Here is a 56,281-nt window from a genome sequence, read left to right on the forward strand (position 1 = left end):
TCGATGCCGTCCGCGGCTCACGTGCCGTCGAACGCGTATTACAACTGACCGTCTACATGGCGTGTGACGCGGACTTCACCGATCACTCTCGTCTAGCCGACAGCGCGAGCGCGATATTGTTCGACACTTGGCCTTCGGCCGGTCTCGGCGCCCGCGCAGCGGTAGGCGTAAGCACGCTCCCCGGTGGGGCTCCAGTCGAGATCCAACTCGTTGTCGCGCTCGCGGCAGCCACCGACTCGGCGACCTGCGATGCTCGTGTGCGACCGTGTGGGCCGGTGTGACCTGCGCCGGACTCGGCGTTGATCCCGACGGCGGTAGTTCGGCGCGACTTGGCCGCCCCCGCTGATGTCGTGACCTCGTAACTCACCCCAAATCGTCCGGCGATGTCCGAGCGCCTCTCCCGATTCGCCTCGCTCGAGACCGATCGAGTCGCGTGTGCGTCATGGGCAAAATTCCACTTGGCAGATGACCGGCGACGGCCTAGGGTAATGAGCCATGTCGGTAATGGCTGATGACACGGTGCCAGGAACGTCCCGCACGGGCCTGGGTGTGCTGTTCGGGCTTTCGTCGTCCGCGGCGTTCGGATTGTCGGGTCCGCTGGCCAAGGGGTTGATCGATGCCGGGTGGACTGCGGGTTCCGCGGTGACGGCGAGGCTGCTGCTCGCGGCCGCCGTGATGCTGGTGCCCGCGGCGATGTCGTTGAGGGGCCGGTGGTTCCTGCTGCGGCGAAACCTGAAGTTGATCGCTGTCTACGGAACGGCCGCCGTGGCCGGATGTCAGCTCGCGTACTTCAACGCGGTCAGCTACATGCAGGTCGGTGTGGCGTTGTTGATCGAGTTCACCGCACCGGTCGCCGTGATCGGCTGGCTGTGGGTCCGCCACGGTCAGCGGCCTGGTCGACTGACCTTCATCGGCGCCGTAATCGCTGCAGCGGGGCTGGTTTTGGTACTGAACCTGGTATCGGGAGCCGACGTCGACGTCGTCGGGGTGCTCTGGGCGCTCGCGGCGATGGCGGGCGCCGCGGTCTACTGGGTGATCTCCGCCGACGAGGACAATGGACTGCCGCCGATCGCCTTGGCGGCCGGGGGTCTGCTGCTCGGCGGCACGCTGTTGCTGCTCGCCGGGCTCGTCGGCATCGTTCCCTTCGCGGCGCCGCGCACCGGCGTCGACTTCGTAGGTGCCACGGTGCCGTGGTGGGTACCGATCCTCGCATTGGGCGTGGTCACCGCGGCGCTGGCCTACGTGCTCGGAATCCTGGCGAGTCGACGACTCGGCCCCCGGCTGGCTTCCTTCGTGGGTCTGGCGGAGGTCGTTTCGGCGCTGGTGTTCGCGTGGCTTCTGCTCGGCGAGGCGCCCGCGGTGATTCAACTCGTCGGCGGCGCATTGATCCTGTTCGGCGTCGTCGTGGTCAAGCTGGGCGAGCCCAAGGCCGCGCAGCCGACACCCGAGACGCCTCGCGCGGTGGCCGAACCTCGATGATCGCCGCTGGTAACGTGGCACGATGCTGCTAGCCCATGACACCGAGACGGGGATGCGAGCTGCGGTCGCGCTGGTCAACTCGGCAGTTGAGCCCGACACACTCCTTGCGGTGGAACAGCTCTCGGACTTCTACGCGGAGTACGACTACACCGGGCGGTTGGATGGCGACGAGGCCGAACTGCGGGCCGTCCGGAGCCTGCGACCCGTGCTGCGGCGACTCTTCACCAGTGCCCGCGACGAAGCCGTCGACATCGTCAACCAGCTCTTGGAAGACCACGACGCACGGCCCAAGCTGGTACGCCACGGCGACGCCGATTGGCATCTGCACGCGGTCACCGCCGACCAACCGTTCGCGACGCGTATCGCGGTCGAAACCGCGATGGCGATGATCGACGTCATCCGACTCGACGAGATGAGCAGGCTGACCGTGTGCGACGACCCCACTTGCGACGGCCTGGTGTTCGACCTGTCCCGCAACCGATCTCGCCGCTTCTGCAGCACCACCTGTGGCAATCGGCTGGCCGTCGCCGCGTACCGCGCACGGAGATCGAGCTGACCGCCGCTTCGCCGCGCACGGCGCTGCCAGCACCGTGTCACGTCAACTCGGCCACCAGGCTCCACGTGAACGCGCTTGCCACCCATGGAGGCAAGCAATGACCGCTCAACTGCCGCTCGCGTTGGACGACACCATCGGAGGAGTGACGCGATGAGTACCACCACCCATCTCAAGACCATCCTTGGCGAGCTGACCAGCAACCAGCGCTGGATTGACGACGCCCAACTCGACGAGTTGGCCGACGCGATCCTTGCGGCGAACCACGTCTTCCTCTCCGGCGCCGGGCGTTCGGGGGTCGCCATCAGAGGGTTCGCCAATCGCCTTGTGCACCTGGGGTTCTCGGCATCGATGGTCGGTGACGTGACCAGCCCCCACACCTCCAAGGGCGACCTGCTCATCGTGGGTTCGGGATCGGGGCGCACCGAGAGCCTGGTCGCGCTCGGGAAGACGGCGCAGGCGAGCGGGGTTTCGGTCGCGCTGGTCACGATGGACGCCGACTCGATCCTCGGACGGATGGCCGACGTCGTCGTCGTGCTGCCAGGCGCGTCGCCGAAGGTTCGTGGCGAGGTGCGGCAGGTCGCCTCGGTTCAGCCGATGGGTTCGGCCTTCGAGCAGATCACCGCGCTCACCTTCGACGCCGTGGTGCTCGAGCTGATGGAGCGAACCGGGCAGACCTCCGACGACATGTTCGCGCGGCACGCCGATCTCGAATAGCGTTGGTGGCGGGTCAAGCTCGGTGTCCGGGCCGTTGACCGGCAAGGACGGCTTACCGTACTCGAAGCGAGTCGTCGCGTCGCAGTATGAAGAAGTACGGCGCCTTCGACCCGCGTAGGTCCATCGCGCCGATCACGGTGTCGTCGTCGAGTCGGCGAAAGACGTCGTTGATGGGCACCTGGTCGTAGACCATCGTGGCGCTGTCCACGTCGCGATAGCGCGTGGTGCGCAAGCGCGCCTTCGGGGCCCTGGTGCTCAGGGCTGGCCGCGCGGCGGAGACCGCGCTCTGGTAGTTGCGGCCGCGCAGGCCGGGCAGTTTGGTGACGATACCGAGGCCGCTGATCGCAAGCACGGGATTCATCGCCCAGAGCGTGCCGTCGGCCGCCGGGAAGAGCAGCGGATGCACGGTTTCGGCGTCGATGAACTGCTTACCCCACCAGCCGCTGGCTTCCAGCAGGCCGTCCATCGGGTGGCCGGTGGGCAATTCGGTGCCGCGCCAGGTGCCGACCATGGCGTCGGGGTCGACGGCTGCCGACGCGTCGAACAGAGACAACGCGTCGGCGGTGGTGGTGGGCGCATTCGGCAGCACGTCGGAGAGCAGCATTTGTCCACCATACTTGACAGGTGTCAAGAACGGTCGTCGGACGTTCGTCGCAGCGGCATCCGGGCCAAGAGGCTCGGCGCGGGCGGTACGACCGTCGATCGACGGACTGAAGGCCGATCGCACGGCTAGATTGGTCCGCTGAACACCAAACCCGTTCGGCGACGGCGCGCCACCGGGCCCGCTCTTCCGATCCCACAACAGATTCGAGGCCGCAACAGATGCGTGGTGTATCGCTGACATCCGACTGGACATGGACCCGAGCGACTGCGTCGAGCGTCGATGCCGCCGCGAAGACGGTGTCATGGAACTGCGAGCCCGGGTCTGACTACTGGCGCACAACGGCGTCGGGGGTCGTGTCGCACAACGGTCATGCACTGCTCCACCCGGCCGACGGCGACTTCGCGCTATCGGCCGAATTCGCGGCCCCGCTCAGCGAGCGATACGACCAGTGCGGCCTCATTCTCATCGAGAACGAGACGAAGTGGTTCAAGACGAGCTTCGAGCGCGACGGCGACATCTTCGTCGGTGGGGTCGCCACCAGCGGTACCTCTGATTGGTCGCGTTCGCCGACCGACCGCCTCACCTCGCTGAAGGTGGTGCGTCAGGGCACCACCGTCGAGGTGTACGTCCATGAGGCAGAGGCGATTTGGTCACTGATTCGGCAGCTCACCATGGCTGGCCATCTCCAAGTCGGGCTCTACTCGGCTGCTCCCACCGGTGCGGGGTTCGTGACGTGCGCGTCGGATGTGGAGCTGTCGTTGGGCTAGCCTGCGGCGACCGGTCCGTCCACGGTGAAGATCGGGGGCGGCGCGACTGCCTGAGTAGGGTGCTCTCATGATGTTGGACGTCGACGCAATCCTGTTCGACATCGACGGAACCCTGGTGGACTCGACTCCGGTCGTCGAACGTTCGTGGCGCACCTGGGCCAGGGAGTACGACGTCGATGCCGATGAAGTGATGCTGGTCTGTCACGGCCGACGGAGCGAGGACACGATCGCCGACTTCGTCGCGCCCGAGCGTCAGACCGCGGCGGTGGCCCGGCTCTCGGAGCTCGAGTCGGCCGATCTCGACGGCGTGACGGCGTTGCCCGGCGCGCAGCAGCTCATCGATGCGTTGCCACGTGAGCGGTGGGCCGCGGTGACGTCGGGCGGACGCGCATTGATGACCGCTCGGCTGACGGCGGCGCGACTACCCATTCCCGAGGTCATGATCTGCGCCGAAGACGTCTCCGTCGGCAAGCCGGACCCCGAGGGATACGCGAAGGCCGCGGCGGCACTGGGCTTCGACCCCGCTCGATGCGTGGTGGTCGAAGACGCGCCCGCCGGCATCGCCGCGGGACGGGCCGCTGGGGCGCACGTGCTGGCCGTCACGACCACCCATGACGCCCATCAAGTAGCCGACGCCGATGCAACGGTTGCCGCCTTGTCCTGCGTGCGGGTAAGTGTCACGGGTGGCGGAGTGGTGCTGACGGTGCTGTCCACGGAGGGCTAGCGCCGCCTTCGCCCACCTCTGCGGCCGCAGCGCGTCACCTGCCTTAGCGTCCCTGAAGGCCTCCCTGGAGCTTGGCCTCGTGCAACCGAGCCAGCACATCGGCGGTCGTCTCGAAGTCCATGCACTTGTCGGTGACCGACTGGCCGTACACCAGATGGGGGCCGACGGGCTGGGCGCCTGCGACCAGGAAGCTCTCCAACATCAAGCCGCTGATGCCGCGCTCGCCCGCGGCGATCCTGGCCGCGATCTCGTGGGCGACTTCGGCCTGGCGGACGTGATCCTTGTCAGAATTGGCGTGCGAGCAGTCGATCATGACGTTGGCGGGCAGCCTCGCCGCGACCAGACCCTCGATCGCCTTGGCGACGGATTCCGCGTCGAAGTTCGGGCCGCCCGACCCGCCCCGCAGGATCAGGTGGCAGTCGGGGTTACCCGACGTCTCGACGATGGCGCCCCTGCCGAGGCCGTCGATCCCGAAGAAGACGTGTTGCGCCGCAGCGGCTTTCACGCCATCGATGGCGGGCTGGACGTTGCCGTCGGTGCCGTTCTTGAATCCGACCGGCATCGACAGGCCGGAGGCCAGCTGACGGTGAATCTGCGACTCGGTGGTTCTGGCGCCAATCGCACCCCAGGCGATGGTGTCGGCGATGTACTGCGGGCTAGTGGGTTCCAGGAATTCGCAACCCACTGCCAGGCCGAGCGCTCCGATGTCGCACAGCAGCTGGCGGGCGGTGCGCAGTCCTCGCTCGACGTCGAAGGTGCCGTCCATGCCGGGGTCGTTGATGAGCCCCTTCCAGCCGACGGTGGTGCGGGGCTTCTCGAAGTACACCCGCATGACGATCTTGAGTCGATCGGCGTACGCAACGGCCAGGGGTGCGAGACGACGCGCGTAGTCCATGGCGGCCACGGGATCGTGGACCGAGCACGGCCCCACGATCACCAGCAGGCGATCATCGATGCCGGCGAGGATGTCGGTGGTCTCCTCGCGATGACGTCTGACCGCTTCGGACACGGCCTGGCTCAGGGGGAGTTCGGCACGGATCTGCTCGGGAGCCGGAACGGGACGAAAGGACGTGATACGTCGATCAGAGGTGCTTTCGGTCTCGGCGTCGATGGTGGTGATGGTCACGATGTGGTCGGGCTTCCTGTGAGTGGTTCTCAGGGCGGCCCGTCAGTTCATCCGGTGCCCTGAATGACGAAAAGCAGCGACCAAATGGTCACTGCTGGGCTCCGGGTGGCGTATCGCGCGTGGTCTAGTGCGCCCTATCCGCGGCTCCACCCGGAGCCGAGATAAAGCGCCAATAGCAGCGCGTGCCGATGTTCACGGCTGTGACCATACCTCGTCGTCTCACGGTCTGGCGAGCCAGGTCGATGCCGTCGATTCCGGGCCGCTCGACGAGCATCGTCGGAACGGGGCCCTTCACATCGTGAGGATCGGCTTGATGGTCTTGCCGGAGCGGCTGTCGGCGATCGCGTCGTTGATGCGTGTGAGCGGGTAGTAGCCGACGAGACGATCGACGGGAAAGTTGCCTGCCTCGTACTGCTGGATCAGGTAGGGGATGAACTCGGGTGGATTCGGATCCCCCAGGGGCACGCCACGAATCACCCGACCGGGGATCAGCGCAGGGATGACGACGGTGAGCTCCTGGTCGTGACCGGCCCCGAGGATGGCGAGCGTCCCGTCGGGCTTCAGTGCCGCCAACGTCGCTTCGAGGACGGCGGGCGATCCTGTGGTGTCGATCGCGAAGTCCACGCCGCCCAACCGTTTCAGCGCCTCCGCGAGGTCAGTCGTCGAGGTGTCGATCACCACGTCGGCACCGAGTTCGGTCGCCAACGTCAACGGCGCTGCCCGTCGGGCCGCCACGATGACTCGGCCCACACCGGCGATCTTGGCGGCGAACAGTGCCGAGAAGGCGACCGCGCCGGCCCCGAGGATGACGACCGTGGAATCCGGCCCGGGTTTGAGCGCATTGAGGACGGTGCCCGCCCCGGTTCCGAAGCCGCACCCCATGGGCCCCGACAGTTCGAGCGGAACCTCGGGGGCAACCTTGATGGTGTTGCGTACGTTGCTCAAAGCGTAGGTCGCAAAGGAGGATTGGCCGAAGAAGTTGCTGCTGAGCGCATTACCTCCAAGGTCGGTGACGGCGGTGCTGCCGTCGGGTCGACGGCCTCCCCAGTTCAGTGGGAACGAATGGTCACAGTAGGCTGGCCGAGCCTCGCGGCAGTGCGCGCAGCTTCCGCAGTTGTTGAAGCTCAACACGACCGGATCTCCGGCGGCAACGGTGGTGACGCCGTCACCAACGCGTTGCACGATTCCCGCTCCCTCGTGTCCCAGTACGGCGGGCAGCGCCGTCGGATTGAGCCCGTCCACGACGGCCAGGTCGCCGCCGCAGATGCCGACCGCCACCATCCGGACCAGGATCTCGTCCTCGCGAGGGTCGTCCAGTTCGACCTGCTCCAACTCCAGTGGCGCGTCCCGAACGCGCGAGACGGCAGCCGTGATCCGCATGATGATTCCGTTCTGGTCTGATGGGTGGTGTCACGCCGCGCCGGTGGCGGGCTGACCGAGCACGGCTGGCCTGAGTGCTACTGGGCGCCAGTGGCGAAAGGTCGTGATGACGGTCACGCCTTCCACCCTGCGCCTCGCGCGATCACGCGTCCAATACCCGTTGCCGAAGATTGATACGGTCGGGGTATGGATCTCGACATGCGCAAGCTGCGCTACTTCGTGGCGGTCGCCGAGCAGCAGCACTTTGGTCGAGCGGCCGACCAGCTCTACATCGCCCAGCCCGTCCTGAGCCGTCAGATCCGCTCGCTGGAGCAGGACTTGGGGTTTGCGCTCTTCGAGCGGACGACGCGCAGCGTGCACTTGACGGCCGCCGGTGAACAGCTGCTCAGCGAGGCCGTCGTGGTCCTGGCGAGCGTCGACGCCGCACTCCGGCGGGTGCGAGAGGCCAGTCGCGGAGTAGAGCGCCTAGTGGTCGCGTTCTCGCCGGGGATGGGAGTCTCCAAGCCGATCCGCGCCTTCAACGCCCAGTATCCCAACGTGGAAGTCGATCTGCTGCAACTGAAGTGGTGGGAGCAGGATGCACCGCTGCGCGACGGCAGAGCCGATGTCGGCTATCTGCGGCGGCCCTTCGACGACACCGGACTACGCGTGATCCCCATCGGCAGAGACCGCATGGTGGCCTGTCTGCCCGATTCCCACCGCCTCGCCCGCCGAAGGACGCTGCGGATGGCAGATCTGGACGGCGAGAACATCCTCGATCAACCCGCCCGGCGAACGTCCTCGATCGAGGAGAAGTTCGAGCTCATTGCCGTCGGTCACAGCATCGGCTTGATGCCCCGCGGTATCGCCGCGGCCTACTCACGCCCCGAATTCGCCTACGTCCCCGTGACCGATGCCGAGCCCGTCGAGACATGCCTGGCCGTGGCCAAGAGTCGGCGCGAACGCCGGATCCGTGACTTCCTGCGACTGGCCACGGCCTCGCTGCAAGCGCGTCCGCTGGCCGCGGTCGACTGACGCAAGCGCCGCGCCACCGCGAAAGGTCCGGCACCGGCCTACCAGCGGACGCCGAACTCCTCGGCCGCGTCGATCAACCACTCGGCCAGATGGCCGGCGAACGACGACCGAACCAGGATTCGATAGTCAGAGCCGTCGTCGGCCAACGCGATCAGCACGACGGCGGCCTGGCCGAGCATGGTCTGCGCGGCGGTTCCTGGCCGAAACACTGCCGGATGCAGATCGAGTGAGCAGCCCTTGGCGAGGAGGTCGCGGGCGTGTTCGCCGCGAAGTCGGACGGTGGTGCGCTGGGCCGACACGTCGATGGCAGCGCCGCCGCGTTCGGTGACGGCACTGCGCAACTTCGCTTCGAGCGCCTCACCGGTCAACGCGGTCGAGGTGATCAGCCACTCCTGCGGGCCGAACCAGATCACCGTCGAATCGGTGCCCTCGATGACCGTCGACGGCTCCGTCGGCAACGCGCCGACGCCAAGGACGCCTGCCACCGCGCCGCCGCCGGATCCAGCGGGATCGACCCACAGGTCGACCATCGCGACGAACGGTTCCTCGCAGATGCTCGTGGCATCGGGCAGTCCCGCGAATCGGGACTGATAGCCCTGCAGTGGGCTGCGGCGGGTGAGGGTGTCAGCCATCGCGGCGCGCTCCTTCGGGATCGACGAGCACGGAACCCGTGATCTCCACGGGAATCAGGGTTCCGGACACGGGGACGTGGACGGTGTCTCCGATGCGCGCGTGTCCGCCCTTCAACAGCGCCAGCGCGAACGGGCGACCCAGTTCGGCGCTGCGGTAGCTCGATGTCACGTGCCCGAGCATGGGCACCGGCGGTGGAGGCAGGACGCCATCAGCGACGGCTTCGATGATCTGTGCGCCTTCTGGCAGAACGGTTTCCGCGTCGATGGGCAACAACCCGACGAACTGCTTGCGAAGCGGATTGAGGTTCTCGCTGCGGGTGAACGACCGCTTGCCGATGAAGTCCACCTTCTTCTTCGACACCGCCCAGCTCATGCCGAGGTCTTGAGGGGTGTTGGTTCCGTCGGTGTCCTGCCCGATGATCGGGTAGCCCTTCTCGGCGCGCAACACGTGCATCGTCTCGGTGCCGTATGGCGTGATGCCATGGGGCTCGCCCGCGGCGATGAGCTTCTGCCACAACGCGGTCGCGTACCACCCCATCACGTTGACCTCATAGGCGAGTTCGCCGGAGAAGCTCACCCGGGCCACTCGGACGTGCACACCGTCGATGCTCGTATCACGCCACGCCATGAACGGGAACGCCTCGTTGCTGACGTCGACGTCCGGAAAGACCGCCCCGACGACGTCGCGCGACTTCGGGCCCACGACGGGGAAGGTATGCCACTGCTCCGTGACCGACGTCAGTCGCACCCGTAGGTGGGGCCACTCGGTCTGCAGCCACTCCTCCATCCAGTCGAGGATGTGCGCGGCACCACCGGTGGTGGTGAATACCTGGAAACGGTTGTCGTCCAACCGCATCACGGTCCCGTCGTCGATGACCATGCCGTCGACCCCGCACATCACGCCGTAGCGGACCATCCCGACCTTGAGGGTGCTCATCATGTTGGTGTAGAGCATGTCCAGGAACTGGCCTGCATCGACGCCTTGGACGTCGATCTTGCCCAGGGTGGAACCGTCGAGCACACCGACGCCACCACGGACGGCGGCACATTCGCGCAGCACCGCCTCTTCCATGCTTTCCGTCGTCGCCCCGCCGGGGTTGAGCGGGTAGTACCGCGGTCGCTTCCACTGGCCGACGTCCTCGAACACCGCACCACGGTCGACGTGCCAGTCATGCACTGCCGTGACGCGTTCCGGGTCGAACTGGCTGCCCCGGCTGCGGCCGGCGAGCGCCGCGAACGCCACGGGGGTGTAGGGCGGTCGGAACGTCGTGACGCCCAGATCCTGCACGGGGGCGTCGAGCAGTGCGGCGGTGATGCCCGATGCGACGACCCCGGAGGTCTTGCCCTGATCGTGGGCGGTGCCGATCGTGGTGTAGCGCTTGATGTGTTCCATCGACCGCATTCCGGCTCCCACCGCGCGGACCAGGTCGGCCACCGTGGCATCGCGCTGCAGGTCGACGAACTGGCTGGTGGCATTCTTCGGGTCCCGCACGTACCACAGCACCAGGTCCGCCGCTGGCTTCCGAGCCGAATCCGTCTCGCCCGCAAGCGGATCGGAGGTAGCGGAGTATCCGAGGTCACCGATGGCTGCCGTCCCCGCCTCGCGCCCGTCGCGTAGGCAACCCGGCAGGTCGAACACGCCGTTGGCGGATCCGGCGACGCTCACCCCATCGAGCTTCTCGCCTGGCACGAATGCGCCAAGGACGTCGTCGTAGCGCAGCTTTCCGCGTGCCTGGCTGAACAGGTGCACCGCGGGATTCCAACCGCCGCTGATCAACAACGCATCACACTCGACGGGCTGCACGGCATCGCCGGAAGCGACGAGGGCGTGCGTGACGCGATCCTCGCCGCGCGTTCCCGTGATGAGCGACCCCACCCGGACGGCGATACCGCGAGCATCGCATGCGCTCAACAGATCTGACGACACCTCGGGGCGGGCATCGACGATCGCCGTAATGGTCACACCGGCGTCGTGCAGGTCGAGCGCCGACAGGTAGGCACTGTCGTTGGTCGTGAACACCGCGACCTGCCGGCCCACCTTCACGCCGTAGCGGTGCAGGAAGGTTCTCGCGCCGTGCGCCAGCATGATGCCCGGCCGGTCGTTGTCGGTGAACACGACGGGACGCTCGTGGGCGCCCGTGGCCACGACGACCCGCCGGGCCCGGATCCGCCACACGCGTTGACGGCTCACTGCCGCAGGTGCTTTCGCGCCGAGGTGATCGGTGCGGCGTTGCAACGCCAGGACGAAGCCATCGTCGTAGTGCCCGAAGGCCGTGGTGCGCTGCAGGTGCAGCACGTCGGGATAGGTGGCGAGCTCGGCCACCGAGTCGGCGACCCAGTCCAGCGCAGGTCTGCCGTCGATGACGTCCGCGCTGCCCAGCAGTGCTCCGCCTGCCTCGCTCTGCTCGTCGAGAAGCACCACCCGCGCGCCGGCCCTGGCCGCCGTCAACGCAGCGGCCAGACCCGCTGGCCCCGCTCCGGTGACCACCACGTCGGTGTGCACGTGGGTGGCGTCGTACTTGGCGGTATCGGCGATTTCGGCGAGGCGGCCTTGTCCAGGAATGCCCCTGGCCACCAGGCCTTCGAACAGTTCCACCGTGGTGGCCAGCAGCATCGGCTCGGGGAAGGGATGTTCGACTTGGACCAGGCCCCCGGTGTCCTCGGCCCACGCTGAGGTGATACCGCGCGGACGACCCAGCTTGATGCTGGTGGTGACCCGGTGCACGCCGTTGGCCAGCAGCGCTGAGGCCAGCGTGTCGCCTCGGTGGCCGGTCAGTTCCCGGTCGTTGAAGGTGAAGTTGACGGTAGTGGTCCGGTCGACTCGTCCACCCTCGGTGGTGCGGAAGGGTGCACTCATCTAGATCGTCGGCTTCTGCTCGTCCGTGCGGTACACGCGATGAAATCGGTAGGTGGCGGTGTCGCGGATCGCGTTGAACCAGCGGCGGCACCCCGCGTTGTGACTCCAACGCTCCGCGAACAGACCCTTGGGGTTGCGGCGAAAGAACACGTAGTGAGCCCATTCCTCGTCGGTCAGGGCCTGCGGGTCCTCGGGGTAGGCGACGTGTGCCTCGCCGCCGTAGTGGAATTCGGTTTCCTCACGCGGCCCGCACCACGGGCACTCGATGAGTTGCATGTTCGCTCCTGCTTGGGTGGCTGGTTCGGCTTCAGTGCGCGACGCCGGCGGCGCCGTGCTCGTCGACCAGCGCGCCGGTGACGAATCGGTCGAGGCTGAACGGTGCGACGTACTCGTGTGGCTCGTCGTTGGCGATGGTGTCGGCAAGGCACCAGCCCAGACCGGGTGTGACCTTGAATCCGCCTGTGCCCCAACCGGCGTTGAGATACACGTTTTCGTAAGGGGTGCGGCCGACGATGGGTGACGCGTCGGGGCAGACGTCGACGATGCCCGCCCAGGTGCGCAGCAGATGCGCGCGGGCGAACACCGGGAACAGCTCCACCGCGGCGGCCATTTGACGTTCGATGATGTGGAACGCCCCGCGCTGGCCGTACCCGTTGTAGGAGTCCACGCCTGCGCCCATGACCAGCTCACCCTTGTGGGCCTGCGACACGTAGACGTGGATGGCGTTGCTCATCACGATCGTCGGGTGGACGGGTTCGAGCAGTTCGGAGACCAGGGCTTGTAGGGGATGGCTCTGCAGTGGTGTGCGGATGCCGAGCATGTCGGTCAGCGTCGACGTGTGTCCGGCTGCGCACAGCGCGACCTGCCCGGCACCGATGTCACCCCGGGTGGTGCGCACGCCCGTCACGCGGTCGCCGTCGGTGATGAATCCGGTGACCTCGCAGTTCTGGATGATGTCAATGCCTGCTTCGTCGACTCGGCGGGCGAATCCCCATGCGACGTAGTCGTGTTTGGCGATGCCGGCGCGCGGCTGATACGTCGCGCCGAGCACCGGATAACGAATGTCGTTGGAGACGTTGACGATCGGGCAGAGCTTCTTGACCTCATCGGGGTCGACCCACTGGGCGTCGATGCCGTTGAGCTTGTTGGCCTCGACGCGCCGAACGCTGTCGCGGACGTCCTGCAGACTGTGCGCAAGGTTGAGCACGCCGCGCTGGCTGAACAGGATCGGATATTCGAGGTCGTCCTCGAGGGTCTCCCAGAGTTTGAGGGCGTGTTCGTAGATGAACGAACTCTCGTCCCACAGGTAGTTGGAACGGATCAGGGTGGTGTTGCGGGCCATGTTGCCGCCGGCGAGCCAACCCCGTTCCAACACCGCGACGTTTGTGATGCCGTGGTTCTTGGCGAGGTAGTGGGCGGTCGCCAGTCCGTGTCCGCCGCCGCCGACGATGACGACGTCGTAGGTCTTCTTGGGTTCGGGTGTGCGCCAGAGGAATTCAGGATGTTCTGGCAGGTGTGCGCCAGGGGGAGTGGTGGGTCCGGGTGTCATCGCTGGGCTCCCCTCGCTAACCGATGACTAATATATCAGTTCACTGTGACTGTAATGTTTGGCGTCGGGGCGGTCAACCGCAACGAGGCGCCGACCGCGAGCGGGTGTGCGGTGGGGCAGCGCTCAGATGACGGCGCGGACGCCGTGCTCGAACCCGTTGACGTGCTGGAGGGTCAACTGGGCTGCGGTGTCGCCGTCGCCGTCGAGGATCGCCGTCAGGATCGCGGTGTGTTCGTTGATGTGCTCGGCCACGTCGGGTAGTCGTTCCAGGAACAGGCAGAAGATCCGGGTGACCAGGTTGTGGTAGCGGATGAGGACGGCCTCCAGATGGGGGTTGCCCGCGGCCCGGTAGATCGTGCGGTGCACGGTCATGTCCAGTCGCATCAGGTCGGTGGCATCGGAGGGAAGGTCGTCGACGGTGGCGAACCGGGTGAGGATGTCCTGCATCGCCGTGCGCTCGGTTGCGGTCACCCGGTCGGCCGCACGCCGGGCGGCCAGAGGCTCGAGTTGGACGCGAATCTCGTTGATGTGGGCCAGGTCGGTGATCTCGACCCCGGTCGCGAACGTCCCTCTGCGCGGGTACGACACCACGAGGCGGTCGTCTTCGAGGCGCTTGAGCGCCTCGCGGACCGGGGTGCGCCCCACGTCGAGCTCGCCCGCGACCCGACCGTCGTCGATGGGTTCGCCAGGCCGGATCTGCAACGTCGTCAGCTGATCACGCAAGGCCAGATAGGCGCGGTCGGCCAGGGACGACGGCGGGCTGTCCAAGCCCGTGCTGATCACCGACACGGGCCGACTTTAACACCCTGATATCCAACAGGTATGCGTCTCCCGCACCACTGTGCCTAAGACATGAAATTGATATATTAATCGCCTATCTAAACGTCGGTGCTGCATTCGACCCTGGGCGCACTTGCCTGAGACAGGCGGTTCAACCACATGACGATCAGCGTCTTCGAGCTCTTCAAAGTGGGCATCGGCCCCTCCAGCTCGCACACCGTTGGCCCCATGAAGGCCGCCTACCAATTCGCGACGCGCCTGGTGTCCGACGGCACGATCGATCAGACCGCCGCGGTGCGCTGCGAGCTGTTCGGCTCCCTTGGGGCCACCGGGCACGGCCACGGCAGTGTCAAGGCCGTCGTACTCGGACTGGGGGGAGAGCAGCCACACCTCGTGGACCCCGTTCAGGCCGAACCACTGGTCGCCGCGGTCCGCGCCGACGGGCAGCTCACGCTGGCGGGAACCCACCCGATCCGGTTCGACGTCGACGAGGACGTCGTGCTGCACCGCGGTAAGCGGCTGGACTTCCACACCAACGGCATGGTCTTCGAGGCGCTCGACGCCGACGGACGCCAGCTCGAACGCCGCGAGTACTACTCCGTCGGTGGCGGATTCGTGCTCGATCAGGACGAAACCGGGACGGCGGTGTTGATCACCGACCCGACGCCGGTGCCCTACCCATTTAGCAGCGGCGCCGAGATGTTGCGGCTGACCACCGAAACCGGGCTCAGGATCAGCGATCTGATGATGGCCAACGAACAGGCATGGCGCAGCGAGGCCGAGATCCGCACGGGCCTTCTGCACATCTGGGACGTCATGCAGGAGTGCGTGGAACGCGGCAGCAAGACCGGCGGGGTGCTACCCGGCGGACTGAAAGTCCGTCGTCGCGCCGCCGCGCTGCGAGAACAGTTGCGCACCAGTGACGACGACGGTGACGCCCTGCGGGCCATGGAATGGGTCACCATGTACGCGCTGGCGGTCAACGAGGAGAACGCCGCGGGTGGTCGCGTGGTCACGGCGCCGACCAACGGCGCCGCGGGCATCATCCCGGCCGTGCTGCATTACTACCGCAAGTTCATCGACGGGTACAGCGAGGACGGCGTCGTCCGGTTCCTCCTCACTGCGGGCGCAATCGGGTTGCTGTTCAAGGAGAATGCTTCCATCTCCGGCGCCGAGGTGGGCTGCCAGGGCGAGGTCGGCTCGGCCTGCTCGATGGCGGCCGCCGGGCTGGCCGAGGTGCTGGGCGCCACTCCCGAACAGGTGGAGAACGCCGCCGAGATCGGCATCGAACACAATTTGGGACTGACCTGCGACCCGGTCGGCGGCCTCGTCCAGATCCCGTGCATCGAACGCAACGCGGTGGGCAGCATGAAGGCCATCGGTGCCGCCCGGATGGCCCTGCACGGGGACGGAACCCATCACGTCTCGCTGGACAAGGCCATCAAGACCATGCGTGAGACCGGCGCCGACATGAGCGTCAAGTACAAGGAGACCGCACGGGGTGGCTTGGCGCTCAACGTCTTCGAGCTCCCGTTGAACGTCGTGGAGTGCTGAGGATCCGCTCGCTACGCGCGGTCAGCGTCCGTACGACGGCCTGGATCGGCTCAATCCCGTTGCGTCACGACGACGCCTTCCCCAACGATCGAGTCGGTGGGGTGGGGCTTGCTGCGTCGCGGTGCCGTCGACGCACCGCGGTCGTGTGGCGCGGTCAGTAGGTCGGTCCACCGGGCCTCCGAGTATTCGAAGGGGCTGGTGGTGGACAAGAAGGCGCCCATCGCGGCAACCAGTTGTGGGGCGTTGGTCTCGTGCGGGTAGTGCCCAGCGCCCGCGATCTCGACCATCACGGCGTGCGGTACGCGTTCGGCGAAGGTCTGATGATGGTGCGGGGGAATCGTGGTGTCCCGCGTTCCCCAGGCGACCAGGACCGGAAGGTCGGTAAGCAGGCCCAGTTGGCGAGTGGCCGACACGCTCTGACCGCGCCAGTCGATGACGGTGTGCGCGGTTCTGATGAACGCGCGTCTCTGCTGAGCTCCGCCCAGTCCGCGCAACACCCTGGCTAGAGCGTCGGCGTCCGGTGATGCCGCCAGAGGCGGGACAAGCGCCAAGGCAAGCCGCGTCACGGCCATGGGAATCCTGGCGAGCCCGGCGATCACGCCTTGCGCGCCGGGCAGGGTCGCCGCGCGCAGCAGTGGTGCCACTTCGGAACCCAGGCCGCCACTGCTGATCAACATCAGCCGCTCGGTGCGGTCGGGGAACTGATAGGCAATCTGCAGCGCGACGCCACCGCCGAGGCTATGCCCGACGATCGTCGCGCTGTGGTGTCCAAGAGCCAGCAACAGGTCGCGGATGGCGCACGCGTGAGCGCCCAGCGAATAGTCGCCGGCAGGCGGATCGGATTCGCCGTGGCCGGGCAGATCCGGGGCGATCACCGTGTGGGTCAGAGCCAACGTCGGGATGAGGTCGTGCCAGGTCTGACGGGTTCCGCCCAAGCCGTGCACGAGGACTACCACCGGTCCGGCGCCGGCAAGCGTGAAGGCGATGTTGCCCCCCGTGAGTCTCATCACGGCGTCCATCCTCGCGGGTGGGGTGCGCGCGGATCGGGTGTGAGCGCCTACGGCTTTCGTCTGGGGGTCGTGGTGAAACGAGGCGATCATCAGTCAACTCCTAGAGCGTTGTGAGCAGCGACGATCGTGTAGATGGCGGCCGCGCCGCTCTGGGCTGATGCGGCGGCAGGAACCGGTCTCGCGTGTTGTTCTCGTGGTCGGCGGTGTTCACCGCGCGGACGCGATGTTGGCGCTGCGTTGCGCCGGGCACCAATGCCGTTGGAGAACTCAAGCCGTTGGACAACTCCACAGGCAAGTTCCCGCTGACGTCACTGCCAAACCCCTGGCCCGCCTCTTCCCGTCGATGCTCGGTATCCGCCGCGCCGTCGCAGCGCGGCGAGTGGAGGTGCCGAGGGACGTGACACTCGGAGGTTCTTACGCACCGCTGACTCGGGCGACCGCGGGATCCCGCCCCACCGAGGCTGCCCTGGACCTCTGGTCGGGGGCCCTGGACCGCTGGTCGATGGCTAGTGGGGAACGCGGTCATCCATCGGCGTCGAGTCGCAGTCGATGGTCGATGATGTCGCGTGCCACCTCGGTCGCGGTGCGCCCGGTCGCGTACGCGTGGGCGCGCAGACGTGCGAGGGCATCTGCAGGACCGCTGCCCAGCTGGGCGACCAACACCCCGGTGGCCTGGCTCACCTCGGCTCGCGACAGGGTCGTGAGTTCGGTCCAGGCATCGCTGTCGGGGTCCGCCGTCGCCGACTCAAGGTACTTGCCAAGGATGTCCAGGACGGGCAGTTGGGCCAGGTCGGCGGCGGAGAACGCCCCTGCGAGATCCGCTGGCGACAACATCCCGGGCCGAAACCGAAACAAGTCGAGGGCGGCGGTGTACTGACTGGCCACGATCACCGGCATGGCGAAGACGCCGCGGACCCGCTGAGCCACCATGGCAGGGCGGTATGCAGGCCACCTCAACTCCAGTGGGTCGGCGAGATCGGCCACGAGAACCGGGGCGCCGCGTGCCACGGTGTCCATGCAGGGTCCTTCGCCGAACGTGAATTGCAGTTCGTCGTAGTGCCGAGCCGCCTCGCCACTGGACCCCAGCGTGCCCGTGGTGGAGCTGCCGAGGACCAGCGACAGTGCGGCCGCGTCGACGCCCAGAAGTTCGACGCATGCCTCGCACAGGCGATTGGCGCCGCTGACGCCACGTTCGCCACCCATCGCCGAAGCCAACTGCTGAAGGATCGTCACTAGCGGGTGTGCACAGACTTACGGGCGGAGACGTCTGCGATCTGATCTGCGGCTACGAATGGGGGATACCCGGGTAGCGGGCACTCGACGCACTAAACCGACGACCTCTTTGCCTTACCAGTGCGTGGTGATCGGCGATGACGGGCGGGCATGGACCGACGCGCCAATCGGCATGCCAACACGCGCATTCCAGCAAGGTGGCCTTATCGTGTCGCAATGCCCGAGTTCGATCGTCGCAATCTCCTCTACTTGTCGGGGCTCGGCGTGCTCGCCGCCGCGATGCCGACGACGCTGTCGATGCCGCCCCTGGCCGGCGCCGCCCCAGGGGACTCGAACACACCACCCCTCGAGCCGCCGGTCGGGACGACCGCGCCGACTTTCCTGTTCCACGACGAGTTCGACGGTCCGGCCGGATCGGCGCCGGATTCGACGAAGTGGACGATCGCCACGGCCCGCGAGACCATCAAGAACCCCGTGTTCTGGGATCGTCCGGAGAACATGGGCCAGTACCGCAACAGCCGCACCAATGTCTTCCTCGACGGCAATTCCAACCTGGTCATCCGAGCCACCAAGGAGAACGGGAAGTACTTCTCCGGCAAGCTCACCGGGAACTGGCGCGGCGGCATGGGTCTCACCTTCGAGGCGAGGGTGAAGTTCGACTGCCTGACCCTGGGCTGTTGGCCCGCCTGGTGGCTGCTCAACAACGACCCGGTCCGTGGCGGCGAAATCGACCTGGTCGAGTGGTACGGCAACGGGAATTGGCCCTCGGGAACCACCGTCCATGCCCGACTGGACGGTACTTCCTTCGCGACCCAGCCCTTCGACGTCGACAGTGCGTGGCACGTCTGGCGCTGCACGTGGAACGACGCGGGCCTGTACTTCTGGCGGGACTACGTCGAGGGCATGGAGCCGTATTTCACGGTTCCGGCCAACTCACTCGACGACTGGCCGTTCAACGATCCCGGTTACCAGTTGGCGCCGATGCTGAACCTCGCCGTCTCCGGGTCGGGCGGCGGGGATCCCACGGGCGGAACATATCCGGCCGACATGCTCGTCGATTGGGTCCGGGTCTGGTGACGACCCCGTCCCGATCTTGACGCAGCACGGAGGGCCACGGTGGTGGCCGTGGCCCTCGCGCGCGGTGCGTTCAGACGGTCAGACGGCGAGCAGTCGCTGGAAGAACTCGCGGTAGCGGGTGAGCGCGAGGCGTAGATCCTCCGTCGACACCTCTTCGCCGCGGGCCCACTGTTCTTCGAGTCGTGCGCGGGCCTGGGAGAAGCCATCCGTCAACTGGTCGACGACGTCGGACACCAAACCGTCGGCCTTCTGCACGCACATCCGCGGATCGTCGACGAAGCCGGCCTGGACGTCGTCCCAACGGGAGCGCAAGCCGGACAGGTCGTTGACGGCGAACAACGAATCCGGTTCCGCGGTCTCGTCCGTCGGGGCGTGGTGGTTCGCCGCAGCCGACGCGGCCGGTCGCGGAGTCTCCGAGAGCTCCGTGGCCCGGTCGTCGTCGCGAGCGGGTGTCCGTGGCGTCGGCGGTTCGTCGACGCCGAGCGGTGGGCCCATGGTCTGATCAGCGATGGGTGGTTCTTGTTGCGGCGTGGGCGTCGTGACCTCATCGCGCGGCATGGGTTGGGTCGGCGTGGCCAACGGGTCACCCGGCTGCTCGAAGCGCGGTTGGTCGGCAGACTGTTGACCGGGCTGCTGGTCGGCCCGTTGGTAATCGGCACGCTGATAGTCGGCCTGCGGGGAATCGGCACGCTGGTAGTCCGTCTGCTGGGAATCGGCACGCTGGTAGTCCGCGCGCTGATAGTCCGCCTGCGGGTTCGGTGCCTCGGCAGTCAGGCCGGTGGTCTCGGCGTCGTTGCGTGGGGTGCTCATGCGCGTGCCTCCTGTGAAGTGTCGGTGTCGTTGGACTTGTTGGTGGGCTTGGCGGTTTCGAGCAGTTGCTCGAACAGCGCCCGGTAGTGCACGAACGCCTGGCGCTGCGCTTCGGTGTCGACGTCGCCTGCGTTCTGCGACAAGTAGATTGCGTGCGCGGCCCGGTAGTTCTCGACCACGGCCGGGTGATCGACGGAAATGTCGTCCGCGCGACGATCGAAGTCGTCGACGGGATAGCCGCGCTCGTCCATCACAATGGTCACCAGCCGATCCGCGTCCGCCACGGCTCCTGCCGGATCGTCGACGAAGTCGGTCTGCACCTTCCGCCACGATGCCGTGTAGCGCTGGTGGGCCTCCGGTGACAACGCGACGATGTCGAGCTTGTCGCGGTTGCGTTCGCGCGCCGCGAGCTCTTTCTCAGCGGCAGTCTGATCGCCGCTGACGGCCACCGTCCGCTCGTACTCGGGCCCAAAGCGTTGCTTGAGTCCTTCGGTTCGCTTGCGATTGCTTCGCGTGCCAGCGACGATCACCGCCACGACGGCGACCGCAACGATCGCTGCGATCAAAATCCATCCCCAAGTGGGCATCTTCCAGACCTCCTTGTCCTCCGGAGGGGGTACCCGACGCTCTTTTTCGGAAACGTCAATAAGAACGTCAATAAGGGTGGCAAAGCTTCATCCGTCCGTTGGCTAACATCAACTGGCCATGATCGACGACAGATCCAGCACTCTCCTCCGATGACGACACTCGTCCTATCGGTCCTCCTCGGCGTCGCGCTGGTCGCCGTCGTCACGCTGGCGGTCCTGCTCATCGTCACGAACCGGCGGCTGTCGGCGACCCGGCAGCGCCTTGAACAAGCTCTACTCGAGCGCTCCGCGCACCGCAGGAGACGGCGACGCGGGCTGGCGCCCTTCGCCATCAGGAAGACGTGGAAGACCGCGGAGATGGTCCGCACCAAGGGGATTGGCGCTACCGTTCGCAACTCGATCGAGGATCTCGCTGGCTGGGCCAGCGTGGAGCGGCCCGATCTGGCGCGACTGGCTGCCGACGGCAACGTCGTGGTGGTGTTCTCCGACATCGAGTCGTCCACGGAACGCAACGAGGAATTGGGTGACCGTGCGTGGGTCAGGTTGCTGCAGCGCCACGAACACTTGGTCCGTTCCCTGGTCGACCAGTACCGGGGGCACGTAGTCAAGAATCAGGGCGACGGCTTCATGCTCGCCTTTGCCGATCCCGAAGCCGCCCTACGATGCTGCATCGACGTGCAGCGGGAACTGTGCGACCACCCCGAGCGCTGGCAAGACATCAAGGTACGCATGGGCATTCACGTCGGAACCTCCGTCCGGCGCGGCGACGATCTCTTCGGGCTCAACGTGGCGATGGCGGCCCGAATCGCAGGCCACGCGGGCGGCGGCGAGATCTTGATCAGCGAGGCGGTGCGCGACGAGGTCGACGCACTCGACGGCATCGACCTCGCCGAGGCTGAAGCGGTCGCGTTCAAGGGTTTCCGCGGCACGCACGACGTATTTCCGGTCGTCCTCACCGGCTGACGTCGGACCGAATCTCGGCGTTCAGCGCGTCGCGACTCCGACGGCCTCGACCCCTTCGCCGACCTCAATCAGAACCTTGCCCGTCACACCGCCTTCGACCGCGTCGTGCGCGGCCGCGGTTTCGGCCAACGAAAAGCGGTGCAGCGGAAGGCCGGCGGCCTCGCCTACCTCCAGCACACCCGCGCGAGCCGCTTCCGTGACGTCGTCGCGGGCACGCCCGAGCGCAGCGTCCCCGAGGGTGTACAGGACGAGGAACTGATAACGGGCGTTGGCCGCCATGTTGTCCCGGATGGGCAAGGTCACGCTGTCGCCGCCGTTGTTGGCGTAGATCGCGATGGTGCCGCGGGTGGACAGGACGGCCGCGTCGAGTTCGGCGTTCTGTGCCGGTGCCACCTCCACGACGATGTCCACGCCGTGCGGAGCGATCGCCCTGATGGCCGACGCGGCGTCCTCGGTCTTGTAGTTGACGACGTGATGCGCGCCCGCCGCCGTTGCCAGCGCGGCCTTCTCCGGTCCGCTCACCGTGGTCACCACGGTGGCGCCTGCCCAGCGCGCTAGTTGAATGGCGGCATGGCCAACGGCGCCGGCGCCGCCTGCGACCAGGACGGTGGCTCCGTCAAGTGCGCCGGGATGCAATCGGGAGGGGAATTCCTCCGACACGGTCAGAGCTCGATGGGCGGTGATCGCCGGAACCCCCAGGCTCGCGCCGACTTCGAAGCTGACGCCGTCTGGGAGCGGTACGACGCGTGACGCGGGAAGAACGGCGTATTCCTGTGCCGTGCCGGTGGGGCGGCCGTGCTGAGCCAGGAACACCCAGACGCGATCATCGACGGAGAGGCCCGCCACCCCAGGGCCCACCGCGTCGACCACGCCCGCGCCGTCCTGGTTCGGGACGATCTCGGGGAAATCGAGTCCTTGCACGGTCGAGCCCGCCCTGCGCTTCCAGTCAGTCGGGTTGACTCCGGAGAGGACCAACCGGATGCGTACCTCGTCCTGGCCCGGCTCGGGGACATCGCGTTCGTTGAGTTCGAGTACCGAGCTGTCGCCCGTCCGGGAGTACGTAATCGCCTTCACTGGGGGAGTAACTTCCCGCATCGCCCCCGATGTTCCCGTCGTGGACGAGTTCGTCGCGGCCCGTCGGCTACTGCGGACTCATTCTGACGGGAAAGCCGTTGCGCTCGGCCAGGGAGCGCAATTGCGCCAGCGCGAACTTGCGGCCCCGCCCGGCGGCGGGGATCAGAATGCCCGCCCACACGCCTTCGGCGCCGGGGGTCTTGCAGGCCTCTTGAGCGCACAGCCAGCGGCGTGGGCAGCTGCGGCACAGCGCCTTGGCGCCGTCGTCGTTGGCCATCGTCCACCGGTCGGGGTTGCGCATGCAGGCGAAGCTCGAGACCTCGTCGAGCACCATCGAACTCGTCGCCCCGCCGTATCCGTTCAGCTCAGCCTCGGAGCGGGCTGGTGTGCGGTCGTGCATCGCGATGTCCTCCGTCCTAGCTCACTGCCGACAATACGTCCGTATTGTCATCGACAATACAACTGTATTGCTACCCTTGGGCGTGCGCACCCGAACGAGTCGACGATGACCTCGCTGTCTGCTGGTGAGGGACTCGCGGTCGCCGAACGCACGAACGTCGAGCGGATCCGTTACGCCGCGCTGAAGAGCTTCGCGGCGTACGGCATCGGAGCCACCTCACTGCGCGCAGTCGCGGCGGCGGCCGGGGTCTCCCTCGGGTTGGTGCAACACCACTTCGCCACCAAGGCCGGACTGGTCAAGGCCGTCGACGACTACGTGCTGGCACTGGTGGTCGCCGAGATGTCCCAACCGGTTCCCGAGCAGACCGACGACTCGGTCGCCGAGATCGGCAACAGGGTCACCCGCATCATCTCCGAACACCCCGACGTGGCGGGCTATGTCGGGCGTGCCCTCGTCGACGGCAGCCCGCTCGGGACGACGCTCTTCGACGCCCTGATGAAGGCGGGCATGGCACGCTGGAACCACCGCGTGGAACGCGGTGAAACCCGTCCCGACCTCGACGTGACATGGGCGGTCATCAACGCCTTGGTGCTCGCGCTCGGCGCGGTCAGCCTGCGCACGCACATCGATCGTCATCTGGCCGAACCGTTCACGACACCCGCCCAACTGCAGCGCTGGCAGGCCGCGACGGACACGCTGCTGCGCGAGGGGCTGTTCCAGCCGCGCGGCCGCCACCGACCTGCACCGGGATCCGGCTCACCCTGAAACGGTCACTCCGCCAGACTGATCCGCTGTGACGACACCGAATCGACTGCTAGCTGCGGCGTCCACCGGCAATGTCATCGGCTATGTCACCGGCAATGTCATCGGCTATGTCATCGGGTACGTCACCGGCGACCCGAGAATTGGTGCTCCGGCGGCGCGCCTTCCCGCGCGACAATGGCTGAAGGCGCAAACAGGAGGGGGAGCGGGTGCCGTACACGGTGTCGCAGGTCCGAGGATCGAATCCGGACGTGTTGAAGACCGCCTCCGCCGACGCGGAGAACTCAGCACGGCGAGTGGACGCGCAGATCGATCAGGGGCGTGCCCAGCTCGGCAAGCTGGCCGAGAGCTGGACCGGCACGGCAGCGGACGCCGCGCAGAAGGAATACGGCGAACGCCTCGCCGATCAAACCGACTTCAGCGCCAAGCTCCGCGAAGTGAAGGACACGTTGTCGACGTGGGGCTCGAAGCTGGTCGACAAGCGATCCGAGCTCGACGCGGCCGTCAATGACGCCGAGGTCTGGTGGAACGTGGCTGACGACGGATCGGTGACGCCGGGGGTCTGGTTGAGCTGGTGGGCCGAGTTGAGCACCGTCAACGCCCTGATCGTCGAGGGCAACCGCCTCGAGGTCGAGAACAACATCAAATTGGTCTTGGCGCAGTTCGAGGCCGACGACGTCGCCGCAGGCCGTGCGATTCGCAAGATCGGCTGGGCGCTAACGTGACCGACCCCGACCTGAAGGTCACCGTCGACCGCCTGAGGGACAGTTCGCGGGAACTCGAGAACATCGCGAGCGGCTACTTCAACGATGGCAGCGGACCGATTCTCAAGAGTGTCACCAGGCCGGTGTCCGGACTGGACGTCGGCTCGGCGTGTGCGGAGGTCGGCGACGCCCTGCTGGCGCGCGCACAGACGCTCGGGGAGGGCGTCGACGCGCTGGCTGGCAAGTTCGACTCTGCCGCAACGCTTTACCAACGGGGGGATACCGCCGCCGCCGAGGCCATCGACTTCGACCCGCCGGAAGCCGCCGAACTGGAGGCTGGCGACGACCCCGGTGAACCCGGCTACGACCCCGTCAACGAGTACGAGGAAGCACTGCATCAGGCGGGGTTGCTCCAGGGCAAGAGCGAAGGGCTGTACCGGGAATGGCTGCAGAACGCCGTCGACAACGGCGTGCCGCCGGAGGTCATCGTCGACGTCGCGCGGCAGCAGGACATCACCCCGGACAGTTTCGACGTGCTCGACGGCACGGAACGCATCACGGACGACAACCTGACACCCAACGACCCGACCGACGACAAGGACTACTTCTTGCTGCCTGAGAACGCGACTCCGGAACAGGCCCGACAGGCTGCACTGATGGCCTACGTCTACAACGCCGGTACGGGTTACGGCACCGCGCGAGGCAGCGGAAACAACGACTTCGCCGAGACGCCCTACAGTGCCAATGAGATTCAACGCATACGGGAACGGCAGGCGGCCAATGCCTGGAGCTACGACCTGGTGCCCGAGGCCACCAGTCAAGGGGGGCGCTTCGCTGCCACGCCCAACGGAATGCTGATGGGCGTTGGTGGGGGCGCAATTCAACAGACGGTCAGCGCGCAGGCCGGGACGTGCGTGGGCGACGTGTTCGCCGTCAACTACGACACCCCGCCGAACGGTGCCGCACAACAACTCCGCGACATCATCCGATCAGGCGACATGACGTGGCAGGACGACGCAGGCCGGCCCGTGCGGGGCCTCGATCTCGACCGCGTACTGCACCACGAGGAACGCCACTCCCAGCAATGGGCCGACTTGGGGTTCGACGGTTTTCTGCGGGAGTACTACACCGGAGCGGGCTATGACCAGCTGCCCGGCGCGGACAACCCGTTCGAGGTCAATGCCGGCCACAACGACGGTGGGTACCACTGATGCGCAGACCAGCGGCATTCCTGGCGGTGCTCATCGCGGTCCTGACAGCGGCCCTGACAATCGTCGGCTGTGGCCCCCTGAAGCCCGAGAACCCAATGGAATCCTCACTGCCGATCGTCTACGGCGCGCGGATCACCGACGGCAAGCTGAACATCTGGACCGGCTCGCCGTGCGCGGGCACGACGAGCGTCCGGATCGCCTTCGAATCCTCCGACGGCAAGCGGGCAGAGATGCAGTTGGGTACGCCGACCTACGAAGGCAAGCTCACCCCGGGGGTCCAGGTCGACCACCTCGTGATCGGCGACCCTAACCCAGGTTTCGACGTGCTCGAGGCGCTGCCGCAAGGATTCGACTGGCTCGGCGCTCAGACACTCACGTTCGATCTCGGAGGTCCGGATCTCTCACCCGGACGCGTGACGCAGATCGACCTCGCCGAGGTGAAGAGCGGATCCGCGCAGCACCCCGCCGACACCTACTGGTTCTCTGGCATCGGCTGGCTCGATCCCGAACAGCTCGCCGCGCAGGACGGCAAGACGCTGCTGGCGTACTGCACCCCTGACCCGGCAAGAGAGAGCCTGCCCCGGGTATCGGGAGTCCGCGTCACCGACGGCACGTTGCGCATCTGGACTGGGTCGCCCTGCTCACTGGTGACCGGTGTGATGCTCACGTTCCAGCCCGGACAGGCCGACCTGGTGCTGAATTCCGAGCGAGAGATCGGCCAGACAGTCGAGTTCCTCACCGTTGGGGGACCTTATCCGGGATTCGCGGTGGCCAACGCACTACCTCGCGACTTCGATTGGCGCACGGAGAAATCCGTGCTGCTCCGGGTGCGCTTCGACGGGGTCTGGTGGACGAAGACCACGGATCTGGCCGCACCGATCGCGGAGTCGGCAACACATCCCGCGGACACCTATTACTTCGAGGGGTTCGGGTGGCTCAGTCCCGCACAGGTCGCCGCGGGCGACGGCAAGGAGTTCATCACCGCCTGTTCCGAGGCGCCGAAGTGAATCCGTCAGGCCGCAGCCGGGCTGGGACGTCGGGTAGCCAGCAGTAGGCCCACCAGAATCAGCGCCAGTCCCACCAGATTCCACACGGTGAGAGGCTCGCTCAGGACGATGACGCCTGCCGCGAGTGCCACCACGGGATTGACGTAGGTGAACATCAGGGCGCGCGCCGCTCCGACCTCGCGGATCAAGGCGAAGAACACCAAGAAGGCGACCGCCGTGCAGATCACGGCCAAGCCGGCCAACGCCACCAGTACGCGTGTCGAGGGAACTTCGGCGGGCCAGGTCGCCGCAGCCGGACCCACGTACACGACTGCGGCGACGCCAAGGCACGCTGCGGTCATGGGAAGCGTGGGCACGTCCGACAGGTACCGGGCCGCAACGAGGGGCGCGATGGCGTAACACATTGCCACCAGGAGCACTTCGGTCACGGGCCACGCGCTTCCGCCCGTCATCTCCGGCCCCGCCAACGCGGCGACACCTGCGAAGCCGACCGCCAGCCCGGCGATCCGCTTGGTACCCAACCGTCGTTCCCCACCGGTGAACCTGTCCAGAACGGCGGCGATGATCGGCGCGGCGGCGATCAGGAGCCCCGTCAGCGAGCTGGAGATGTGCCTCTCGGCGTCCGATAGCAGCAGCCAGGCGGCGATGATCTCGAAGAACGCGAATACCAGCACTGGCTTCCAGCACTTGAGCACCGGGATCCACGCGGCACGGGACAGCGCGAGGGGCAGCAGCACCGCTGCACCGATGGCCGTGCGCGCGAAGACCAGCACGGGGGCCGAAACCCCTTCCACCGCAATCTTGATCAGCAGGTACGGGATACCCCAGACGACGCTCATTGCCGCAAAGAGCAGCCAGCCCTTCGCGCTCACGTGCTGGTCAGCGCCGCGTACCGCGCCACGTGGTGATCCGTTGAACCGAACTCGTACTGAACGGCGGTCAGCCGCTTGAAGTAGTGCCCGATGGCAAGCTCCTCGGTCATGCCCATGCCGCCGTGCAGTTGCACGGCGTTCTGGCCGACGAACCGGGCCGCCCGGCCGATGGTGGCCTTGGCCGCCGAAACGGCGCGCTGGCGGGTGACGTCGTCCTCGTGGAGTCTAAGTACCGCAAGATAGGCCGCAGCCACCGCCTGCTCCAACTCCATGTGCATGTCGACCATCCGGTGCTGCAGGGCCTGGAAGGCGCCGATCGGCTGGCCGAACTGCCGGCGCTGCTTGCAGTACTCGACGGTGTCGGCAAGCACGCGTCGCATGGCGCCGACCGCCTCCGCACACACCGCGGTCGCGCCCTCGTCGCGCGCCATGGACAGCGACGGCCAGGCCTGTCCACGCGCGCCGAGCAGGGCGTCGTTGGGCAGACGCAGATCTCTCAGCTCCAGATCGGCGGCGCGACGGTCGTCGATCGTCCGGTAGGCATGCATCGTCAGGCCGACTCCCGCAGCGCCGACGTCCACGAGGAAGAGCGACAACCCGGATGGGTCCCCGTCTGTCACCGCGGTGATCAGCAGGTGGGTGGCCAGTGGTGCGTCCACGGCCAACACCTTCGACCCCGCGATCACCCAGTCGTCGCCATCCCGATGGGCCGTGGTCGTGACATCCTGCCAGCGGTCACCCGAATGTGCCTCTCCAGCACCCAGACTCACAATCGCGTCGCCGGTGACGATGTCCCGGAGGACCGCGGCGGCGTTGTCGCCACCTGCCCGGACGAGGAGCCCCGCCGCGACGACGGCGGTGTTCACGTAGGGCTCGATCACCAGCGCATGGCCCAGTGCCTCGGCGATCACCATCACCTCGACGGGTCCACCGCCGATGCCTCCGGCGTCCTCTGGCAGGGCCGCCCCGAGGATGCCCAATTCGTCGGCGAAGGCGCGCCACACCTCGGACTGCCAGCCGGGACCGGTCTTCGCGGCCGCCCTGCTGCGTTCGAGCCCGTACCGATCGGCAAGAAACCTGTCGAGGCCCTTGCGCAGCATTTCCTGTTCGTCGGAGAGAGTGAAGTTCATCTAGAGTCCCAGAGCTGCCTTGGCGAGGATGTTGCGCTGAATCTCGTTGCTGCCCGCGTAGATCGAGCCTGCCCGATCGTTGAAGTAGCGCAGGGGAGCGACCGCCTGCCACGGCTCACCGCTGACGTAACCGCCCGCGGGCGGCTCGTACTCGGCAATCGGACCGCCGGGACAGGTGGCATGAGGCTGGTACGCGCGGCCCCGCGGGCCGGCCGCTTCGAGGGCCAATTCCGTCAAGGCCTGGCTGAGTTCGGTGGTGAGCACCTTCAGCATCGACGACGCCGACCCCGGTTGGCCCCCGCCGGCGAGCGCCGCCAGCACGCGGTACTCGAGGATCTCCAGGACATCGGTGCGGATGCGCGCATCGGCCAGTTTCCGCGCGAAACCCGGATCGTCGATCAACCGGCCACCGTCGGTGCTGGGCGACTGGGCCGCCGCCGAGGCGACCTGCTCGGCCATCACCTGTAGGGCGGGCGCCGCTGCGCCGCCGCCCCGCTCGAACTCCAGCAGGTACTTGGCCACCGTCCAACCGTCGTCGATACGGCCAATCACGTTGGACTTGGGAACGCGGACGTCGTCGAAGAACACTTGATTCTGAATCTCTTCACCGGATGTCATGACGAGCGGGCGGATCTCAATGCCCGGCGATGTCATGTCGATCAACACGAAGGTGATGCCCTGCTGTTTCTTTGACATCCGTGACGTGCGGACCAGGCCGAACATCCAGTTCGCCTCCCTGGCGTGCGTCGTCCAGATCTTGCTACCCGTGCAGATGAGATGGTCACCGTCGGCGGGATCCTCCCTGGCGGCCATCGACAGCGCGGCTAGATCCGAGCCCGCCTCGGGTTCGGAATAACCCTGGCAGAAGAACACCTCGCCTGTCAGGATCCGCGGCAGGAAGTAGTCCTTCTGAGCCGATGTTCCATAGGCCACGATGGCGTGGGCCACCATGCGAATTCCCATGGGCGACAGCGACGGTGCACCAGCGAGGATGGATTCGCGACTAAACACGTAGTGCTGGGTCAGGCTCCAGTCGCAACCGCCGTATTCGACCGGCCACGACGGTGCTGCCCATCCGCGCGCGTGAAGGATGCGTTGCCACTCCAGGCTGGCCTCGTGATCGCTGTACACACTGGTCATCAGGCGGCCCGCCCGTTGGAGCTCGGGTGTCAGCGTTTCATGCAGGAACGCCCGGACCTCGTCACGGAAGGCGAGGTCAGTAGGTGACCAAGTGAGATCCATCGGCGTCCCCCATCGTTCGAGTCGTCCGTCAGAGAGTAAACCTAGTTACCCAACTGGCGTCGCGAGCGGTCGCTTGCCGAGGACCGGGGGAGGATCAGCGGGCGGACTGCCTGGAGAGGAACTCCTGGTAGTAGTTCAGCGATTTCTCGGCGACGATCGCGGGCAGCAGCAACTCCCACATGAGGGCGAAACGCTGACGCAGATCGACCCCGCCGGTGAGGGCGCTGGAGAGGACTTCAGCCCCGACCATGGAGGCGACGATGGTGCCGCTGGTCGTCGCGGCATCGAGGTTGGCGCGCAGGTCACCTTCACCGATCGCGGCCTGCACGCGGACCGTGAGTTCCTCGACCAGGATCTCGTAGGTACTTTTTGCTGCCGCATTGAACTCGCCGAAAGTTCGAAGTAGCCGGGCACCCGCCCGCGCCACCTTGTCGGAGCCCAGTATGTCGGTGATCACGAACGAGCCATGGATTACGTTCTCCATCGCGGGCGACCCCGACCGGCCCGCCGCGCGGAACCCACCGATCACGGTCTCGGCGCCTTCTTCGATGATGGTCGTCGCGAGGGCTTCCTTGGAATCGAAGTGGTAATACAGTGCGCCCTTGGTCAACTCGGCACGTTCGATGATGTCGCCCAGCCCGCTGGCGGGATAGCCGATCTCGTTGATCAGGTCAACGGCCGAGTCGATGATCTTTCGTCGTGTCGCCTCGGATCGAGCTTGGCGCACCATGTTCCAGCACCTCCGTCGATCCAGTCGAGTGGCGATCCTCCGACGGCATCATAGTTTGTCGGCCCCCAAGGGTGCCGCATTGTCGATCGCGAACGCCGACCGCCTCTTGATGAACCCGGTGAAGTAGGGGATGCGATTCGGGTTCGTGAAGCCTGGCAACGCGAGCAGCAGCATTGCCTCGAAGTCCCCGATGAACTGCTGCGGGTCATCCAAATCGCTCGTTTGGCGGGTGCCGAGATAGATGGCTGCCACGGCATGGGCGACGTGTTCGGGATTACACTCCGGCCGGATGTCCCCCTCGTTGATCCCGCGTGTCGCGATGTCGGCGAACGTGTGGATCCAATTCTTCGAAACCCTGTCTTGCAGACCGTCGAACCGCCCGACCGACTCGAACAGATTCAAGGAGGCACGGGTGAGGTAGTGGCTGATGTCGGCTGCCGCGATGACGTAGCAGTAGTCGATCAGCGCCTCCAGACCGCTCAGTCCCAAGCCGACCCCTCTGCCGCCAACCTTCCGCGAGACGTCCAGGTGCCGCTCGACCAGTGCCGTCGCCAACTGGAGCTTCGATCCGAAGTGGGTGTAAAGCACGCCCTTGGTGACATTGGCGCTGGTGAGGATGTCGAAGAGATTGACCTGGGTATAGGGCATCACTGCGAACGGGCGGGATGCCGCTCGCAGGATGTGTTGCCGCGTTCTGTCGGCCTTGCCGTTGATCGGTTCTATCACTGCAACGCCTCTTGTCTCGACGGGCTACTGCCGGGGCGGAATGGAATCCCCCCTTCGTCGTCTTGGGGAAGTACCCCGTGGGTGAGCGAGTTCACACCTAAATGGGTGCTCGGTCACTCCGGTTCTCTGGTCTGAGAACACCGTTGCCTGGCATTTTGGGCGCGCCCGTGACCAATTTTGCTCCAGACTTTTCGTCAAATCTAGTGCTGCTATTCATTCTAAAAGTATGTAAAGTAACCGTCGTGTCGACTTCCGGTCCAACCCTGGCGCCCGTCGCTTCATGCGCAGGCGGCGGTTTGGACCGGTCTGTGATGGGCGTTGGGCACACCCTTGCTCATCGTGGCGGGCGTGTCCGCCATGCCATCGCGGCACCGGCGGACGGCCACGTGCGCGTCAGTATTCATCGAATGTCAGCAACGCCCCAGATTCTGCGATCGACGACACTCGTGCACCGGCAAGTTGCGGGCAGAAGACTGGTCCCAAGTGCAACAATAGGACAGACATCCGGTCGCGCGGCGGCAGTTCACCTGCGCGGTGCGGTAGCCGGTAGCAACTCATCAGCCTCTAATAAGCAATCTCGGAGTAATTGACGCTCATGTGGGACATCGAAGTCGACATTGCATGCATCGGTTCGGGTGTTGGTGCGCTGGCCAACGCGATCGCCACTGTCGACGCGGGGGGTGAGGTGCTGGTCGTTGACTCGGCTGCGCCATCCCGCGGCGACAAGAGTGCCACTGCGCTGCGCGAGCGCGTCCACGCGGGCCGCGGCTGGTTGGTCGACGACACGCGCGACATCGAAACCAACGAGTATCTGGCCGCCGTCGTCGAGGGCGTGCTGGATGCGCGTGCGTCGCTCTCGACGTACGACATCGATGGCGCAGTGCCGCTGCGAGACGCTCGCAACCTGTCGACGGAGGAGGCGCACGGGCCGACCGCCGAGACCTTCTACGGTGCCCGTCTCAACGCCTGGGCCGCTCAATGTCTCACGTCGCCCTACGGGCTGCTCTACTCCAGCATGCGTGACTGGAGGACCACGTCCATGCGGTCGTCCAGCGGCGAGTCCATCGAGGTCACGTCGATAGGTGAAGCGCCGTGGGGTGATGGGTTCGGCCAAGCCGATCTGCGCCACTGGGTCACCAATCAGGCGCAAGAGCGCGAGATCGAAGTGCGCACCTCCTGCGCGCTGGACCGCATCGTGTTCGAGGACGGCGTCATCGTCGGCGTCGTGCTGTCAACGCCGGATGGCCCGTGTGCCGTCAGGACTCGCGCGGGCCTTACGCTCGCACCGCGGGTCCAGGACCCGATGCTCGACGTCCACGCGAACTCCGGCGCCGATCGCCCGAAGCAGGTCTGCCTGGTCGGCCGGACCGCGAGCCGGTTCGGCCGGGTGGAACTGCTGGACACGGTGCCCGCAGCGGCGACGCGGCCGATCTGCACCGGCTCGCGTCGTCAGTTTCGCGCTGGAATGCACGACACGCGGCAGCCTTCGTTAGAGGGATGGCGATGTGGGAATGTCCACGGACACCCGGCCTTCGGCCAGTAGCGAGGCCATCGCATCGCCGGTAAGCGGGCGCGACAACAAGAAACCCTGAGCGCGGTGGCATCCGTGGTGTAGCAACGTCGTTGCGGCAAGCTGTGTTTCGACGCCCTCGGCGACTAGCTCCAACTCGAATGCGGCGGCCAGTGCGATGACCGCGCGCACGATCGCCAGGTCGTCGGGATTCGTGCCCAGGTCCGTCACGAAGCTCCGATCGATCTTGAGTGCGTCCACCGGCAGCGACTTCAGATGCGACAGAACGCTGAAACCGGTCCCGAAATCGTCGATCGCAACCTGAACTCCGGCCTTCCGCAGAGCCCTCAAGGTGACGCTCGTCGTCTCCAAGTCTTGTACGACGACGCTCTCGGTGATCTCCAGGCAGACCGAACCTCGGTCGAGGCCGAACTCCTTCATCACGGCGGCGACGGACTCCACGAAACCTGCCGTCACCAACTGGACGGGAGACACGTTCACCCGCAAGACGATTCCGTCGGCGACGCCGAGCGCACGCCACCTGGCGAATTCTTCACACGCCGTACGCAATACCCACCGCCCCAGCTCCCCGGCAAGGTTGATGGACTCGGCCACGGCCATGAACACCTCGGGCGCCAATGGCCCGCGGGTCGGATGATTCCAGCGCACCAGCGCCTCGGCCGCCAGCACTTCGCCGGTGCGCATGTCGATTTCGGGGAGGTACTGCAGGAATAGCGCTCCGCTCTCGATGACGTCCTGCAGGTGCATTTCGATGTCATTGCGATAGTCGGTCCGCAGGGACATCTCGTCGGAGAACACCGCGACCTGGTTGCCGCCCGCCGCCTTCGCGGACAGCACCGCCTGATCCGCACGACGAAGGAGGTCCGACGTGGTGTCCCGGCCGGGATATCCCAGCGCGACACCGATGCTCACCGTCCTGGTCAATATCTCACCATCCACCGGCACGCGCTCTCGAAGCGAGCTCAGTAGCTGGCCCGCGAGCTGCTCGGCATCCGCCGACGACGTCGGCGGCGCCGCAACGACCACGAACTCGTCGCCGCCTAGCCGCGCGATCACGCTGCCCTGCCCGGCGCCCTGCCGCAGCCGTTCGGCCACCACGCGGATGAACCAATCGCCGACGTTGTGACCTAGGTAGTCGTTGATGGTCTTCAGCCGGTCTAGGTCGAGGTAGAGCGCGGCCACGGGGCCCTTACCGCCTGCGGCGAGTCTCGCGTCCAGATGGTCGATCAGTGCACGCCGATTTCGAAGGCCCGTGAGGTCGTCGTGGTGGGCCAAGTAGCGCAGGCGCTCTTCTGCCTGCACCCTCGCCTGCACCTGGGCGAACAACGACGCGATGGCCTCCAGCGCGTTGATTTCGGCGGCCTGCCACTCACGGTCACCGACCTTGACGAAGCCGAGGACGCCGGTCGTGACCTCACCGGACACCAAGGGGGCGGCCGCCATAGACGTTTGTGGGATGTTGCGCCCCGTCTCGATGCGCTTCTGATAGTCCTCGTTCTCGGGGCGAAAGACCATGGGCACCTTGACGTGCTCTGCCGCCGCGAACACCGGGTCCGCGCCCTCGAAGTAGACGACCTTCAGCGGATCGGGATCGGGGATGTCGGGGCGAGGCGGCCACTCGGCGACCAGGATCGACGCACGGATGGTGTGATCGTTGTAGCGCAGGAAGCTCACGTCGACGTCGAAGTACTCGACGAGTACCCCCAGGACCTCCTGGGACACCGCGGCTGAGGTCGCCGCATTCGCTGCCATCAATCGGACGGCGACGTTCGTCACCAGCCGATCCAGGCTCAGAGGCGACTTTTCCGCGGACACCGAGTTAGCGTAGCGGGGCAGCGCCCAACTTGACGGCGCGCAGGCACGCGAACCGTGGCAAGGGACGCCGTCGGCCGCAGCAGGACCAAGATCAGCGATTCGTGTCCGGCATCGGCGACGTCGGCAACGCAAGGAACTGCGCCATCAGCTCCGCCAACTCCTTCGAGGCGATTCACGTCGCCACGACGCTGCCCTGCCTGCGGGCCTGGCCGGCCAGTACGTGGCCCGTCCGCGCGGACCACGGCCGTCGCCGACACCACGCGTCACGCCGCCAGCCAGCTTAGCCGGAGCGCGTAGGGGAAACCTCGTCGTGGGCGACGTCGGCCACGACGAGGGACCGAGCCGCCTCAGTGCAACTGCCTGACCAGGTGCCGTCGGAACGGACTCACGCGGCCTCGACGGCCGTGGGCGTCCAGCGTCTGGTCGAAGCGCTCTGAGACGGCGTCGATTTCCCTCACAGAGCGGCCGCGTGGCTTGCTGCCTGAGACTCGGCTTGGGTCATCACGATGTTCACCTCCCGCAGGATCTTCGGGATCTGGTCCGGGGCAGCATGATTGGCGAACGTACGGCGGTCATACCACATCATCTTCGTGCGGTATCTCTCATCGGGATACGGTGTCGCGGGGATGGACGAGGCCACCACTGCTCCCGAGGTGCGCCACCGCTCCAGTACGTGCGGGGCCGAGGTCGCCAGGCAGAACTGGATGTCCAACAATGCCATCGCGTGGAACGGTGTGCGCGCCAAGGCCGTTGACAGTCGTCGCGCGCTGTCGCGGTCGTCGGTTGTCCACGCCGACTTCATCTCGAGAACGCCGAAGGGGACGCGGTCGGTGATCATCTTGCGGACGGTGGAGAGACCAGGCTGCCCGGCCCACTCGACCGTGGCGTGCGAATCCTCGGCCGAGGACAGCGGTCCCTTGGCGCGAAGGCCGCCGATGACCCGGCCCGTGCTGTCCAGCGTTGCCCAGAACATGGCGGTGTCCGAGCCATCCTTGATGGCATCCACGTCGATGGCCTTCTCCACCCCGTGGCGGCGGTAACTCCGCTCGGCACCCCGTAGGTATTCCTCCCACAACTCGCGGTCGACGTCGGGCCGGGATAACACCATCGTGCAGTCGGCATCCGAATCCCACCAACTGATGTCACCGGAGAGTCCGCAGTCAGCTGAGAATTCGTTTTCGAGCGGTTGGGGGTGCATTCTTTCCTCATTCCTTTGGCAGCTGCTGACGGGTCGCGTCACGCTGCGGCGGTCAATCCGGGGGGGTGGTTATGTGAATCTGGAAATAAGTATCAGTCCCACGATGGCCCCGATCCCAGCTAGGCTTCGTACGTTTTCTGAAGTCCGTCGATGGGCCGCCCACCTCGAAAGATGGTTGGCTAACCAGGGTTTGATTACGGCAATCGAATCAATTGACGTCGCTGCAGCTTGTGGACTATCGGGAGGTTGGCCGGCGAATAGCTATCGATTTTTCGGCAAAGAAATGCGGGTTTCCGCCATTGTGATCCGAAGGATCGAGAATTTTGAGGTAATACCCCTGATGTTCGGCCCCCAGGGGGCCAAGAGAGGAGAGCGCGTGAAAGTCTTCCGGGATCTGAACGAGTTTGCGGCGGCGCGTGGCAGCCAACTCGGCCCGACTGACTGGATGGAGATCGACCAGGATCGGGTCGACCTCTTCGCCAATGCCACCGACGACCGCCAGTGGATCCACGTCGACCCCGAGAAGGCGGCCAGCGGGCCGTTCGGCGGCACGATCGCACACGGGCTGCTCACCCTCTCGCTGGTTCCTCACTTGGCCAAGCAGCTGTACCGCGTCGACAACATCGCGCTGGCGGTCAACTATGGCTACAACAAGGTTCGGTTCATCACGCCGGTCAAGGTGGGTGCGAAGATTCGGGCGCGCGGTGAGATCACCGGCGTGAATCGGCTCGAAGGGGCGGTTCAGGCGACGAACACGATCACCGTGGAGATCGATGACTCGGCCAAGCCCGCCGCCGTCGTAGAGTCGATCGTCCGATACATCGCCTGACACGGCCCCCGGCGGGCGTAGTTTCAAGCGCAGTACCGACCGACGAAGGGGCGATGAGGGAAACGTGACCGACGAAGTCCTGACCGAGCGCCACGGGCGCACACTCGTCATCACCATCAACCGACCGGAGGCGCGCAACGCCTTCAATCTGGCCGTCGCGCAAGGTTTGGCCGATGCGATGGACGACCTCGATGCCTCCCAAGACCTCTCCGTCGCGATCGTCACCGGCGCGGGAGGAAACTTCTGTGCGGGCATGGACCTCAAGGCCTTCATGGCAGGAGAGGTGCCGTCTCTTCCCGGCCGCGGAATCGGATTCACCCAACGGCCACCCCGCAAGCCGGTCGTTGCGGCCGTGGAGGGTTATGAACTCGCCGGCGGCACCGAGATCGTGCTCGCCACGGATCTGGTCGTCGCATCCAAGGCGGCGAAGTTCGGGATCCCGGAGGTCAAGCGGGGACTCGTCGCAGCGGGCGGCGGGTTACTGCGACTCCCGCACCGGATCCCGTACCAGAAGGCGATGGAGTTGGCCCTCACCGGCGACACCTTCACGGCGGAGGAGGCCGCGGGGTGGGGCTTCGTCAACATCGTGACCGAGCCGGGTGAGGCGCTCGCAGGTGCGCTGGCGCTGGCGCAACGCATCACCGCCAACGGTCCGCTCGCGGTGGCCGTGACCAAGGAGGTCATCACCAAGTCCGCGGGCTGGAGCGACGACGAGAGGTGGCTGAGGCAGCAGGAGCTCATCGGGCCGGTGTTCTCGTCGAACGATGCCATGGAGGGCGCGACGGCCTTCGCGGAGAAGCGCGCCCCGAACTGGACCGGCTCCTGACCGCCGAACTGCGGTCACGCACGAGGAGTTCGCCATGAGTGCGCCCCATCCCAAGCTCGACGAACTTGGCTACTACCTGTTGGCCGGGGCCGGCGGGGAAGGGCCTGCCACGCTGATGGACGAAGCGAGGCGCGGTGAGCAACTCGGCTTCGGCACCGCGTTCATCTCCGAACGGTGGAACGTCAAGGAAGCTTCATCCCTAGTGGGTGCCGCCTGCGCCGTCACCAGCGACATGCAGATCGCCACCGCGGCAACCAATCACAACACGCGCCATCCACTGATCACCGCATCATGGGCCACCACGATGCACCGACTCTCCGGAGGGCGGTTCACCCTCGGCATCGGCCGCGGGATCGGCGCGGTGTACTCCGCGTTCGGGGTGCCGCCGGTCAGCACCGCGCAGATGGAGGACTTCGCCCGCGTGATGCGGCGACTGTGGCACGGCGAGGTGATCGTCAACCATGACGGGCCGATGGGCCAGTACCAGGTGTTGGTGCTCGACCCCGAGTTCGACGAGGACATCCGGCTGGGCATCGTGGCCTTCGGCCCACGGACGCTGGCGCTGGGCGGCCGGGAGTTCGATGACGTGATCCTGCACACCTACTTCACCCCGGAGACGGTGCAGCGCAGTGTGAAGACGGTCAAGGACGCCGCCGAGATGGCGGGCCGCGACCCCGCCGCCGTCAGGGTGTGGTCGTGCTTCGCCACCGTCGGCGATCACCTGCCCGACGACGTGCGGCTCAAGAAGACCGTCGCGCGGCTTGCCACGTATCTGCAGGGCTACGGCGACCTGATGGTAAGCACCAACGACTGGGATCCGGCTGTGCTGCAGCGGTTTCGGGGCGACCCAGTGGTCCAGTCGATCCCGGGCGGGATCGACGGCAAGGCCACCCCCGCGCAGATCGAACACATCGCCGCGCTCATTCCCGACGCCTGGCTCGAACCGTCGGCGACCGGAACCCCTGCGCAGTGCGCACGCCGGATTCGCAAGGAGTTCGACTACGGCGCCGACGCGGTGATCATGCACGGCGCCACACCCGACGAACTGGAGCCGGTCGTCGCGGCGTACCGCGCCTGACTAACAGCAGCGGGACTGAGGGTTGTTCTCGGTCGCCGCGTGCCGCATCCGCCAGTACTCCCGCTCCGAACAGACCGCCTCACCCGGATGAACGCGTTGACGGTGCGCGACGTAGCGGCGGTAGTGGTTGTCGCCCATCAATGAGCCCCAGTACCAACTGATCTGGCGTGCGGCGCGGGTAACGCGTCCCATTGCTTTTGCACCTCCTTCTCGGCGGCAGTCGGGATGAGGCCCGACGGAGCAAAGATCCGCGTCGGGACCGGCTCGTCCTCGGCCAGCGCGGCGCCGCCGCCTCGGATCGCCTGGAGCGCCTTGATGACACCGGCGGCGAACACGATCACGACGAGCACCGCGAAGATGACCGACAGCGTGCCCTGGATGAAGGTGTTGTAGATGACGTTGTCGATCTGTCCCGGATCCTTCGCCGCACCGAACGACGACTCACCGGCATCCCGTGCGGCGACGTACTGGGCATGCTGTGCCCAGTAGCCGACCTTGGGATCGGCCGAGAAGATCTTCTGCCACGATGCCGTCATCGTCACGGTGAGATCCCACGCCAGTGGAACACCGGGAATCCAAGCCCATTTCAGCAGTCCGCGTTTGATGACCACCACCGTCACCACAGTCAGCGCAATGGCCGCCAGCAGCTGATTCGCGATGCCGAACAGCGGAAAGAGCGTATTGATCCCACCCTGCGGCGCCGAAACGCCGATCAGCAGGAAATACCCCCACGCAGCGACCACGACGATGCTGCACGCCCAAGCCCCGACCCGCCAGCTCGGGTTCTGGAGCTTCTTGAAGGGCCCACCGAGATTGCCCAAGGCGTCCGAGAGCATGAAGCGCGCCACCCGGGTGCCCGCGTCGACGGTCGTGAGGATGAAGAGCGCCTCGAACATGATCGCGAAGTGGTACCAGAATGCCTTGAGGCTTTCCCCGCCGAACACCTCGTGCAGCACCTCGGACATGCCGAACGCCAACGTCGGCGCACCGCCGGTCTTCGACACGATCGACTTCTCCCCGACGCTCTGCGCGGCCGCTTCGATCTCCCCGCCGGTGATGTCGCCCCCCGACAGGCCGAGACCGTTCACGAATTCGGCCGCGGACTGCGGTGTCGTTCCGGTGGACGCGGCAGGCGAGTTCATCACGAAGTAGAGGTGCTGATTGAGGATCGCGGCGGTGATCAGCGCCATGATCGCAACGAACGACTCGGTGAGCATGCCCCCGTAGCCGATGAGCCGCATCTGGCTCTCCTTCTCGAGCAACTTCGGGGTGGTGCCCGAAGAGATCAACGAGTGAAAGCCGGACAGCGCGCCGCAGGCGATGGTGATGAACAGGAACGGGAACAACGAGCCCGCGAAGACCGGCCCGGTGCCGCTGGAGGCGAAGGACGACACGGCAGGTGCCTGCATGATCGGCTGTGCGACCAGGATTCCGATCGCGAGCAGCGCGATGGTGCCGACCTTCATGAACGTCGACAGGTAATCCCGCGGCGCCAGCAGCAGCCACACCGGCAGCACCGATGCGGACAGGCCGTAGATGATGATGCACCACGACAGCGCGGTCTTCGAGAGCGTGAACCAGTCGGTACCCCAATCGGTTTCGGCCACCCATCCGCCGCTGACCACCGCGAGCAACAGCAGGACGACGCCAATCAGCGAGACCTCCGACACCCGGCCGGGGCGCAGGAACCGGAGATAGAGCCCCATGAAGATCGCGATCGGAATGGTCATGGCGATCGAGAACACGCCCCACGGGCTCTCGGCGAGCGCGTTGACGACGACGAGTGCCAGCACGGCAAGCAGGATGACCATGATGATCAGCACGCCGACGATCGCCGCGGCGCCGCCGATTGTGCCGAGTTCGTCCTTGGCCATCTGGCCGAGCGAGCGGCCGCGGCGGCGCACCGAGATCGACAGCACGAGGTAGTCCTGTACGCATCCGGCGACGAGGGCGCCCACGATGATCCAGATGGTGCCAGGCAGATAACCCATCTGCATCGCCAACACCGGCCCGACGAGCGGTCCCGCACCCGCAATCGCCGCGAAGTGATGCCCGAACAGCACGCGGCGGTCGGTCGGCATGTAGTCCGTGCCGTTCTCGAACACCTCGGCGGGCGTGGCGTTCTCGTCCCTCGGCTTGACGATCTTCATCTCGATGAGGCGGGCGTAGAACCGGTATCCGATGACGTAGGTGCAGACCGCGGCGATCACGAACCACACCGCGTTGACCGTCTCACCCCGGAAGAACGCGATCATCGCCCAGGCAACGGCCCCCAGGAGGCCGATGACGGCGAAGACGATCTTGTGCTTCGTGGTGATCGGGGATCTGTCGATGATCGCGACCGGGGGCTTGTCGGCATCCGTCCGGATGTAGGTGATGTCGCCGTCGGTCTCTTCGGTGCGCTCCGATGGTGGTGCAGACATGGGTTTGATCCTGTCATCGCGCGTGGCGAGATTGGGCGAAACGAGCACTAACGCTCGTATAGGGCGCGCACCGTGTCGACCGTGTCCGCCTCCATCGGCGTCTTGTCGTCCCGGTACCGGACGACGCGCGCGAAGCGCAGCGCCATCCCGCCCGGGTACCGAGAGGAGCCCTGAACGCCGTCGAACGCTATCTCCACGACCTGCTCGGGCCGTACCCGCACGACACCGCCCGCGGAGCCGGCAATCCGGCCCGAGCCGTCGGTGGGACCGTCGGCGAGGTCGAGGAAGCGTTCGGTCTGCCATGCGAGCATCTCGTCGGTCATTCCCTTGAAGGTCTTGCCGAGCATCGTGAACTCGCCGGTCGCGGGATCGCGCGCGCCGAGGTGGATGTTCGACAGCTTGCCGGTGCGCCGGCCCGAGCCCCACTCGACGGCCAGCACCACCAGGTCGAGGGTGTGCACGGGTTTGACCTTGAGCCAGCCCGCGCCACGACGGCCCGCCTCGTACGCCGCGGTCGGCGATTTCGCCATGACGCCCTCGTGCCCCGCGGCGAGCGTTCTGTCGAGGAACGCCTGCGCCTCGGCGGGGTCGGTGGTGTGCAGTCGGTCCACGCGCTGGGGAGCGGGCACTAGCGCATCGAGCAGGGCCAGCCGCTCGGTGGCAGGCAGGTCCAACACGTCGGTACCGTCGACGTGCAGCAAATCGAAGAAGAACACCGAGAGCGGCGCCTCCACCGCATTGCGGCCCGCCCGTTTGCCGAAACGCGATGCCGTGACCTGGAACCGGTCCGGCCGGCCATCGGGCCGAAGCGCGATGGCCTCGCCGTCGGCGATGAACGCGTCGACCGGCAGTGCGAGCGAGGCCTCGACCACCTCCGGCAACCGGTCCGTGACGTCGTCCAGACTGCGGGTATAGACCGACACCGAATCGCCGTCGCGATGAATCTGGACCCGGGCGCCGTCCAGTTTGGCCTCGAAAACCGCTGTTCCGCCCAGCTTTTCGAGCGCCACCTCGACACCCGTGGCGGTCTGGGCAAGCATCGGGCCGACCGGGGTGCCCACCGTCAACCGAAATCGTGCGAGTGCGTCGGCGCCCTCGGTGATCGCCGCGGCGGCAACCGCAGGCAGCGCACCGCCCAACATGGCGGCCCGACGCACCTCGGGGGCTGGCAGGTCGGCGGCCGCCGCGACGGCGTCGGCCATGACGCCGATGAGGGCGCCCTGCCGAAGCTCACCTCCGAGCAATCGTCGGAGGAACGTCTGCTCGGCGTCGGTGGCGGCGCCGAACGTCTCGGCGAGCAGTTCGGCCCGGCGAGTCTGCGAGCCCTTACCCGCCACCGCGCCGATCGCGGTGAACGTCGCGTCGACCCCGAGCACCGTCAGTACCGGCTCCGCGGCGGGCGGCGGCAGCGACCGCAGCGACGCCCAGCCCACCCCGATCTGGCGCTGCGGCAACTCGCCGGACAACCAGGAGACGACGATGGCGATCAGATGGGCGCCGCCCTGCTCCCCGGCCCGCTCCAGCAGCGCGGAGATCAGCCGGGTCTTCTTCGAGCGCGCGGACACGGCGCCCACCTCCGCGGAAGCCAGGGCGACGTCGGCGAGGAGCATTCCGCCAGCCGCCTATCTGACCGCGAAGGACACCGTGTGCCAGCCCGTCGCACCGTCCGGTATCACGTCGGCCTGATCTGAGGTCTGCACGGCCCCCGACCCATCGGTCGCCCGTACGCTGATCTCGTGCGGACCGGGAGCGTCGGCTTGCCAGCGAAAACTCCACAGCCGCCACGTGTCGTTGGAGTAACTCGCCCCAAGCTCAGCCGGTTGCCACGGTCCGTCGTCGATGCGTACCTCGACCGCCTTGATGCCCCTCGGCTGCGCCCACGCCACCCCGCCGAAGGTGACGGGACCGCGGGGAACCTCGGCACCCTGGCTGGGCACGTCGATGCGGGACTCGGTCTTGATGGGGCCTCGCGCGGACCAGCCGAGCCGGGTCCAGTACGCCTCAGCACGATCGAACCGCGTGAGCTCGAGGTCGACGACCCACTTGGTGGCCGACACGTAGCCGTATAGGCCAGGCACCACCAGCCGCGCGGGATACCCGTGTTCGGTGGGCAGGGGAGCGTCGTTCATGCCGATCGCCAGCAGGGCGTCGCGCTGATCGGTGAATGCCTCCACCGGCGTGCCCGCGGTGAAGCCGTCGATCGAGGTCGACAGCACCATGTCCGCGTCGGGGTGAACACCGGCCCCCGCCAACAGATCTCGCACGCGGTAGCCCGTCCACTTGGCGTTCGAGATGAGGTCGCCGCCAACGGGGTTGGACACGCACGTCAACGTGACGATCCGCTCCACGACCTCGAACTGCTGCAGATCCTCGAACGCGAGGCTGATCTCGCGATCGACCATGCCGTGGATCCTGAGGCGCCAGTCCGTGCGACTGAGCTGCGGCACGGTCAACGCGGTGTCGATCCGGTAGAAGTCGTCGTTCGGCGTGATGAACGGCGCCAACGCAACTCCCGCAGGTTGGACCGAGGGCGGTGGTGGCGGGGCGACGGTGCCGCGCACCGCAGGAAGGGCGAACGCCGCCCGGTCTCCCGACACCGAGGAGTTCAACCGGTTGAGCACCGCGCCCGCCACTCCGGTCACCGCCCCGACGCCGAGGAACCCCAAGGCCACCAACGACCTTCGACGGCCGCGATCCGGCGGAGTCTCCCCGGCGCCGTCGTCGCTTGAACTCGGCCGGTCCGCAAGGCGATGCGAGATCAACAGCCGCAGGACCAGTACACCGCACACCGTGCCGATCAGGGTCGGCACCACGTCGATCGCGGAGGCGCCCGCCCTGCTGAGGACGGCGGCGCAGCCGAGCAGGCCCGCCACCACGATGGCCAGACTGCCGACCGGTCGCCGTGGCGTCTCGAACCGTGCCGTGCTCGCGGCGACGATGCCGATCACGCCGAGGACCGCGACCGTGAGGAACAACTTGTCCGACGTGCCGAAGAGCTGAATCGCCCATTCCTTCACCGGACCCGGGGTGAGGTCGATCACCGTCGACCCGATGGCGGTTCGCGAGTCGGCTGCCGGTCCGAAGGGGACCGCCGCCAACTCGGCCACTCCGAGCGCCACCGCTGCCGCCGCAACGCCATTGAGTCCGCTGGGGCGGACGTCGTGGGGCGCGTCTGCGCGGGTAGCCGTGTCGGCCATGACGCCAACGTACCTACTTCGCCGCCGCAAGTCCTTACCAGTGTCTGACGTAAGGTGATCCGGGCGCGGAAAGTAGCGCTCAGCGCGTCTTTCCGCGCCGAAACCGCAAGGGAGGCCCTCCATGGCGACCGTCGCCACCCAGCTCATCGACGCATTGACGCGAAGCGGCGTGCGACGCGTGTACGGATTGCCCGGCGACAGCCTCAACGGTTTCACCGACGCCATTCGACGCTCCGGGCAGATCAGCTGGGAGCACGTCCGGCACGAGGAGACGGCGGCGTTCGCCGCGGCGGCCGACGCCGCGCTCACCGGCCAGCTCGCCGTCTGCGCGGGTAGCTGCGGCCCCGGCAACCTGCATCTCATCAACGGACTGTTCGACGCTCAGCGCTCCCGCGTTCCCGTCCTCGCCGTCGCCGCGCACATCCCGCGCAGCGAGATCGGCTCCGAGTACTTCCAGGAGACCCACCCGCAGGACCTCTTCCGCGAGTGCAGCGTCTATTGCGAGCTGGTGAGCACCCCCGAGATGGCGCCGCGCATCTTCGAGATGGCGATGCGCGCCGCCGTCGAGGAGAACGGCGTCGCCGTCGTCGTCGTTCCCGGTGAGATCTTCCTCCACCATGCCGATGAATCCGGTTGGCTCGCAAAGCCGATCGTGCCGACCCGGTCTGTGCTCCGGCCCGACGAGATCTCGCTGCGGCAGGCCGCGCAGATCCTCAACGACGGCGAGCGGGTCACGATCCTCGGCGGCGCGGGCGTGGCAGGCGCGCACGACGCCCTGGTCCGGCTGGCGGGAACGCTGAAGGCCCCCGTCGTCCACGCCCTGCGCGGCAAGGAGTTCATCGAGTACGACAATCCGTACGACGTCGGCATGACGGGTCTCCTCGGCTTCGCCTCGGGGTACAAGGCGATCAAGGAGGCCGACACGTTGCTGATGCTCGGCACCGACTTCCCGTACCAGCAGTTCTATCCGCAGGACGCCCGCATCGTCCAGGTCGACGTCCGGGGCAGAAACCTGGGCCGCCGCACGCCGATCGACCTCGGCCTCGTCGGCACGGTCGCCGACACCCTTGAGGCGCTGCAGCCGCTGCTGGTCGAGAAGTCGACCCAGGAACACCTCGACCGGTCGCTGCGGCACTACGCCAAGACGCGAAAGACGCTCGACGGGCTCGCGGTCAACGACCGCGACAAGACTCCCATTCGTCCCGAATACGTTGCCGGACTTGCCAATCGGCTTGCCACCGAGGATGCGGTGTTCACCGTCGACGTGGGATCGCCCGTCGTGTGGGCCGCTCGCTACCTCACCATGAACGGCAAGCGACGGCTCGTCGGATCGTTCAACCACGGCACCATGGCCTGCGCCCTACCCCACGCGATCGGTGCGCAGACCGCGTTTCCGAACCGTCAGGTCGTCGCGCTGGCCGGCGACGGCGGCCTGACCATGATGTTCGGCGAGCTCATCACGCTCATCCAGAATCGACTGCCGGTCAAGGTGATCGTGTTCAACAACTCGTCGCTGAACTTCGTCGAGTTGGAGATGAAGGCCGCCGGGATCGTCAACTTCGGCACCGATCTCACCAACCCCGACTTTGCCGCCGTCGGCCGCGCGCTCGGCGCCTACGGTCGGCGCGTCGAGCATCCCGGCGAACTGGAGCAGGCGCTGACGGAGGCGTTCGCGCACGACGGGCCCGCGATCGTCGACGTGGTGACCGCACGCCAGGAGCTGTCCATCCCGCCCGCCATCACTGCCGAACAAGCCAAGGGCTTCTCCCTTTACGCAATCAGGACGATCATGGCGGGCCGCGCCGACGAGCTACTCGACTTGGTCACCACGAACGTCTCGCGACGAATTCTGGACTGACCTTCGGCGTGTAGCCGCAGGCCCCGTCACGTAGGCCCCGTCACGCCGGCCCCGTCACGCCGGCCCCGTCACGCCGGCCTCGGCACCGCCGCCGAGGGGGCCTGACCGATCCAGTCGGGAATCGCACGACGAACCTCGATGGGACCAGATACCGCCACGCTGCCCTCGAGCAGCGCGCGCGTCCAGTCGACGTCACCCCGCCAGATGCGGGTCAGCGTGCGCAGACTGGTCTCCACGGTGCCCGCCACGTCGTGGCCCGGGTCGAAGTCGCACACGTCGGCGGCGCCGTCGGCAACCACCAGCCACCACCTCGACGCCCTCGTCGTCACCCCGTCGAGTCGGAACGCCACCGTGGTCCGTGAGCGCGGCCACGCGTCGACGGCGATCGTGCGGTGGATGTCCCACATCAACAGATGCGGATCGAGATCCTCCTCGCCGAGCTCTCCCACCCATCGGACGCCCCAGCGGCCAAGGGCCTCCACGACCTCGCCGAGCTCCCGGCCGCTGTCCGTCAGAAAGTACGTGGTGCGGCCGTCGGCCTCGACGCGCCGGACCACGCCCGCGCGGGTCAACGACTTCAGCCGCTTCGACAGGAGCGCAGGCGACATCTTCGGCACCCCCCGCCGCAGCTCGTTGAAATGACTACTGCCCAACAGCAACTCGCGCACCACGAGCATCGTCCAACGCTCGTCGAGCAACTCCATTGCCTTGGACACCGGGCAGAACTGACCGTATCCGGACACGTCGCGCACCTCCCTGCCGCGTCGTAATACCACCATGCAACCAGCTCGGTACAGATCTGGAACTAGATCGGCACGATCTCCCGGCGCGACGATGGACCGACGGCACCAAGGGGGGCCGCACCCGCAACGAGGAGCTGACATGACCACCACCACGACCAACCAGGACCTGGAGGCCAAACACCGTGCGCTGTGGGCGCTCGGTGACTACCGCACCGTCGCCGACGAACTGGTCTTCCCGCTGGGACCCGTTCTCGTCGAAGCCAGCGGGATCGGTCCGGGTGACCGCATCCTCGACGTGGCCGCAGGCACCGGCAACGTCGCATTTGCGGCCGCAGCCGTTGGCGCCGACGTCGTCGCCAGCGACCTGTGTCCCGAACTGCTCGAGCACGGTCGCCTGGCGGCCGAGCAGCGCGGGATCCCGGTGCGTTGGCGCGAGGCCAACGCCGAGACATTGCCGTTCGGCGACGGCGAATTCGACGCGGTGCTGTCGTGCATCGGGGTGATGTTCGCCCCGCACCATCAGCAGGCCGCCGACGAACTGGTGCGGGTCTGCCGGCCCGGCGGCACGATCGGCGTGCTCAGTTGGACGCCGGAAGGGTTCATCGGTCGGTTGTTCGCAACGATGAAGCCCTACGTGGCCGCGCCGCCGCCCGGGGTGTCGGCACCACCGCTTTGGGGCAGCGAGACCCACGTGCTCGAGTTGCTGGGCGACCGCGTCACCGACGTCGTCACCGAGCGCCGGTCACTGCCCGTCGACCGGTTCACCGACGGGACCGAATTCCGCGACTACTTCAAGGCCAACTACGGGCCGACGATCGCGGCCTTCCGTGGGATCGGCGACGACCATGCCAAGGTGGCGGCGCTGGACGCCGACATCGCCCGGCTCGGCGACGACGCGCTCGCCGGAGGGGCGTCGATGGACTGGGAGTACCTGCTGTTGACCGCCAAGCGGATCTGACCTCGAATGATCGGGCAGGCAGCCGGTTACGCACCGACCGGCTGCCGTCAGAGGCCGCCTAGATCGTCGGGCACGTCGACGGAATGCTCGCGAAGCACGTCGAGGGGGACCACCTCGAGAGTGCGCTCGTGGGTGGCCGCGAGCACCACCGGTGCGGCATGACCGTCCGTCTGAGCCCGTAGCCAGTTGGCTGCCGTGACGCACCAACGGTCACCGGGAACCAGTCCCGGAAACCGATACTGCGGCATCGGCGTCGACAGGTCGTTGCCGATGGAGCGCTGATGCTCGAGGAACTCGCCGGTGACCACGGCGCAGATGGTGTGGCTCCCAAGATCTTCGGGCCCCGTCGAACAGCAGCCGTCACGGTAGAAACCGGTGAGCGGATCGGTCCCGCATGGCTCCAAGGTGCCACCGAGGACGTTCAGATCAGCCATCGGTCCAGTATTGCGCACCGATCCGAGGCACGCGGGTCGGCGACGCGCGAGTTCCACGGAACCTCGGACGGGAGCGGCGGGCCGGCGCGACGATGACCGCCATGGCCGACGACACCGCGACTCTCACCGACGACGACCGGGCAGCCCTGCAGACGTGGATCCGCGACACCGGGCTCGGGGCGCAGGTGACCGCCGTCGAACCCCTGCTGGGCGGCACCCAGAACATCGTCGTTCGCCTCTGCGTCGACGACCGACCGATGGTGTTGCGTCGACCGCCGCTGCACCCGCGCCCGACGAGTGACAAGACGATGCTGCGCGAGATCGCGGTCCTGCGAACGCTGTCGGGCACGTCGGTGCCGCATCCGGCTTTCATCGCCGGGTGCGAGGACCTCGGCGTTCTGGGCGTGGTCTTCTACCTGATGGAAGAGGTCGACGGCTTCAACCCGGGCACCGAGATCGCCCAGATCTACGTCGAGGACCCCGCCGCCCGGCACGACGTCGGGCTGGCCTACGCGGCGGGTCTCGCGCAGCTCGGCAACGTCGCGTGGGAAGGCAGCGCACTCGCGGCGCTCCGGCGTCCCGGTTCCTTTCTGGCCCGCCAGGTTCCACAGTTCCTCGGTCTCCTCGAGAGCTACCGGCACGACGGCTACCAACCCGAGTCGCTGCCCGCGGTCACCGAGCTGGCGCAGTGGCTGGAGGTCAATCGTCCGGACGACGGCGAACCCGGCATCATGCACGGCGACGCCCACCTCAACAACGTGATGCTCCGCTACCACCGACCCGAACTCGCCGCCTTCGTCGACTGGGAGATGTGCACGATCGGGGATCCGCTTCTAGACCTCGGCTGGATGATGGTGTGCTGGCCGACCGAACCCAACACCATCGACGCAGGCTCCGAACTGGCGGCGCTCGGCGGTCTCGCGAGCCGGGGCGAACTGCTCGCGGCGTACTCCGCCGCCGGTGGGCGCGACGTCACGCGGCTCGACTGGTACACCGCGCTCGCGTGTTTCAAGCTCGGCATCGTCATCGAGGGCACGTGGTCGCGGTACCTCGCGGGGCGCGCAGCCCGGGAGGCCGGGGAGCGACTACACGAATCGGCGGTCGGCCTCATCCAGTTGGGGACGCGGGTCGCCAAGGGCGAGGACGTCTTTCGCTGACGGACAGGGGGAGCCGAAGACGGTTCAACGGTAGGTGTCGATGCCGAGCTTGACGGCCAACGCGATGCCCGCAGCGGCGATCAACAGGCGCAGGGGAGTGTCGGGGGCGCGGCGGACGATGATCGGGCCCAGCCGCGCGCCGAGCAGACAGCCAATGCCCAACGGAACCACCGCCAACCAGTCGACCGGTGCCCACACGGCGAAGACCAGCGCAGCGGTGCCGTTCGCGACCCCCAGCACCACGTTCTTGGTGGCGTTGGCGTCGGCCAGCGACGAGCTGTCGGTACTGAGGAACAGGGCCAGCATCAGCACCCCAGCGGCCGCGCCGAAGAATCCCCCGTAGACGCAGATCGCGAGGATCGCGACACCTTCGACGACGAAGGCGGCGGTGCCCCGTCGATGACCCTCGGCCCGCTTGCGGCGGGGCAGGGCGATCAGTAAGGCCGACGCGGCGATGAGCACGGGCACGACGTTCTCGAAGCCCTCGGCGGGGATCGACAACAGCAGAGCCGCACCCGCGGCGCCACCGAGGACGGCGGCGGGCACCAACCTGAGGAGTTTGGCCCGTTGGCCCCGGAGCTCCGGCAGTGAACCCGGGACCGAACCGATCCCGTTGAACACCAACGCGACGGTATTGGTGACGTTGGCCGTCACCGGAGGAAGACCGACGAGGAGCAGCGCCGGGTAGGTGGTCAGCGACGCCAATCCCGCGATGCTGCCGACCAGTCCGCCGCCGATCCCCGACACGAAGAGCAGGGCCACATCCCACCAACTCGACGGCGCCATCGGCGATGAACCTAGCGCCTTCGCATCGGGGTTGCGTCGGTCACTCCGAGACGTCTAGCATCGCCAACGTGCCGAAGCGACTCGTAGTAGCAACCCACAGCGGGGTCTGATCCAGACCGACCCCTCGCTGTGGGTCGTTGCTACACCGTCGGTCGATTCCTCTGGCAAGAGAAGACCGGCACATGTCCTCACCGAATTCCACGTCACCGTTTTTCACGTCCCCGGGTTCGACGTCCCCGAATTCCGTCCAGCCCGCGATCGGCGTGGCCCCTACGTTCGCGGCCCATTTCGACGGCCCGCTGCCGCGGGAGTTGCGCGAGGAGGCCGATTCGATGTCGTTCGACGCCTTTCACACCACCTACACCCCGATGACCGGTCCGCTGCGCCTCGGCAAGTGGGAGTGCACCGACGCCGCGCGGCCCGCTTCGCAGCTGGGCCCGCAGGCGCGGCACTATCAGGCGACGATCGCCGTCGGTGACCGCATCAGCACGTCGACCGCGGCCGCCAGTGGTCCCATCGCGGCGTTGACGGAGATGCTCCACGAGCGGGGCATCAGCGTCGAGATGCTCGGGTTTCACCAACTTCATGCAGGCGAGAGCACCGCGACGTTCATCCGCGGCACCGACGGCACGCACGCCCAGTGGGCAATGGGTTGGTCCGACGATCCGACGCAGTCGGCGCTGCGGGCGGTCGTCGCCTGCGCGAACCGACTGATCAGCGCGAGCTGACCGGGGCTGCGGTCGTCACCGCAGCGGACGCAGGATGACCGGCATGCCGTCCATCGGGATGGGCATCCCTCCGTAATCGAGCTTGGACCTGTAGCCCGGCCGGGGCGGTTCGAGGCGGTACTTGCGGAGCAACCTGTGCATCACCGTCTTGATCTCCAACTGGCCGAAGACCATGCCGATGCACTTGTGTGCGCCGCCACCGAACGGGGCGAACGCGTAGCGATGCTTTTTGTGCTCGTTGCGCGGCTCCGCGAAGCGCGCTGGGTCGAACTTCTCCGGATCGGTCCACAGCTCGGGCAGGTGATGGTTCATCGACGGCCACAGCGTGACCGTGGTGCCCTCGGGAATGTAGTGACCGAGCAGATCGGTGTCGCGGATCGCCTGCCGAACGTTGAACGGCAGCGGGGTGACGAGCCGCAGCGCCTCGTTCATCACCAGGTCGAGGGTCTCCAGCTTCTCCAGCGCCTCGATGTCGAGGGGCCCGTCCCCGAGGCGGTCGGACTCGTCGCGGCAGCGGTCCTGCCAATCCTGGTTGGCGGCAAGGTGGTAGACCATCGTGGTCAGGGCGGACGTCGACGTGTCGTGGGCGGCCATCATCAGGAAGATCATGTGGTTGACGATGTCCTGGTCGGAGAAGCTGTTGCCGTCCTCGTCGGAGGTGTGGCACAGGACGGTCAGCATGTCGGTGCCATCGGCCTTGCGGCGTTCCTCGACCCGCGCCTCGAAGTAGTCGTCGAGCACCCTGCGGGCCTGCAGCCCGCGCCACCACTTGAATGGCGGGATGCTCGTTCGGACGATGGCTCCACCGGCGCGAGTGGTCATGGTGAATGCGTCGTTGACCTTGGTGACGAGTTCGTTGTCGGTGCCTGGCTCGTGGCCCATGAAGACCATTGACGCGATGTCGAGGGTCAGCTCCTTGACGGCCGGATAGAACAGGAACCGCGGGTCGTTCTCGACCCAGTCGTTGGCGATCACCTTCGATGCCACCCGGTCGATGTGCTCTACGTAACCGGTCAGCCGGGAGCGGGTGAACGCCTCCTGCATGATCCGGCGGTGGAACATGTGCTCCTCGAAGTCCAGGAGCATCAATCCGCGGTTGAAGAACGGACCGATGACCGGATGCCAGCCCTTCTGCGAGTAGTCCTTGTTCTTGTTGGAGAACACCGCCTGCGTGGCGTCGGGGCCGAGGGCCACCACCGAGGGCAGCGCGGGGGAGTACGCGTAGTGCAGCGGGCCGTGGTCCCTGTACACCTGCAGGAGATAGTCCGGTCCGCTGCGGAACGTCTCGATCATGTGGCCGAGCACCGGCAGACCGGAATCGCCCATCACCGGCTTGAGCCCGCTACCCGCAGGCGGTTCCGCCAAGGCGTACTGCTTGAACTGGTGGGCGCGCAGGCGCTTCTCGACGAGCCCCATGCCGGGAATGGTGTTCAGGGTCGGGACGAGCCGCCGCTTGGCTTGGTCGAGCAAATACTCCGGGGTGCTGATGGTCGTCATCGACTAACTCCTGTCAAGCTCCTGGGCCGAGCATCGTGTGGTCGATCTCACTCGCTTCCCCCATCCTGGAGGGCCGACTTGACGCATGTCAAGTTTTGTAGAGGCGCGGCGCGGGTGGGAAGGTTGACCTCGATGACCGCCGAATCCGTCCCCAACGAGGTCCGCCAGAGTCGCGGTGACCGGCAGCGTGAGGCGATCCTGACCGCCGTGCGCGAACTGCTGCAGGAGAAGCCGTTCTCTGAGCTGTCGGTCAGCACCATCAGCGACCGGGCCGGAGTGGCACGGTCGGGCTTCTACTTCTACTTCGACTCGAAGTATTCGGTGCTGGCTCAGATACTCGCCGAGGCCACCGAGGAACTCGAGGTACTGACCCACTACTTCGCGCCGCGCACCCCCGAGGAGTCGCCCGCCGCGTTCGCCAAGCGGATGGTCGGCAGCGCGGCCGCCGTATATGCCCACAACGATCCCGTGATGTCGGCGTGCAACGTCGCCCGCAACACCGACGCCGAGATCAGGGAGATCCTCGATGCGCAGATGTCGTCGGTCGTCGACCAGATCGTGAAGATCGTCGAGGACGAGGCACGCGCAGGCACCGCGCATCCGATCTCGGAGGACGTCCCGATGTTGGTCCGGACCCTCGGTGCGACGTCGGTTTCCACCCTGTCCGGTGACTCCGCGTTCGCCGGGCCCGAACCCGACATGACCCGCTCGGTCGCGGTACTGGAGAAGCTCTGGCTGCACGCACTGTGGGGCGGCCAGACCACGCCTGGCGCCTAGCGGCCGTCACCCGTCGAGCGGCGATTCGCCTGACTCGTCGTACCTGGCGCGCGCCTCGGCGACGTCGCCGGCGTGGGTGAACGACCACGTCGCGAGATTGGCGAGGATGCCGTGCAGGCCACGGCCGACGTCGGTCAGCGCGTAGTCGACTCGCGGCGGAACCACCGGATGGACGGTGCGCGTGATCAACCCGTCGCGTTCCAGCCCGCGCAACGTTCTGGTGAGCATGCGTTGGGACACCAACCCGATGGAGCGCTTGAGCTCCATGAACCGCATGGAGCCATCTCCGAGCAGCGCGATGACGAGCACCGACCACTTGTCGCCGATGCGGTCGAGCACGTCGCGCACCGGACACGCTCCGAGCAGCACGTCGGACTGCGTGGCCAGCATCTCGGCGATCGATGCCAGCGGATCGGTTACCGCGGTGTGCCCGACGGACACCACAGTGCCGTCTTGCACGGCGCCTCCCGGTTTCAGATGATCAGGTCAGTATCAAAAGATAACCGACAACACCAGGAGTGACCATGACGATCATCGGGATCACCGGCGCGGGCGGCGCGCTGGGCCGGCGGACGGCCCAGTACGTACTCGAATCGCACCCGGCCGAGGAGCTGGTGCTGTTCAGCAGATCGCCCGCCTCGCTGGCCGAGTTCGCCGACGCAGGCGCGCAGACCCGGCACGCCGATTTCGACGCACCCGACGCCCTGGTCGACGCCTTCCGCGGCGTCGACGTCCTCCTGCTCATCTCGACCGACGCGGTCGGCCGTCGGCGCGCCCAGCACGAGGCGGCGATCAAGGCCGCAGCGAGCGCCGGGGTGCATCGCGTCGCCTACACGTCGATGTCCAACCCGGACAGCGACTTTCCCGCCAGGCTGCGCCCGCTCTCCGACGACCACGCGGCCACCGAGGCCGCGCTGCGCACGGCGGGTCCCGCATGGACCATGCTGCGCAACGCGCTGTACCTCGAGGCCATCGCGGCGGGCTGGGACCACGCCGTCGCGACGGGAGCGCTCGTCACCAACAACGGCGACGGCCGCCACGCGCCAATAACCCGCGACGACTGCGCCGCCGCTGCCGCCGCGGTCCTGCTCGGCGACGGGCACGACGACGTCAGCTACGACATCGCGGGCCAACGACTGCTCGACGACCACGCCATCGCCGCCGTTCTGTCGGCCCGCCACGGCACCCCGGTCGAGGTCGTCGGGGTGTCCGACGAGGACTACCAAGCGGGGCTGACGGGGACCGGGCTTCCCGCCGAGTTGGCCGGGATACTCACTGGATTCGGGCAGAGCATCCGTGCTGGCCTGCTTGAGACACCGCTGGGTGACACCGAACGGCTGATCGGGCGGCCGCCACGCGCGGTCGAGGAATTCCTCGCCGGGGAGCGCGTGGGGTAGCCGGTAGGGTCGGCTCATGGCGCAGGGATTTGCGGGCAAGCGGTGTCTCCTGACGGGCGCGGCCAGCGGCATCGGGCGGTCGACGGCGCTCAAGCTGGCCGCCGAGGGAGCCGAACTGTTCCTCACCGACCGCAACGCAGAGGGGCTCGCCGAGACCGTCGCCGACGCAAGAGCCCTTGGCGCCTTGGTGCCCGCCCACCGAGCGCTGGACATCTCGAACTACGACGAGGTGGCCGCGTTCGCCGCGGACATCCACAGCATGATCGGGGGCACCACCCCCGCCTTGGACGTGGTGATGAACATCGCGGGGGTTTCGGCGTGGGGAACGGTGAGCAACCTCAGCCACCGCCACTGGGAGACGATGGTCTCGGTCAACCTGATGGGTCCCATACACGTCATCGAGAACTTCGTGCCGCCAATGGTTCTCGCCGGCAACGGCGGGCACCTGGTCAACGTGTCATCCGCCGCCGGGCTGGTCGCACTGCCGTGGCACGCCGCCTACAGCGCCAGCAAGTACGGGCTGCGGGGACTGTCGGAGGTGCTGCGCTTCGACCTCGCCCGGCACCGCATCGGCGTCTCGGTCGTCGTGCCCGGCGCGGTGAAGACGCCGCTGGTGCAGACCGTCGAGATCGCCGGCGTCGACAGGGAGCATCCACAGGTGGCCAAGTGGGTGAACCGGTTCGGCGGCCACGCCATTTCACCGGAAGCGGCGGCGGACAAGATCCTTCGCGGAGTCGCCCGCAACCGCTACCTGATCTACACGTCCCAGGACATCCGCGCGCTGTATGCCTTCAAGCGGTTCGCCTGGTGGCCCTACAGCGTTGCGATGCGACGGGTGAACGTCATCTTCACCCGTGTGCTGCGCCCCTCCAAGACCGGCTGATCCGCGTCAACGCTTGCCCCACTCCCACGGTGGTGCCGTCAGCAAGGTCTGGCCGACCACCTGTGTCTCGCCCCACTCCTTGACCAACTCGATCTCGCTCGAGTCATCGGTGCGGAGGTGCTCTCGCATGATCTGCGAGTGGGTCACGACGATGACCTGCGTGTGTTCCGCCGCGGAGCGGACCATGGCCGCCAGCGGGGGCACCAGATCGGGATGCAGCGATGTCTCCGGTTCGTTGAGCACCATCAGCGATGGGGGGCTTGGCGTCAGCAGTGCGGCCCCCCAGAGAATGAATCGCAATGTGCCGTCGGACAATTCGGCAGCTCTCAGCGGGCGCAACATGCCTCGCTGCTTCAATTGCAGCTCGAAGAGTCCGTCATGCACGGCGACGGATGCCTCCGCGCCGTCGAATGCCTCCGCGATGGCACGTGGCAGGTCGTCGAACCCCGCCTCGAGGATCGTCTGCACGGCGGCGGCGAGATCACCACCGTCGTCGGCAAGCACTGGCGTGCGGGTTCCCACCCGGGGCTGGCGGGCAGGCGCATCGGCATCGGCGCGGAAGCCGTCGTAGAACCGCCAGTCCCGCAGTCGATCCCGGACGGCAGCCAGTTCGGGGAGGGCGCCGGGATGGGCATACTCGGCCAGCACGCTGCGGTACGACGGGAGCGCTCTGGTCAACTCCTCGAAGCCCCGGCCCGATTCGGACGCCATCTCGGCATAGTCGCCCCCGCGGCGCACCAGCGCCGAACTGTGGCGCAGCCGCGGACCGGCGAAGACCGCCTCGCGTTTGATCTCCGGATCGCGGGCGAAGAACGACCCTGGACCGGCGTACTGCGGAAGTCCCAAGTCGATCTGATAACCGAAATCGTCTGAGGCGAAACCCAATTCGAGC

55 protein-coding genes (1 of these 55 cut by a window edge) are annotated in these 56,281 nt (G+C 66.9%); 24 read left to right on the forward strand and 31 right to left on the reverse strand.

What is annotated here, in order from left to right; genetic code table 11:
- The first annotated feature begins 504 nt into the window (after positions 1-504).
- The 3 genes from ABW137_RS01900 to hxlB all read left to right on the forward strand — a co-directional run bounded on the left by ABW137_RS01900 (position 505) and on the right by hxlB (position 2,749).
- The gene (locus ABW137_RS01900) at positions 505-1,479 is read left to right on the forward strand and encodes an EamA family transporter (RefSeq protein ID WP_526396318.1); all 975 of its coding nucleotides are present in this window, start codon (positions 505-507) and stop codon (positions 1,477-1,479) included.
- Between the two features lie 22 nt (positions 1,480-1,501).
- On the forward strand, positions 1,502-2,035 hold the full coding sequence (locus tag ABW137_RS01905) for a CGNR zinc finger domain-containing protein (protein WP_526396320.1): 534 nt from the start codon (positions 1,502-1,504) through the stop codon (positions 2,033-2,035).
- 150 nt (positions 2,036-2,185) lie between these two features.
- Positions 2,186-2,749 carry a 6-phospho-3-hexuloisomerase gene (gene hxlB / locus ABW137_RS01910; protein ID WP_526396322.1) on the forward strand — a complete coding sequence of 188 codons (564 nt, stop codon included), beginning with the start codon at positions 2,186-2,188 and terminating at the stop codon, positions 2,747-2,749.
- Between the two features lie 52 nt (positions 2,750-2,801).
- Here hxlB and ABW137_RS01915 read toward each other — a convergent pair whose 3' ends face one another.
- Positions 2,802-3,353 carry a DUF4334 domain-containing protein gene (locus ABW137_RS01915; protein ID WP_526396324.1) on the reverse strand — a complete coding sequence of 184 codons (552 nt, stop codon included), beginning with the start codon at positions 3,351-3,353 and terminating at the stop codon, positions 2,802-2,804.
- Between the two features lie 218 nt (positions 3,354-3,571).
- On the opposite strand from ABW137_RS01915, the gene ABW137_RS01920 reads away from it, so the two are divergent.
- Complete coding sequence (locus ABW137_RS01920) at positions 3,572-4,120, forward strand: DUF1349 domain-containing protein (protein WP_526396326.1); 549 nt, start codon at positions 3,572-3,574, stop codon at positions 4,118-4,120.
- A gap of 67 nt (positions 4,121-4,187) precedes the next feature.
- Positions 4,188-4,844, forward strand: a complete 657-nt coding sequence (locus ABW137_RS01925) for an HAD-IA family hydrolase (protein ID WP_526396328.1) — start codon at positions 4,188-4,190, stop codon at positions 4,842-4,844.
- Between the two features lie 43 nt (positions 4,845-4,887).
- Here the strand turns inward: ABW137_RS01925 and ABW137_RS01930 are convergent, their stop codons facing one another.
- Both ABW137_RS01930 and ABW137_RS01935 read right to left on the reverse strand, forming a co-directional pair.
- Positions 4,888-5,964, reverse strand: coding sequence for a 3-deoxy-7-phosphoheptulonate synthase (locus ABW137_RS01930; RefSeq protein WP_526396426.1), 1,077 nt, complete (start codon positions 5,962-5,964; stop codon positions 4,888-4,890).
- A 297-nt stretch (positions 5,965-6,261) separates the two neighbouring features.
- Positions 6,262-7,350 (reverse strand): NAD(P)-dependent alcohol dehydrogenase, encoded by a 1,089-nt coding sequence (locus ABW137_RS01935; protein ID WP_526396330.1) that lies wholly within the window; start codon positions 7,348-7,350, stop codon positions 6,262-6,264.
- A gap of 186 nt (positions 7,351-7,536) precedes the next feature.
- Between ABW137_RS01935 and ABW137_RS01940 the strand changes: the two genes are divergently transcribed.
- Entirely contained in the window at positions 7,537-8,364 is an 828-nt protein-coding gene (locus ABW137_RS01940; protein ID WP_526396332.1) for a LysR family transcriptional regulator, read from the forward strand.
- Positions 8,365-8,402: 38 nt separating this feature from the next.
- Here the strand turns inward: ABW137_RS01940 and ABW137_RS01945 are convergent, their stop codons facing one another.
- From ABW137_RS01945 to ABW137_RS01965, 5 genes are all read right to left on the reverse strand, one after another.
- Entirely contained in the window at positions 8,403-8,996 is a 594-nt protein-coding gene (locus ABW137_RS01945; RefSeq protein ID WP_526396334.1) for a sarcosine oxidase subunit gamma, read from the reverse strand.
- Positions 8,989-11,853, reverse strand: a complete 2,865-nt coding sequence (locus ABW137_RS01950) for a 2Fe-2S iron-sulfur cluster-binding protein (RefSeq protein ID WP_526396336.1) — start codon at positions 11,851-11,853, stop codon at positions 8,989-8,991. Before ABW137_RS01950 ends, ABW137_RS01945 begins: the two co-directional genes overlap by 8 nt.
- Entirely contained in the window at positions 11,854-12,129 is a 276-nt protein-coding gene (locus ABW137_RS01955) for a sarcosine oxidase subunit delta (RefSeq protein ID WP_526396338.1), read from the reverse strand.
- Positions 12,130-12,160: 31 nt separating this feature from the next.
- Complete coding sequence (locus tag ABW137_RS01960; RefSeq protein ID WP_526396340.1) at positions 12,161-13,402, reverse strand: sarcosine oxidase subunit beta family protein; 1,242 nt, start codon at positions 13,400-13,402, stop codon at positions 12,161-12,163.
- 123 nt (positions 13,403-13,525) lie between these two features.
- Positions 13,526-14,191, reverse strand: coding sequence for a GntR family transcriptional regulator (locus tag ABW137_RS01965; protein WP_526396342.1), 666 nt, complete (start codon positions 14,189-14,191; stop codon positions 13,526-13,528).
- A 150-nt stretch (positions 14,192-14,341) separates the two neighbouring features.
- On the opposite strand from ABW137_RS01965, the gene ABW137_RS01970 reads away from it, so the two are divergent.
- Positions 14,342-15,736: an L-serine ammonia-lyase gene (locus ABW137_RS01970; protein ID WP_526396344.1), complete on the forward strand. Its 1,395-nt coding sequence runs from the start codon at positions 14,342-14,344 to the stop codon at positions 15,734-15,736.
- A gap of 50 nt (positions 15,737-15,786) precedes the next feature.
- On the opposite strand, the gene ABW137_RS01975 is transcribed toward ABW137_RS01970, so the two are convergent.
- Together ABW137_RS01975 and ABW137_RS01980 are read right to left on the reverse strand one after the other, a co-directional pair.
- Positions 15,787-16,743: an alpha/beta fold hydrolase gene (locus tag ABW137_RS01975; protein ID WP_526396346.1), complete on the reverse strand. Its 957-nt coding sequence runs from the start codon at positions 16,741-16,743 to the stop codon at positions 15,787-15,789.
- 525 nt (positions 16,744-17,268) lie between these two features.
- Positions 17,269-17,979, reverse strand: coding sequence for an ANTAR domain-containing protein (locus ABW137_RS01980; protein ID WP_526396348.1), 711 nt, complete (start codon positions 17,977-17,979; stop codon positions 17,269-17,271).
- A 216-nt stretch (positions 17,980-18,195) separates the two neighbouring features.
- Between ABW137_RS01980 and ABW137_RS01985 the strand changes: the two genes are divergently transcribed.
- Positions 18,196-19,056: a glycoside hydrolase family 16 protein gene (locus ABW137_RS01985; RefSeq protein WP_526396350.1), complete on the forward strand. Its 861-nt coding sequence runs from the start codon at positions 18,196-18,198 to the stop codon at positions 19,054-19,056.
- Between the two features lie 78 nt (positions 19,057-19,134).
- Here the strand turns inward: ABW137_RS01985 and ABW137_RS01990 are convergent, their stop codons facing one another.
- Together ABW137_RS01990 and ABW137_RS01995 are read right to left on the reverse strand one after the other, a co-directional pair.
- The gene (locus ABW137_RS01990) at positions 19,135-19,866 is read right to left on the reverse strand and encodes a hypothetical protein (protein WP_526396352.1); all 732 of its coding nucleotides are present in this window, start codon (positions 19,864-19,866) and stop codon (positions 19,135-19,137) included.
- Entirely contained in the window at positions 19,863-20,453 is a 591-nt protein-coding gene (locus tag ABW137_RS01995; RefSeq protein ID WP_526396354.1) for a hypothetical protein, read from the reverse strand. The genes ABW137_RS01990 and ABW137_RS01995 overlap by 4 nt, the downstream gene beginning before the upstream one ends.
- A 150-nt stretch (positions 20,454-20,603) precedes the next feature.
- On the opposite strand from ABW137_RS01995, the gene ABW137_RS02000 reads away from it, so the two are divergent.
- Positions 20,604-21,416 carry an adenylate/guanylate cyclase domain-containing protein gene (locus ABW137_RS02000; protein WP_526396356.1) on the forward strand — a complete coding sequence of 271 codons (813 nt, stop codon included), beginning with the start codon at positions 20,604-20,606 and terminating at the stop codon, positions 21,414-21,416.
- 21 nt (positions 21,417-21,437) lie between these two features.
- Here ABW137_RS02000 and ABW137_RS02005 read toward each other — a convergent pair whose 3' ends face one another.
- Together ABW137_RS02005 and ABW137_RS02010 are read right to left on the reverse strand one after the other, a co-directional pair.
- On the reverse strand, positions 21,438-22,490 hold the full coding sequence (locus tag ABW137_RS02005; RefSeq protein ID WP_526396358.1) for an NADPH:quinone reductase: 1,053 nt from the start codon (positions 22,488-22,490) through the stop codon (positions 21,438-21,440).
- Positions 22,491-22,557: 67 nt separating this feature from the next.
- Entirely contained in the window at positions 22,558-22,824 is a 267-nt protein-coding gene (locus ABW137_RS02010; RefSeq protein ID WP_526396428.1) for a WhiB family transcriptional regulator, read from the reverse strand.
- A gap of 171 nt (positions 22,825-22,995) precedes the next feature.
- Here ABW137_RS02010 and ABW137_RS02015 point away from each other — a divergent pair, with 171 nt between their 5' ends.
- The 4 genes from ABW137_RS02015 (at position 22,996) to ABW137_RS02030 (ending at position 26,574) form a co-directional block, all read left to right on the forward strand.
- On the forward strand, positions 22,996-23,655 hold the full coding sequence (locus tag ABW137_RS02015) for a TetR/AcrR family transcriptional regulator (RefSeq protein ID WP_526396360.1): 660 nt from the start codon (positions 22,996-22,998) through the stop codon (positions 23,653-23,655).
- A gap of 248 nt (positions 23,656-23,903) precedes the next feature.
- Positions 23,904-24,377, forward strand: coding sequence for a WXG100 family type VII secretion target (locus ABW137_RS02020; RefSeq protein WP_526396362.1), 474 nt, complete (start codon positions 23,904-23,906; stop codon positions 24,375-24,377).
- Positions 24,374-25,567 carry an ESX-1 secretion-associated protein gene (locus ABW137_RS02025; RefSeq protein ID WP_526396364.1) on the forward strand — a complete coding sequence of 398 codons (1,194 nt, stop codon included), beginning with the start codon at positions 24,374-24,376 and terminating at the stop codon, positions 25,565-25,567. Before ABW137_RS02020 ends, ABW137_RS02025 begins: the two co-directional genes overlap by 4 nt.
- The gene (locus ABW137_RS02030; protein WP_526396366.1) at positions 25,567-26,574 is read left to right on the forward strand and encodes a hypothetical protein; all 1,008 of its coding nucleotides are present in this window, start codon (positions 25,567-25,569) and stop codon (positions 26,572-26,574) included. The genes ABW137_RS02025 and ABW137_RS02030 overlap by 1 nt, the downstream gene beginning before the upstream one ends.
- A 5-nt stretch (positions 26,575-26,579) precedes the next feature.
- On the opposite strand, the gene ABW137_RS02035 is transcribed toward ABW137_RS02030, so the two are convergent.
- The 5 genes from ABW137_RS02035 to ABW137_RS02055 form a co-directional block, all read right to left on the reverse strand.
- Positions 26,580-27,446, reverse strand: a complete 867-nt coding sequence (locus ABW137_RS02035; protein WP_526396368.1) for an EamA family transporter — start codon at positions 27,444-27,446, stop codon at positions 26,580-26,582.
- Entirely contained in the window at positions 27,443-28,576 is a 1,134-nt protein-coding gene (locus ABW137_RS02040) for an acyl-CoA dehydrogenase family protein (protein ID WP_526396370.1), read from the reverse strand. The genes ABW137_RS02035 and ABW137_RS02040 overlap by 4 nt, the downstream gene beginning before the upstream one ends.
- Positions 28,577-29,818: an acyl-CoA dehydrogenase family protein gene (locus ABW137_RS02045; protein ID WP_526396372.1), complete on the reverse strand. Its 1,242-nt coding sequence runs from the start codon at positions 29,816-29,818 to the stop codon at positions 28,577-28,579.
- Between the two features lie 94 nt (positions 29,819-29,912).
- Positions 29,913-30,548, reverse strand: coding sequence for a ScbR family autoregulator-binding transcription factor (locus ABW137_RS02050; protein ID WP_526396374.1), 636 nt, complete (start codon positions 30,546-30,548; stop codon positions 29,913-29,915).
- 48 nt (positions 30,549-30,596) lie between these two features.
- On the reverse strand, positions 30,597-31,274 hold the full coding sequence (locus ABW137_RS02055; RefSeq protein WP_526396376.1) for a TetR family transcriptional regulator: 678 nt from the start codon (positions 31,272-31,274) through the stop codon (positions 30,597-30,599).
- A 595-nt stretch (positions 31,275-31,869) separates the two neighbouring features.
- Between ABW137_RS02055 and ABW137_RS02060 the strand changes: the two genes are divergently transcribed.
- Complete coding sequence (locus tag ABW137_RS02060) at positions 31,870-32,817, forward strand: FAD-binding protein (RefSeq protein ID WP_526396430.1); 948 nt, start codon at positions 31,870-31,872, stop codon at positions 32,815-32,817.
- Here ABW137_RS02060 and ABW137_RS02065 read toward each other — a convergent pair.
- Positions 32,764-34,557: a bifunctional diguanylate cyclase/phosphodiesterase gene (locus tag ABW137_RS02065; RefSeq protein WP_526396432.1), complete on the reverse strand. Its 1,794-nt coding sequence runs from the start codon at positions 34,555-34,557 to the stop codon at positions 32,764-32,766. The two genes, ABW137_RS02060 and ABW137_RS02065, sit on opposite strands and share 54 nt — an antisense overlap.
- 517 nt (positions 34,558-35,074) lie before the next feature.
- Complete coding sequence (locus ABW137_RS02070; RefSeq protein WP_526396378.1) at positions 35,075-35,818, reverse strand: hypothetical protein; 744 nt, start codon at positions 35,816-35,818, stop codon at positions 35,075-35,077.
- A gap of 376 nt (positions 35,819-36,194) precedes the next feature.
- On the opposite strand from ABW137_RS02070, the gene ABW137_RS02075 reads away from it, so the two are divergent.
- The 3 genes from ABW137_RS02075 to ABW137_RS02085 all read left to right on the forward strand — a co-directional run bounded on the left by ABW137_RS02075 (position 36,195) and on the right by ABW137_RS02085 (position 38,551).
- Positions 36,195-36,647 carry a MaoC family dehydratase gene (locus tag ABW137_RS02075; RefSeq protein WP_526396380.1) on the forward strand — a complete coding sequence of 151 codons (453 nt, stop codon included), beginning with the start codon at positions 36,195-36,197 and terminating at the stop codon, positions 36,645-36,647.
- 64 nt (positions 36,648-36,711) lie between these two features.
- A complete protein-coding gene (locus tag ABW137_RS02080; protein ID WP_526396382.1) occupies positions 36,712-37,473 on the forward strand; it encodes an enoyl-CoA hydratase/isomerase family protein in 762 nt (253 codons plus the stop codon).
- A gap of 34 nt (positions 37,474-37,507) precedes the next feature.
- Positions 37,508-38,551, forward strand: coding sequence for a TIGR03857 family LLM class F420-dependent oxidoreductase (locus ABW137_RS02085; protein WP_526396384.1), 1,044 nt, complete (start codon positions 37,508-37,510; stop codon positions 38,549-38,551).
- Here the strand turns inward: ABW137_RS02085 and ABW137_RS02090 are convergent, their stop codons facing one another.
- From ABW137_RS02090 to ABW137_RS02105, 4 genes are read right to left on the reverse strand one after another with little or no spacing between them, the layout of a single operon-like run.
- The gene (locus tag ABW137_RS02090; protein ID WP_526396386.1) at positions 38,552-38,743 is read right to left on the reverse strand and encodes a YbdD/YjiX family protein; all 192 of its coding nucleotides are present in this window, start codon (positions 38,741-38,743) and stop codon (positions 38,552-38,554) included.
- Positions 38,689-40,974 carry a carbon starvation CstA family protein gene (locus ABW137_RS02095; protein WP_526396388.1) on the reverse strand — a complete coding sequence of 762 codons (2,286 nt, stop codon included), beginning with the start codon at positions 40,972-40,974 and terminating at the stop codon, positions 38,689-38,691. Before ABW137_RS02095 ends, ABW137_RS02090 begins: the two co-directional genes overlap by 55 nt.
- A gap of 47 nt (positions 40,975-41,021) precedes the next feature.
- Positions 41,022-42,584 carry an ATP-dependent DNA ligase gene (locus ABW137_RS02100; RefSeq protein ID WP_526396390.1) on the reverse strand — a complete coding sequence of 521 codons (1,563 nt, stop codon included), beginning with the start codon at positions 42,582-42,584 and terminating at the stop codon, positions 41,022-41,024.
- A 12-nt stretch (positions 42,585-42,596) separates the two neighbouring features.
- Positions 42,597-44,171 (reverse strand): molybdopterin-dependent oxidoreductase, encoded by a 1,575-nt coding sequence (locus ABW137_RS02105; protein ID WP_526396392.1) that lies wholly within the window; start codon positions 44,169-44,171, stop codon positions 42,597-42,599.
- 121 nt (positions 44,172-44,292) lie between these two features.
- Here ABW137_RS02105 and poxB point away from each other — a divergent pair, with 121 nt between their 5' ends.
- Complete coding sequence (gene poxB / locus ABW137_RS02110) at positions 44,293-46,029, forward strand: ubiquinone-dependent pyruvate dehydrogenase (protein ID WP_526396394.1); 1,737 nt, start codon at positions 44,293-44,295, stop codon at positions 46,027-46,029.
- A 68-nt stretch (positions 46,030-46,097) separates the two neighbouring features.
- Here poxB and ABW137_RS02115 read toward each other — a convergent pair whose 3' ends face one another.
- Complete coding sequence (locus ABW137_RS02115) at positions 46,098-46,772, reverse strand: winged helix-turn-helix transcriptional regulator (RefSeq protein ID WP_526396434.1); 675 nt, start codon at positions 46,770-46,772, stop codon at positions 46,098-46,100.
- 139 nt (positions 46,773-46,911) lie between these two features.
- Between ABW137_RS02115 and ABW137_RS02120 the strand changes: the two genes are divergently transcribed.
- Positions 46,912-47,730 (forward strand): methyltransferase domain-containing protein, encoded by an 819-nt coding sequence (locus ABW137_RS02120; protein ID WP_526396396.1) that lies wholly within the window; start codon positions 46,912-46,914, stop codon positions 47,728-47,730.
- A gap of 47 nt (positions 47,731-47,777) precedes the next feature.
- Here the strand turns inward: ABW137_RS02120 and ABW137_RS02125 are convergent, their stop codons facing one another.
- Entirely contained in the window at positions 47,778-48,164 is a 387-nt protein-coding gene (locus ABW137_RS02125) for a DUF2237 family protein (RefSeq protein WP_526396398.1), read from the reverse strand.
- A gap of 101 nt (positions 48,165-48,265) precedes the next feature.
- On the opposite strand from ABW137_RS02125, the gene ABW137_RS02130 reads away from it, so the two are divergent.
- Positions 48,266-49,321: a phosphotransferase family protein gene (locus ABW137_RS02130; RefSeq protein ID WP_526396400.1), complete on the forward strand. Its 1,056-nt coding sequence runs from the start codon at positions 48,266-48,268 to the stop codon at positions 49,319-49,321.
- Positions 49,322-49,345: 24 nt separating this feature from the next.
- Here ABW137_RS02130 and ABW137_RS02135 read toward each other — a convergent pair whose 3' ends face one another.
- The gene (locus tag ABW137_RS02135) at positions 49,346-50,107 is read right to left on the reverse strand and encodes a sulfite exporter TauE/SafE family protein (RefSeq protein WP_526396402.1); all 762 of its coding nucleotides are present in this window, start codon (positions 50,105-50,107) and stop codon (positions 49,346-49,348) included.
- A gap of 182 nt (positions 50,108-50,289) precedes the next feature.
- Here ABW137_RS02135 and ABW137_RS02140 point away from each other — a divergent pair, with 182 nt between their 5' ends.
- Positions 50,290-50,835 carry a homocitrate synthase gene (locus tag ABW137_RS02140; protein ID WP_526396404.1) on the forward strand — a complete coding sequence of 182 codons (546 nt, stop codon included), beginning with the start codon at positions 50,290-50,292 and terminating at the stop codon, positions 50,833-50,835.
- 15 nt (positions 50,836-50,850) lie between these two features.
- On the opposite strand, the gene ABW137_RS02145 is transcribed toward ABW137_RS02140, so the two are convergent.
- Positions 50,851-52,332 carry a cytochrome P450 gene (locus ABW137_RS02145; protein ID WP_526396406.1) on the reverse strand — a complete coding sequence of 494 codons (1,482 nt, stop codon included), beginning with the start codon at positions 52,330-52,332 and terminating at the stop codon, positions 50,851-50,853.
- A 123-nt stretch (positions 52,333-52,455) separates the two neighbouring features.
- Here ABW137_RS02145 and ABW137_RS02150 point away from each other — a divergent pair, with 123 nt between their 5' ends.
- Positions 52,456-53,109 (forward strand): TetR/AcrR family transcriptional regulator, encoded by a 654-nt coding sequence (locus ABW137_RS02150; protein WP_526396436.1) that lies wholly within the window; start codon positions 52,456-52,458, stop codon positions 53,107-53,109.
- A 6-nt stretch (positions 53,110-53,115) separates the two neighbouring features.
- Here the strand turns inward: ABW137_RS02150 and ABW137_RS02155 are convergent, their stop codons facing one another.
- Positions 53,116-53,568, reverse strand: coding sequence for a winged helix-turn-helix transcriptional regulator (locus tag ABW137_RS02155; RefSeq protein ID WP_526396408.1), 453 nt, complete (start codon positions 53,566-53,568; stop codon positions 53,116-53,118).
- A 65-nt stretch (positions 53,569-53,633) separates the two neighbouring features.
- On the opposite strand from ABW137_RS02155, the gene ABW137_RS02160 reads away from it, so the two are divergent.
- Both ABW137_RS02160 and ABW137_RS02165 read left to right on the forward strand, forming a co-directional pair.
- Positions 53,634-54,506 carry an NAD(P)H-binding protein gene (locus ABW137_RS02160; RefSeq protein WP_526396410.1) on the forward strand — a complete coding sequence of 291 codons (873 nt, stop codon included), beginning with the start codon at positions 53,634-53,636 and terminating at the stop codon, positions 54,504-54,506.
- Between the two features lie 16 nt (positions 54,507-54,522).
- Positions 54,523-55,389 (forward strand): SDR family oxidoreductase, encoded by an 867-nt coding sequence (locus ABW137_RS02165; RefSeq protein ID WP_526396412.1) that lies wholly within the window; start codon positions 54,523-54,525, stop codon positions 55,387-55,389.
- Positions 55,390-55,395: 6 nt separating this feature from the next.
- Here ABW137_RS02165 and ABW137_RS02170 read toward each other — a convergent pair whose 3' ends face one another.
- Positions 55,396-56,281: the 3' portion of an AAA family ATPase gene (locus ABW137_RS02170; RefSeq protein ID WP_526396414.1), read on the reverse strand. 275 nt of this gene lie beyond the right edge of the window; 886 of the gene's 1,161 nt are visible here — the last part of the coding sequence; its start codon lies off the right edge, out of view; it ends in the stop codon at positions 55,396-55,398.

Source organism: Mycobacterium sp. (genome assembly GCF_040509115.1).
Taxonomy (GTDB): Bacteria; Actinomycetota; Actinomycetes; order Mycobacteriales; family Mycobacteriaceae; genus Mycobacterium.

Excerpts from the sequence above, each read along its gene's own strand:
- ABW137_RS01900 (WP_526396318.1), top strand. The coding sequence starts at position 505 with ATGGCTGATGACACGGTGCCAGGAACGTCCCGCACGGGCCTGGGTGTG.
- ABW137_RS01905 (WP_526396320.1), top strand. The coding sequence starts at position 1,502 with ATGCTGCTAGCCCATGACACCGAGACGGGGATGCGAGCTGCGGTCGCG.
- hxlB (WP_526396322.1), top strand. The coding sequence starts at position 2,186 with ATGAGTACCACCACCCATCTCAAGACCATCCTTGGCGAGCTGACCAGC.
- ABW137_RS01915 (WP_526396324.1), bottom strand. The coding sequence starts at position 3,353 with ATGCTGCTCTCCGACGTGCTGCCGAATGCGCCCACCACCACCGCCGAC.
- ABW137_RS01920 (WP_526396326.1), top strand. The coding sequence starts at position 3,572 with ATGCGTGGTGTATCGCTGACATCCGACTGGACATGGACCCGAGCGACT.
- ABW137_RS01925 (WP_526396328.1), top strand. The coding sequence starts at position 4,188 with ATGATGTTGGACGTCGACGCAATCCTGTTCGACATCGACGGAACCCTG.
- ABW137_RS01935 (WP_526396330.1), bottom strand. The coding sequence starts at position 7,350 with ATGCGGATCACGGCTGCCGTCTCGCGCGTTCGGGACGCGCCACTGGAG.
- ABW137_RS01940 (WP_526396332.1), top strand. The coding sequence starts at position 7,537 with ATGGATCTCGACATGCGCAAGCTGCGCTACTTCGTGGCGGTCGCCGAG.
- ABW137_RS01945 (WP_526396334.1), bottom strand. The coding sequence starts at position 8,996 with ATGGCTGACACCCTCACCCGCCGCAGCCCACTGCAGGGCTATCAGTCC.
- ABW137_RS01950 (WP_526396336.1), bottom strand. The coding sequence starts at position 11,853 with ATGAGTGCACCCTTCCGCACCACCGAGGGTGGACGAGTCGACCGGACC.
- ABW137_RS01955 (WP_526396338.1), bottom strand. The coding sequence starts at position 12,129 with ATGCAACTCATCGAGTGCCCGTGGTGCGGGCCGCGTGAGGAAACCGAA.
- ABW137_RS01960 (WP_526396340.1), bottom strand. The coding sequence starts at position 13,402 with ATGACACCCGGACCCACCACTCCCCCTGGCGCACACCTGCCAGAACAT.
- ABW137_RS01970 (WP_526396344.1), top strand. The coding sequence starts at position 14,342 with ATGACGATCAGCGTCTTCGAGCTCTTCAAAGTGGGCATCGGCCCCTCC.
- ABW137_RS01975 (WP_526396346.1), bottom strand. The coding sequence starts at position 16,743 with ATGAGACTCACGGGGGGCAACATCGCCTTCACGCTTGCCGGCGCCGGA.
- ABW137_RS01985 (WP_526396350.1), top strand. The coding sequence starts at position 18,196 with ATGCCCGAGTTCGATCGTCGCAATCTCCTCTACTTGTCGGGGCTCGGC.
- ABW137_RS01990 (WP_526396352.1), bottom strand. The coding sequence starts at position 19,866 with ATGAGCACCCCACGCAACGACGCCGAGACCACCGGCCTGACTGCCGAG.
- ABW137_RS01995 (WP_526396354.1), bottom strand. The coding sequence starts at position 20,453 with ATGCCCACTTGGGGATGGATTTTGATCGCAGCGATCGTTGCGGTCGCC.
- ABW137_RS02000 (WP_526396356.1), top strand. The coding sequence starts at position 20,604 with ATGACGACACTCGTCCTATCGGTCCTCCTCGGCGTCGCGCTGGTCGCC.
- ABW137_RS02010 (WP_526396428.1), bottom strand. The coding sequence starts at position 22,824 with ATGGTGCTCGACGAGGTCTCGAGCTTCGCCTGCATGCGCAACCCCGAC.
- ABW137_RS02015 (WP_526396360.1), top strand. The coding sequence starts at position 22,996 with ATGACCTCGCTGTCTGCTGGTGAGGGACTCGCGGTCGCCGAACGCACG.
- ABW137_RS02030 (WP_526396366.1), top strand. The coding sequence starts at position 25,567 with ATGCGCAGACCAGCGGCATTCCTGGCGGTGCTCATCGCGGTCCTGACA.
- ABW137_RS02040 (WP_526396370.1), bottom strand. The coding sequence starts at position 28,576 with ATGAACTTCACTCTCTCCGACGAACAGGAAATGCTGCGCAAGGGCCTC.
- ABW137_RS02045 (WP_526396372.1), bottom strand. The coding sequence starts at position 29,818 with ATGGATCTCACTTGGTCACCTACTGACCTCGCCTTCCGTGACGAGGTC.
- ABW137_RS02050 (WP_526396374.1), bottom strand. The coding sequence starts at position 30,548 with ATGGTGCGCCAAGCTCGATCCGAGGCGACACGACGAAAGATCATCGAC.
- ABW137_RS02060 (WP_526396430.1), top strand. The coding sequence starts at position 31,870 with ATGTGGGACATCGAAGTCGACATTGCATGCATCGGTTCGGGTGTTGGT.
- ABW137_RS02065 (WP_526396432.1), bottom strand. The coding sequence starts at position 34,557 with ATGGCAGCGAATGCGGCGACCTCAGCCGCGGTGTCCCAGGAGGTCCTG.
- ABW137_RS02070 (WP_526396378.1), bottom strand. The coding sequence starts at position 35,818 with ATGCACCCCCAACCGCTCGAAAACGAATTCTCAGCTGACTGCGGACTC.
- ABW137_RS02085 (WP_526396384.1), top strand. The coding sequence starts at position 37,508 with ATGAGTGCGCCCCATCCCAAGCTCGACGAACTTGGCTACTACCTGTTG.
- ABW137_RS02090 (WP_526396386.1), bottom strand. The coding sequence starts at position 38,743 with ATGGGACGCGTTACCCGCGCCGCACGCCAGATCAGTTGGTACTGGGGC.
- ABW137_RS02095 (WP_526396388.1), bottom strand. The coding sequence starts at position 40,974 with ATGTCTGCACCACCATCGGAGCGCACCGAAGAGACCGACGGCGACATC.
- ABW137_RS02100 (WP_526396390.1), bottom strand. The coding sequence starts at position 42,584 with ATGCTCCTCGCCGACGTCGCCCTGGCTTCCGCGGAGGTGGGCGCCGTG.
- ABW137_RS02105 (WP_526396392.1), bottom strand. The coding sequence starts at position 44,171 with ATGGCCGACACGGCTACCCGCGCAGACGCGCCCCACGACGTCCGCCCC.
- poxB (WP_526396394.1), top strand. The coding sequence starts at position 44,293 with ATGGCGACCGTCGCCACCCAGCTCATCGACGCATTGACGCGAAGCGGC.
- ABW137_RS02120 (WP_526396396.1), top strand. The coding sequence starts at position 46,912 with ATGACCACCACCACGACCAACCAGGACCTGGAGGCCAAACACCGTGCG.
- ABW137_RS02125 (WP_526396398.1), bottom strand. The coding sequence starts at position 48,164 with ATGGCTGATCTGAACGTCCTCGGTGGCACCTTGGAGCCATGCGGGACC.
- ABW137_RS02130 (WP_526396400.1), top strand. The coding sequence starts at position 48,266 with ATGGCCGACGACACCGCGACTCTCACCGACGACGACCGGGCAGCCCTG.
- ABW137_RS02135 (WP_526396402.1), bottom strand. The coding sequence starts at position 50,107 with ATGGCGCCGTCGAGTTGGTGGGATGTGGCCCTGCTCTTCGTGTCGGGG.
- ABW137_RS02140 (WP_526396404.1), top strand. The coding sequence starts at position 50,290 with ATGTCCTCACCGAATTCCACGTCACCGTTTTTCACGTCCCCGGGTTCG.
- ABW137_RS02145 (WP_526396406.1), bottom strand. The coding sequence starts at position 52,332 with ATGACGACCATCAGCACCCCGGAGTATTTGCTCGACCAAGCCAAGCGG.
- ABW137_RS02160 (WP_526396410.1), top strand. The coding sequence starts at position 53,634 with ATGACGATCATCGGGATCACCGGCGCGGGCGGCGCGCTGGGCCGGCGG.
- ABW137_RS02165 (WP_526396412.1), top strand. The coding sequence starts at position 54,523 with ATGGCGCAGGGATTTGCGGGCAAGCGGTGTCTCCTGACGGGCGCGGCC.